General features: G+C 32.9%; 36 protein-coding genes and 1 pseudogene. 22 read left to right on the forward strand and 15 right to left on the reverse strand.

The window, feature by feature from the left end; genetic code table 11:
• Positions 1–209 (reverse strand): annotated as a pseudogene (locus EAH81_RS26300) (IS982 family transposase); the annotation flags it as partial.
• 291 nt (positions 210–500) lie between these two features.
• Here EAH81_RS26300 and EAH81_RS26305 point away from each other — a divergent pair.
• Together EAH81_RS26305 and EAH81_RS26310 are read left to right on the forward strand one after the other, a co-directional pair.
• On the forward strand, positions 501–815 hold the full coding sequence (locus tag EAH81_RS26305; protein ID WP_140511960.1) for a hypothetical protein: 315 nt from the start codon (positions 501–503) through the stop codon (positions 813–815).
• A 109-nt stretch (positions 816–924) separates the two neighbouring features.
• On the forward strand, positions 925–1,728 hold the full coding sequence (locus EAH81_RS26310) for an SDR family oxidoreductase (RefSeq protein WP_140511961.1): 804 nt from the start codon (positions 925–927) through the stop codon (positions 1,726–1,728).
• 26 nt (positions 1,729–1,754) lie between these two features.
• Here EAH81_RS26310 and EAH81_RS26315 read toward each other — a convergent pair whose 3' ends face one another.
• Positions 1,755–3,071: a sensor histidine kinase gene (locus EAH81_RS26315; RefSeq protein WP_140511962.1), complete on the reverse strand. Its 1,317-nt coding sequence runs from the start codon at positions 3,069–3,071 to the stop codon at positions 1,755–1,757.
• A gap of 256 nt (positions 3,072–3,327) precedes the next feature.
• Here EAH81_RS26315 and fsa point away from each other — a divergent pair, with 256 nt between their 5' ends.
• Both fsa and EAH81_RS26325 read left to right on the forward strand, forming a co-directional pair.
• Positions 3,328–3,984, forward strand: a complete 657-nt coding sequence (gene fsa / locus EAH81_RS26320; protein ID WP_089353922.1) for a fructose-6-phosphate aldolase — start codon at positions 3,328–3,330, stop codon at positions 3,982–3,984.
• Between the two features lie 88 nt (positions 3,985–4,072).
• A complete protein-coding gene (locus EAH81_RS26325; protein WP_140511963.1) occupies positions 4,073–4,567 on the forward strand; it encodes a hypothetical protein in 495 nt (164 codons plus the stop codon).
• 141 nt (positions 4,568–4,708) lie between these two features.
• Here EAH81_RS26325 and EAH81_RS26330 read toward each other — a convergent pair whose 3' ends face one another.
• The 3 genes from EAH81_RS26330 to EAH81_RS26340 all read right to left on the reverse strand — a co-directional run bounded on the left by EAH81_RS26330 (position 4,709) and on the right by EAH81_RS26340 (position 8,101).
• A complete protein-coding gene (locus EAH81_RS26330; protein WP_140511964.1) occupies positions 4,709–6,181 on the reverse strand; it encodes an MFS transporter in 1,473 nt (490 codons plus the stop codon).
• A 176-nt stretch (positions 6,182–6,357) separates the two neighbouring features.
• A complete protein-coding gene (locus tag EAH81_RS26335) occupies positions 6,358–7,059 on the reverse strand; it encodes a LytR/AlgR family response regulator transcription factor (protein ID WP_099712660.1) in 702 nt (233 codons plus the stop codon).
• The gene (locus EAH81_RS26340) at positions 7,049–8,101 is read right to left on the reverse strand and encodes a sensor histidine kinase (RefSeq protein ID WP_140511965.1); all 1,053 of its coding nucleotides are present in this window, start codon (positions 8,099–8,101) and stop codon (positions 7,049–7,051) included. The genes EAH81_RS26335 and EAH81_RS26340 overlap by 11 nt, the downstream gene beginning before the upstream one ends.
• Before the next feature lie 683 nt (positions 8,102–8,784).
• Here EAH81_RS26340 and EAH81_RS26345 point away from each other — a divergent pair.
• The 8 genes from EAH81_RS26345 to chiA all read left to right on the forward strand — a co-directional run bounded on the left by EAH81_RS26345 (position 8,785) and on the right by chiA (position 29,269).
• Positions 8,785–11,970: a SusC/RagA family TonB-linked outer membrane protein gene (locus EAH81_RS26345; RefSeq protein ID WP_161595862.1), complete on the forward strand. Its 3,186-nt coding sequence runs from the start codon at positions 8,785–8,787 to the stop codon at positions 11,968–11,970.
• Positions 11,971–11,981: 11 nt separating this feature from the next.
• Positions 11,982–13,502 (forward strand): SusD/RagB family nutrient-binding outer membrane lipoprotein, encoded by a 1,521-nt coding sequence (locus EAH81_RS26350; protein ID WP_140511967.1) that lies wholly within the window; start codon positions 11,982–11,984, stop codon positions 13,500–13,502.
• Between the two features lie 87 nt (positions 13,503–13,589).
• Positions 13,590–14,615, forward strand: a complete 1,026-nt coding sequence (locus tag EAH81_RS26355; RefSeq protein ID WP_140511968.1) for a glycosyl hydrolase family 18 protein — start codon at positions 13,590–13,592, stop codon at positions 14,613–14,615.
• A gap of 350 nt (positions 14,616–14,965) precedes the next feature.
• A complete protein-coding gene (locus EAH81_RS26360) occupies positions 14,966–18,013 on the forward strand; it encodes a SusC/RagA family TonB-linked outer membrane protein (RefSeq protein WP_140511969.1) in 3,048 nt (1,015 codons plus the stop codon).
• 157 nt (positions 18,014–18,170) lie between these two features.
• Entirely contained in the window at positions 18,171–19,748 is a 1,578-nt protein-coding gene (locus tag EAH81_RS26365; protein ID WP_140511970.1) for a RagB/SusD family nutrient uptake outer membrane protein, read from the forward strand.
• A 113-nt stretch (positions 19,749–19,861) separates the two neighbouring features.
• On the forward strand, positions 19,862–21,799 hold the full coding sequence (gene nagB / locus EAH81_RS26370) for a glucosamine-6-phosphate deaminase (RefSeq protein ID WP_140511971.1): 1,938 nt from the start codon (positions 19,862–19,864) through the stop codon (positions 21,797–21,799).
• A gap of 159 nt (positions 21,800–21,958) precedes the next feature.
• Positions 21,959–24,025, forward strand: a complete 2,067-nt coding sequence (locus EAH81_RS26375; RefSeq protein WP_140511972.1) for a beta-N-acetylhexosaminidase — start codon at positions 21,959–21,961, stop codon at positions 24,023–24,025.
• Positions 24,026–24,532: 507 nt separating this feature from the next.
• The gene (chiA, locus tag EAH81_RS26380) at positions 24,533–29,269 is read left to right on the forward strand and encodes a T9SS-translocated chitinase ChiA (protein WP_140511973.1); all 4,737 of its coding nucleotides are present in this window, start codon (positions 24,533–24,535) and stop codon (positions 29,267–29,269) included.
• A gap of 513 nt (positions 29,270–29,782) precedes the next feature.
• Here chiA and EAH81_RS26385 read toward each other — a convergent pair.
• Positions 29,783–30,343 carry a hypothetical protein gene (locus tag EAH81_RS26385; RefSeq protein ID WP_140511974.1) on the reverse strand — a complete coding sequence of 187 codons (561 nt, stop codon included), beginning with the start codon at positions 30,341–30,343 and terminating at the stop codon, positions 29,783–29,785.
• A gap of 222 nt (positions 30,344–30,565) precedes the next feature.
• Entirely contained in the window at positions 30,566–31,495 is a 930-nt protein-coding gene (locus EAH81_RS26390) for a WG repeat-containing protein (protein WP_140511975.1), read from the reverse strand.
• A gap of 96 nt (positions 31,496–31,591) precedes the next feature.
• Here EAH81_RS26390 and EAH81_RS26395 point away from each other — a divergent pair, with 96 nt between their 5' ends.
• Positions 31,592–32,365, forward strand: coding sequence for a TlpA family protein disulfide reductase (locus tag EAH81_RS26395; protein WP_140511976.1), 774 nt, complete (start codon positions 31,592–31,594; stop codon positions 32,363–32,365).
• Positions 32,366–32,519: 154 nt separating this feature from the next.
• Here EAH81_RS26395 and EAH81_RS26400 read toward each other — a convergent pair whose 3' ends face one another.
• Positions 32,520–33,512, reverse strand: a complete 993-nt coding sequence (locus tag EAH81_RS26400; RefSeq protein ID WP_140511977.1) for a virulence RhuM family protein — start codon at positions 33,510–33,512, stop codon at positions 32,520–32,522.
• A 359-nt stretch (positions 33,513–33,871) separates the two neighbouring features.
• On the opposite strand from EAH81_RS26400, the gene EAH81_RS26405 reads away from it, so the two are divergent.
• Positions 33,872–35,491 (forward strand): ABC-F family ATP-binding cassette domain-containing protein, encoded by a 1,620-nt coding sequence (locus EAH81_RS26405; protein ID WP_140511978.1) that lies wholly within the window; start codon positions 33,872–33,874, stop codon positions 35,489–35,491.
• A 60-nt stretch (positions 35,492–35,551) separates the two neighbouring features.
• On the opposite strand, the gene EAH81_RS27675 is transcribed toward EAH81_RS26405, so the two are convergent.
• From EAH81_RS27675 to EAH81_RS26430, 6 genes are all read right to left on the reverse strand, one after another.
• Positions 35,552–35,728 (reverse strand): hypothetical protein, encoded by a 177-nt coding sequence (locus EAH81_RS27675; RefSeq protein WP_170214162.1) that lies wholly within the window; start codon positions 35,726–35,728, stop codon positions 35,552–35,554.
• Between the two features lie 143 nt (positions 35,729–35,871).
• A complete protein-coding gene (locus EAH81_RS26410; protein WP_140511979.1) occupies positions 35,872–36,417 on the reverse strand; it encodes a hypothetical protein in 546 nt (181 codons plus the stop codon).
• Positions 36,418–36,576: 159 nt separating this feature from the next.
• Entirely contained in the window at positions 36,577–36,972 is a 396-nt protein-coding gene (locus EAH81_RS26415) for a VOC family protein (RefSeq protein ID WP_140511980.1), read from the reverse strand.
• Positions 36,969–37,259, reverse strand: coding sequence for a hypothetical protein (locus EAH81_RS26420; protein ID WP_140511981.1), 291 nt, complete (start codon positions 37,257–37,259; stop codon positions 36,969–36,971). The genes EAH81_RS26415 and EAH81_RS26420 overlap by 4 nt, the downstream gene beginning before the upstream one ends.
• Positions 37,260–37,481: 222 nt before the next feature.
• Complete coding sequence (locus EAH81_RS26425) at positions 37,482–37,916, reverse strand: hypothetical protein (RefSeq protein ID WP_140511982.1); 435 nt, start codon at positions 37,914–37,916, stop codon at positions 37,482–37,484.
• 53 nt (positions 37,917–37,969) lie between these two features.
• Positions 37,970–38,377, reverse strand: a complete 408-nt coding sequence (locus EAH81_RS26430) for a hypothetical protein (RefSeq protein WP_140511983.1) — start codon at positions 38,375–38,377, stop codon at positions 37,970–37,972.
• 198 nt (positions 38,378–38,575) lie between these two features.
• Between EAH81_RS26430 and pyrR the strand changes: the two genes are divergently transcribed.
• The 8 genes from pyrR (at position 38,576) to EAH81_RS26470 (ending at position 44,304) form a co-directional block, all read left to right on the forward strand.
• Positions 38,576–39,115 carry a bifunctional pyr operon transcriptional regulator/uracil phosphoribosyltransferase PyrR gene (gene pyrR / locus EAH81_RS26435; protein ID WP_140511984.1) on the forward strand — a complete coding sequence of 180 codons (540 nt, stop codon included), beginning with the start codon at positions 38,576–38,578 and terminating at the stop codon, positions 39,113–39,115.
• 64 nt (positions 39,116–39,179) lie between these two features.
• Entirely contained in the window at positions 39,180–39,836 is a 657-nt protein-coding gene (locus EAH81_RS26440; protein WP_241676663.1) for a DUF6891 domain-containing protein, read from the forward strand.
• 84 nt (positions 39,837–39,920) lie between these two features.
• A complete protein-coding gene (locus EAH81_RS26445; RefSeq protein WP_074658379.1) occupies positions 39,921–40,847 on the forward strand; it encodes an aspartate carbamoyltransferase catalytic subunit in 927 nt (308 codons plus the stop codon).
• Between the two features lie 124 nt (positions 40,848–40,971).
• Complete coding sequence (locus tag EAH81_RS26450; protein WP_140511985.1) at positions 40,972–41,304, forward strand: ribonuclease Z; 333 nt, start codon at positions 40,972–40,974, stop codon at positions 41,302–41,304.
• Between the two features lie 95 nt (positions 41,305–41,399).
• Positions 41,400–42,308, forward strand: coding sequence for a ribonuclease Z (locus EAH81_RS26455; RefSeq protein ID WP_140511986.1), 909 nt, complete (start codon positions 41,400–41,402; stop codon positions 42,306–42,308).
• Positions 42,309–42,351: 43 nt separating this feature from the next.
• Positions 42,352–42,870: a hypothetical protein gene (locus EAH81_RS26460; RefSeq protein ID WP_140511987.1), complete on the forward strand. Its 519-nt coding sequence runs from the start codon at positions 42,352–42,354 to the stop codon at positions 42,868–42,870.
• A 113-nt stretch (positions 42,871–42,983) separates the two neighbouring features.
• Positions 42,984–43,628, forward strand: a complete 645-nt coding sequence (pdxH, locus tag EAH81_RS26465; RefSeq protein ID WP_140511989.1) for a pyridoxamine 5'-phosphate oxidase — start codon at positions 42,984–42,986, stop codon at positions 43,626–43,628.
• Between the two features lie 172 nt (positions 43,629–43,800).
• Positions 43,801–44,304 carry a CAP domain-containing protein gene (locus tag EAH81_RS26470; RefSeq protein ID WP_170214163.1) on the forward strand — a complete coding sequence of 168 codons (504 nt, stop codon included), beginning with the start codon at positions 43,801–43,803 and terminating at the stop codon, positions 44,302–44,304.
• Positions 44,305–44,450: 146 nt separating this feature from the next.
• Here EAH81_RS26470 and EAH81_RS26475 read toward each other — a convergent pair.
• Positions 44,451–44,722, reverse strand: a 272-nt coding sequence (locus tag EAH81_RS26475; RefSeq protein WP_241676568.1) for a transposase, incomplete at its 5' end; no start/stop codon positions are given.

Here is a 44,722-nt window from a genome sequence, read left to right on the forward strand (position 1 = left end):
TTATCAAGCATCTTTGGAATAAATCCATATTCTTTCATAAACTTAATGGCTGAGCAGTGATTGCCATAAAAACTTGTCGAAGAAACAATTGCTGTCAGGATAATTTCGCTGTCACTTACATGTCTTCTTACATCTTCCGGATGATTAATTCCTTGTAAAATATCGTCTATTAAACAAAAAATTGATATAATTTTGTCTTTACAAAGCATGGGTAAGGTTTATTGGTTCGCAAAACAAATTTACTGAACCTGTGCTTTGTTTTTTTATTACCTCTAAACTAGCAACTTGAATTAATTAATACAAAAGTAGTCTTCCTTATGGAGGATTTTTTTATTTTTGGACCTTTCATAAAGTTAAAAGATAAGTATTATATAAGTTCAGATTTCAGGTTTATAATCAATATTTATTACTAATATGCACTTAAAGAAATCTTTATAGATGAAAGAAAAATTTCAAAATTATTTTTTGTCTTTTTATTAATTGGATTCGTTTATCTTATTGTGAAAGATTTAAATTATAAAAAAGAAATTAATGAACATCCGGGACAAACAATTTGTAGATATACCTTATGTAAACCAGCCGGAAGATCTAGTGATGCATATGTGAAATATTATCTGGATAATAAATTATATCGAAGAAATGTGGGAGCTTGCCCTGATAATTCCGGATTCAAATTAAATAAATATTTTGTACTAAAATATTCTACTATTGATCACAATAAAATTCTTGTAGATTTTTCAAGAGAAGTAACGGATTCAATCCTGATAAAAGAATTGGAAACAAAACTTGAATTTAAATATTGGCTTGACCATTAATAAGACGAAAAGTATCAATTAGAAAACAGGCTTTGTTTTGTATATTTGACTTCGATGAAAATGATTAATACTGGAACTTAATAACCAAAAAAAAACATAACTTTTCAAAATGAATAAAGTCGTTTTAATTACCGGAGGATCCTCAGGGATTGGAAAATCAATTGGAGAATTTTTACATAAAAAAGGTTTCGTTGTTTACGGAACGAGTAGAAATCCTGAAAAAGTACTGAATTCTATTTTTCCGCTTGTGGCTTTGGATGTTCGAAATGTTGAGTCTATAAAGTCGGCGGTGGCTAAAATTATTGCGACTTCCGGAAGACTGGATGTTGTGATTAACAATGCAGGGGTTGGAATTACCGGTCCGTTAGAAGAAATTCCGATGGAGGAAATTAAGAATAATTTTGAGACTAACTTTTTCGGTCCAATTGAAGTTATGAAAGCTGCTTTGCCACAAATGCGCGAGCAAAAATCAGGTTTGATTATTAATATTACTTCGATTGCCGGTTATATGGGATTGCCGTATCGCAGTGTTTACTCGGCATCAAAAGGAGCTTTGGAGTTAATTACGGAGGCTTTGCGTATGGAGGTTAAATCTTTTGGAATTGAAATTACGAATGTAGCGCCTGGTGATTTTGCAACTAATATTGCTTCCGGCCGTTATCATGCGCCAGTTATAGAAGGTTCAGCTTATGAAAAAGTTTATGGAGAGACGCTTGCAACTATGAACGATCATGTAGATGCAGGAAGTAATCCGAATGAAATGGCGGAATTTGTTTATAAAATTATGCAACAAAAGAAGCCGAATGTTCATTATAAAGTTGGTGCTTTTATGCAGAAATTTTCAATCGTTTTAAAGCGTGCGCTTCCGGATAAGGTTTACGAAAAGATGCTTATGAATCATTATAAATTGTAATAAACTATTTTGGAGCTTTTTTTGAATTATTCAACAGGAATGAAAATATCAAATTTAGCTCCTTTATTTAAAATTCCTTCCGCTTTGATGAAACCATTATGGTTTTCTACGATTCGTTTTACGATTGTAAGACCAATTCCTGTGCTTTTTGTTGGTTTTGTGTTTAGAGCCTGAAAAAGACCAAATATTTTTTCATTGTATAATGGATCAAATCCAATACCATTGTCTGAAACGGTTATTTGACAATATTGCGTATTTGGAGAAAGTCTTTCATGTATTAATTCTGATCCTTCTATAATTTTTGTGCGTATGGTAATGATTAATTGTTTTTCGGGATTTGAAAATTTTATTGAATTGCTTAAAAGGTTGTATAACAATTGTCTAAACTGAAATTCAATTACAGAAAGACTTCCAAGATCTGAAACATCATAAAGTACAGTTTTGTTTTCTAATTCTTCAGACAGGTCGTCTTTGACATCATTTACAATATTATTAAGGGATTTCGATTCAAACTTTCTTTCGTCAAATTTGGTTTTTGAATAGATAAGAAGATCATTTATTAGATTTTGCATTCTAAAAGCCGAGGAGCGTATTTTTTGAAAAGCTGTTATGCCTTTTTCCGAAAGGTTTTTAGTTTCATCTCGTTCTATAATGTCTGTAAAAAGCTGAATTTTCCGTAAAGGTTCCTGAAGATCGTGACTTGAAATATAATTAAAGGCTTCAAGCTCATTATTCATTTTTTCGAGTGAGATATTTTTCTCGATCAGTGTGATTTCAATATCTGATTTTAATCTTTCGGCTTCTTTTTTTTCTACTTCTGTTTTTTCAAGAAGTATATTTTTTTCTTCTAAAATGTTTTTATTTTCGTTGGCTTCTTCAATACTGGTAAGGTGAAATGAGATTAAGTCTGCGAATAAATTGAACATTTCACGAACTTTAAATGTCTTTAATTCATTAGGTTTTGGATCGATTGCGCATAATGTTCCAAAAAACCGTCCGTCTTTGCGTATAATAGGAACTGATATGTAACTTTGAAGTCCATACATTGCCGGTGTATGATGATTGCGAAAAACAGGATCTTCGCTGACATTGTCAATTATTACAGCTTTTCTCTCTTGTCTGATTTCGTCACAAATTGTTGTTTTTACTTGTAATTCATCTCCTGGTTTCAGTCCAAATGAAACATTATCTACAGCGCTGCAAGTAATCCATCTGTCTTCGGTAACTCTTGCTATTGCTGCAAAACCCATTCCTGTAGTTTGGCATATAACATTTAGTAAGGTTGGGACAATGGAAATATTTTGAATATTGTTGACGTCTTGTTGAAAGTTTTCTTCTAGCACTTTTACGGGGAATTTTAATTTCTAAAAATACAAAAATAAAATTAGCTTTTTGTTTAAAGGTTTTATTGCTTCTATTTGGAATTATTTTTTAGTTTTTTATTTTATGGAAATTATAAATTGTAATTTTGCATCGGATTTGCGTGAAGGATAGAGGCGGTATCCTTTTGTGAAGTGAAACGGAACAAAAGATATAGCCGAAAGCCTGGCCCTTGGGACACGCCCAAAAAAACAGGAACACAATTAAATAGATATAATTATGAAATTTTTTATTGACACGGCTAATTTAGCTCAAATTAAAGAAGCACAGGCTTTAGGTGTTTTGGATGGTGTAACTACTAACCCATCTTTGATGGCAAAAGAAGGTATTACTGGAAAAAACAACATTTTGAAGCATTATGTAGACATCTGTAACCTTGTTGAGGGAGATGTTAGTGCTGAGGTAAATGCGTTGGATTATGACGGAATGATTAAAGAAGGTGAGGAATTAGCTGAATTACATGACCAAATCGTGGTAAAATTACCAATGACTAAGGAAGGTGTTATGGCTGCTAAATATTTTTCTGATAAAGGGATTAAAACGAATGTAACACTTGTGTTTTCTGCAGGTCAGGCTTTATTGGCTGCAAAAGCCGGAGCTACTTATGTTTCTCCTTTTATTGGTCGTCTGGATGATGTTTCAACAGATGGATTGGCATTGATTGAAGAAATTAGATTGATTTTTGATAACTACGGTTACGAAACTCAAATTTTGGCTGCTTCTGTGCGTCATACAATGCATATTGTAAATTGTGCTAAAATTGGTGCTGATGTTATGACTGGACCTCTTTCTGCAATTTACGGATTGTTGAAACACCCATTAACTGATATTGGGCTTGCTCAGTTTGTAGCTGATTTCGAAAAAGGAAATAAATAATTTATCCTTTTAAAATAATTTAAATCGCCACTTTCGTTAGAAAGATGGCGTTTTTTTTTACTTTTATATATCTAAAATAGAAGTATATATGAAAAAAGTTATCCTGATTTTGGCGTTTTTGGTAATTAATATTTCCGTAAATGCGCAAGCGAAAGTTTTAACATCCGTAAATGAGGCTGGTGATGTAGCTACTTATGAATTGGATTGTTCGGTTCAATTTCAAACTCTTGCCAAAGGTTTGCGATATAATATTACACGCCACGAGTTTAAAGGTCCTGAGCTGAAAAATTCTTATCGGTTATTATTAGTTATGGATGGCTTTTATTCCAGTACTTTAAATAGCACAATGACTATTTCAGCAGTATTAAGCGATGGAACTGTTATTGATGCCAAAAAGACAATAGAAGATGATGGTTTTTTTGACGGTGCTTGTACGTTGAAAATTAAAGACCCAAAAGCACTTTTAGAGGCTAATATTGATAAAGTGATTGTTCATGCTGATAAAGATGTTACTTATACATTATCAGCGCAAAATAAAGCGGTTTTCAAGAAAAATTTAAACGCTATTATTACGGCAAAATAGTTTTCAAAAAGGTTCAAAGGAACATAGTTGCAAAGGTTCAAAGGTGTAAAGTCTGGTGAAAAAAGCAATAAAAAAATCCCAAACTCCAATCGATAAAATTGGAATTTGGGATTTTTTAAAATTTGAATTTTTTATAAAGAATTAATGACCTCCGCCTTCGCTTTGAACGTTATGATCAATTCCTTGTCTTTTTAAGATTTTAGGGCAATAGAAACCGTAGAATCCTAAATATGCAAAACCTAATAAAGGTACGATATAAGAGAAATGTGTCCATGTAATTCCAAAAATTCCACCTGGACTTGTAAGGTCGATATCACAGATACTTCCCTGAACCAAAGGAATAACTCCTCCACCAAGAATCATCATAATTAAGAAAGATGATGCTTTTCCTGTGTTTTTTCCTAAACCTGCAATCGCTAAATCGAAGATAGAAGGCCACATGATAGATAAGAATAAACCTCCTGAGATAAAGAAGAATTTAGCAATAGACGGATCTGGATAAACTAATCCTGCAAGCATCATTAATAAGCCTGAGATTCCGAAAAGCATTAAAGTTTTTCCGGCATTTTTACCACCAACAAAACTTATTGCGATAAACAATAAAATCCAAAGCGGGTAAATATAGAAAGAAGAAACGTCGTGTGCTGCAAATATATTAGCGCCAATAATTACTCCAAATGCAACTGCAGGAACAATAAATTTAAGTGCCGTATTTACTAAGTTTGAAGTGTTGAAAACGTTAACTCCGCCATTCCAGCGACCAATCATTAAACTTCCCCAATAAAGGGCGATAAATGGCGCAATAGCATCTTCTAATACATTTCCGAATTCAGAAGTATGTAATAAAGCTGGTAAGTTACTAATGATAGTTACCTCAGTTCCAACATAAATAAAGATTCCTAACATTCCTAAATATAATTGTGGATAGTCAAGAATATTGAATTTTTCGTGTGCAACTTTAACTACTTCTTCCTCTTCTTTTGCAGGATCTTCGATTTTAGAGAAGTACATGAAAATTGCTACTCCAATAAAGGCAAGACCTAAAATTATAAAAGGTAATTTGATATCTTCTAATGAAAGTGAGGTTTTTTTGTTGTCACCCATTCCAAATAAAGCGATTCCTAAAAGGATAGCTCCAATTGTTGTTCCGAAAGAGTTTATTCCTCCTGCCAATGTTAAACGGTGAGCTCCGGTTTGTGGGCTTCCCATTTTAATGGCTAAAGGATTTGCTACGATTTGTTGAATTGAAAAACCTAAAGCTATTGTGAATAAAGCGGTTAAGAAGAATGGAAAACTTTCCATTGTTGCTGCTGGAATGAATAAAAATGATCCAAAAGCTGATAAAAGTAATCCGGCAGAAAGTGTTTTTTTGTATCCGAATCTTTGTAAAATATCTACTTTTAAAGATATTATAAAGAAAATTATAGATCCTACAAAGTAAGAAACATAAAATGCCCAAGCCACTAATTGTGATTGTACCTGAGATAAAGTAAATACTTTTTTGAATACTGGAATAAGGATGTCATTGGCTGAACCAACAAAACCCCAAAAGAAGAAAACAATTATCAAAGAGATAAACTGTCCCCATTTGGTTTGAACATTTTCTGAACTCATAATTTAATAGGTTAATTTTTTATTATATTGTTTTTTGAAGACCGTAAATATATTTGTTAAGTATATCAAAAAAAAATAAAATGACACAAATAATGTTAAATTTAAACGAACAGCGTCATTTTTTCAACAATGTGTTAATTTTTACCAACTTAGAAAATGAAATGATCAGATGAAATTTACTCCAAAATTTTGTTTTTTACCTCTTTGCTGTAATTTCTGCCAATAGGAATCGTGTAGGATTGAATTTGAATTCGATTTCCTTCGATAGATTTTACTTTATTTAAGGCTATTACATAGGATTTGTGAATTCTTAAGAAGCGATCAGCAGGTAATTCTTCAGATAATGAAGTTAAAGATTTGTGTGTAATATAGGTTTTATCCGGAGTTACTACTTTTATGTATTCCTTCATTCCTTCGACAAATAGAATTTCTTCAATATTAATTTTCATCATTTTTTTATCGACTTTGATGAAAATATGAGAATCTCCTTTGGTGGTTTCTACTTTAATATTGTTTTTTACATTAAATTCGGTTGTGATTTTATTAATGCATTTTATAAATCGGGGTAACGGAATTGGTTTTACTAAATAATCCAAAACATCAAGATCGTAACTTTCTGCAGCAAATTCTCTAAATGCAGTTGTAATAATAACTTTTGTTTTGTTTTCGATTAAGCTAATCAATTCAAATCCAGTCATCATAGGCATGTTAATGTCCAGAAAAACGGCATCTACAGAAGTACTGTTTATAAAATCGAGCGCTTCCAGAGAATTATTAAATGTACCAATTACTTCAAAATCTGTAAAATTGGTAAAGTAATTCTGGAGGACTTTGATAGCTAGTGGCTCATCATCGATCAACACGCATTTAATCTTCATCATTAATAGGTATTTGCAAACGGATTATATAGTAATTGAATTTAATGCTATTTTCGATTTTGTATTTACTCTTGTAAATTAATTTTAATCGTTTTTTGGTATTGACTAATCCAATTCCCCCTTTTTGATTAAGATTTTGTGAAATTACAAAATTATTTAAGATTTCAAAATGTAATATTTTATTGTCAGTAACTTTACAATTGATCTTTATTTTTAAGTTACTATTGTTTAAACTCCCATGTTTGAAGGCGTTTTCGACCAATGAAATGAAAATTAGCGGAGGCACAACAATATCATCTATATTTGATTCTACGTTGATCGTAACTTCTACATTTTCAAATCTTAACTTCTCAATTTCGATATAATTTTGAATATAATCGATCTCTTTTATTAAAGGAACAAATTTGGTGCTTTTTACATCATATAAAACATATTCCATCAAATTTGATAGTTTTATAATTACATCAGGAACCTTATTTGAAGATTCTAATGATAATGCATATAAATTATTCAGGGTGTTAAAGAAAAAATGAGGCTGGATTTGATTCTCGAGATACTTTAACTTGATTTTAAACTGATTCTCTCTTAACGCTCTGTTTCTTTCTCTTTCCCGCAACCAGGTTAATGTTAGATAAACAGAAGAAGCCATTGCAAGAACATACAATTCACCAATGCAAACTGCGACAATATGATTAATCTCAAAGGGGTGGTATTCGCGATTGGCTTCTGGCCATATATTTTCGGATATAATATAATAGGTAAGTGCTGTTTTTAATAAATAGACGGCAAAAAGACTTGCGAGTAACGAAAATGCATATGTAATATATTTCTGCTTTAATACATATTTGGGCACTAAAACAAAAAGATTGAAATAAACTAAAGGTATGTGTAATGAGAACTCAATTAGGTTTGATTTGAACGAATATGGATAGTCATTAAAGTAGGCTCCCCATCTTAAAAAGTTAAGAATGAAGTAAGTACCCCAGAACCAAAAGTGATTTTGAAGTTTAATGTCAAATTTCAATTTTTGAATTTCGGCCAATTTATTCTTTTAATTATTAGTTTGATTGGTTTCTCTGAGTAAATACTGTGCAACTTTAAACAATTAGTTGGTAAATCGCAATTCTTTTGAATATTTTTTTATGAAAAAAGATAATTAATAGGTTATTCCGATAGTATAACGTTTTCGTAAAGCATATTGTTTATTGTTCTAATGGAATAAAATTTATGATTAGGATCTTAGAAGTTTTAAACATAAAATGATGCCTTATTAGTTTTTCGACTTAGTATTGTAATTTAAGATTATTTTAAGAGTTTTAAATTTAGTCAACATTTCTATTTTATAAAGGTTTTGTGAACTTAAGTGATGTTTGGTTGTACATACTACAGGGATATTTTTAAATAATAATTTTGATTATCAGTATTTTAAACTCAGGTGTTTGATAGGTGTTTTTGGTTTACGATAAAACTTCAAATTTTAGCACCTGAAAACTTGAAAGGTTTCGTGTTTATTGAGGAATTATTTATTATTTAGGAGTTTTGATGCAATAAATTCTAATATTTTTATAAAAAGTTGAAATATAATGCGTTGAAAACGTTTTCGGATAACGTATTATTGATTGTTTTGTGTCGTTGGTTTAAAATTTTGAGCCGTTTGTATAATAATTTTTTTTTAACAGTATGTTAACAATAAATTTACGACTTAACCAACAAAACCATGATAAAATGAAACAAATTATGTTAATCTTTATGATTGTATTTACGGCGCAGGTCTCGCTTGCACAAGTAAAGACGATCAAAGGTTTAGTAAGCGATCAAAACGGATTGCCGTTGCCGGGAGTAACTGTTATTATTCAAGGCACTAAAACTGCAACTCAATCTGATTATGACGGAAAATATACAATACAAGCATCGACAGGCGATGTGCTTGTTTTTTCGTATATAGGTATTAAAACTAAAGCTGTAACTGTGGCCGGTTCAGCTACAATAGATGTTGTGCTTACAGAAGATGCACAAAATTTAAATGAAGTTGTCGTTACTGCATTAGGTATTAAGAGACAAAAGAAAGAACTGGGATATGCTGTTCAGGATATTAAAGGTGATCAGCTTAATAAAGTAATTACCACCAATGTTGCTTCATCTCTTTCAGGAAAAATTGCCGGAGTTGATATTTCTATGCCTGCCACGGGTGCAGGAGGAAGTGCCAGGGTGATTATTAGAGGGATTTCTAGTATAGGTGAGAGTAATCAACCACTTTATATTGTAGATGGAGTTCCTATCGATAACTCAGGTTTGAATAATGACAATGCTGCAGCCAGTAAATGGTTTGATGGAAGAGATAATGGAGATGGAATTTCAAGTATTAATCCAAATGATATTGAGAGTCTGACAGTATTAAAAGGAGCCGCTGCATCAGCTTTGTATGGCTCGAGAGCTTTAAATGGGGTAATTTTAATTACAACTAAAAAAGGAAGTAAAGGAAAATTACAGGTAGAATTAACAAGCGGTGTTAGTTTTGATCGTGTAAATGCAAAATATAAAGATTTTCAAAGTGATTATGGTACTGGTGGACATGGACTTTTGCCGGATCCTTTAAAAGCGCCTTCAGAAATTTACGGATATACTACCAGCGCATGGGGACCTAAATTTTCTGATAATGTGGGAAAAGAGGTAAAAATATTTGATGGTTCGATGCGACCTTATGCTAAAGTTGATAATAATATTCAGGATTTTTTCAGGACTGGAGTTACAACAACAAACGGAATTGCACTTTCTGGCGGAAGTGAAAATGCATATCTGCGTTTTGGCTTTAATAACATGAAAAATGATGATATTGTTCCGAATTCCGGATTAGAAAGAAACAATGCTACATTAAATGCTACATTAAAATCAGATAAATTTACTTTAGATACTAATGTAAATTACATGATTGAAAATACACAAAACCGTCCTGGTTTAGGAGATTCACCAAACAATGTGGGCTATTCATTAAGTGGTTTGGCTCCCAATATTGATCAGGCGTGGTTGAAAAATTATGGAAATCCGGAGACAGGAGAAGTTTATAAATGGAATAACAATATTTATCAATTAAATCCTTATTTAACAGTAGATGCAAATCACAACACCTCTAAGAAAAATCGTTTTACAGGGAATGTTGCGGGAACGTATCAACTTGAAAAATGGGTTGGATTGACTTTTAGAACCGGTTTAGATACTTATGTTTTTGGTTCTAAGGATTTCATGGTTCCGGGAACTACGTGGCCAGGAAGAGATACAGGTTATCTTGGGTTGAATGATATCACGGTTTCTGAAATGAATACAGATATCATTGCTACTTTTAATGAAATTAAATTAGCGACTGATTTAACGTTCTCAGGAATTTTGGGAGCAAACAGAAGAGATTTTAGAAGGTCAGAAAATTCTAGTCAGGGAACCAATATTATTCAGCCTGGAACAGAATATATTAGTAATTTTTCCACTCAAACGATAAATGCACCAATAGAAACTAAAACAAGAACAAATTCTGTTTACGGTTCTGCAAAGTTGGATTATAAAGGTTATTTATATGCAGAGTTTACAGGAAGAAATGACTGGTTTAGCGTTATTAATAAAGATGCTTTTTATCCGGGAGCTTCCTTAGGTTTTATATTCTCGGATGCCTTTAACATTAAAAGTGATACTTTTTCTTATGGAAAATTCAGAGCGTCATGGGCAAAAGTTTCTAATGCTCCGGGAGCTTATAAAAATGCATTAAATTATACTACCTATTCTTCTTACGACGGGCAAAGTGTTGTAAATGTTAAGAATACATCGGCACCAAATGCAAATTTGACTTTTCAATCAAAAACAGGAATCGAATTTGGATTGGAAACGGCTTTCTTTAAAAACAGATTAAAAGCTGATATCACTGTGTATCGTGAAGATACTGCAGATCAAACACTTGATTTAGCATCTTCGTCAACATCAGGATATGAATTTCTTTCCGTAAATGCAGGAGAATTACGTAACGAAGGTATTGAGATTTTCTTATCCGGTACGCCAATCAAAACTCAGGATTTTGAATGGGGAATTGATTTGAACTTCTCCAAAAACAAAAACTCAATCCTTTCTTTGCACCCTGAAATTAATACTTATACTATTTCTGAGGCTCGTTGGGCCAACGCATCTATTGTAGCCCAGGTTGGCGGACAATATGGAACTATCATTGGAAAAGATTTTCAAAGAACACCTTCAGGAGAAATGATTGTAGGCGCAAATGGAATGCCTTTATACACAGAAAATAAAGTGAATTTAGGAAAAGGGCTTCCGGATTGGGCAGCCGGTTTAACCAATAGATTTTCTTATAAAGGAATTACGCTTCAGTTTTTATTAGATATGAAATTTGGTATGGATGTGTATTCTATGACAAACTCTCTTGCTGCATCAAGAGGATTGTTAGATGTTACGACAGAAGGAAGAGATGCTTATAATGCTGCAAGAACTCAAGCTGCAAAGGATCCTAATTTTGATGCTACAACCTGGGTTCCTACTGCCGGTTATGTAGCAAATGGAGTGGTAAATACTGGAACGGCAGATAATCCGGTTTATGTAAAAAACACAAAACCTGTAGATCCTCAGGATTATTGGACGAATGTTACAGACAACACACCGGCACCTTTTATTTATGACGCTTCTTATGTTAAGTTAAGAGAGGTAAGTTTAGGATATACAGTACCAAAAAGTGTTTTTGGAGGTGCAAAAATAAATTCAATTTACCTTTCTTTATTTGCACGAAATCTATTGACTTTTAGTAAAGATTTACCAAACATTGATCCAGAGTCAATGTATACTTCAGGAAACGGACAAGGTTTTGAGTATGGTTCATTACCATCAAGAAAATCGTATGGTTTTAATATTAAAATTGCATTCTAAAAAAGTAAATTATGAAAATCAAATATATAATAGCCATACTTGCAGTATTTACGGTAGTTGGCTGTACAGAGAATTTTGACGAACTGGAGAAAGATCCTGTGGCATTATCTGCAAATCCTGCCGGTCAGCTTACATTTACCCAATTATGTATGTCCGGAGACGGATACTATCAACATAGAACTAATTTAATTTATGCCGGAGGTTTTGTACAGCATTATGCGGGTTCATGGGCAGTAACGCAATATGGTAATAAATTTATTAATTCAGACGAATACGCAGTGGCTTTATGGAGAAACGTATATGCCCATGAAATGAAAAGCATTGTAGATATACTTGCTGTAACCGGCAAAGATCCTTCGGCTGTAAACATGAATGCTGTAGCTAAAATTATGAGAGTAATGATCGCACAGCGTTTGACAGATATTTATGGAGATGTGCCTTATTCAGAAGCTGGTTTGGCCTTTTCTAAAGGAATTGTAACTCCTAAATATGATAAACAAGAAGATATCTATGCTTCTTTTTTCGTAGAATTAGACGAAGCTTTCCATCAATTAAATTCAGGAAGTGATCTTATTAAAGGAGATTTATTTTATAAAGGAGATGTTTCAAAATGGAAAAAATTAGCTAACACGATGCGTTTGCGTTTGGCGATGAGAATCTCTGAAGTAAAACCTGCAGAAGCAGAAAAACAAGCAAAGGCAGCCTTACAAAATGGAGTTTTTACAAGTAATGATGATAACTGTATTATGCATCATTTAGATTTTCCTTTTAGTGATGATCCTGCCAGACTGGATTATAGAGGAAATGGATTGTCTTATGGTTTTATAGGAAATGACCAGGGAGATCATTTTAGTTCATTATTAATAGACTATCTGAGAAATAATGGAGATCCAAGATTAACGATGATAGCTACTCCTAAAACAAGTAGTAGTGTAGTGCCTTGGTCACCAATACAGCCGGGCGAAACATTATATGAAGGTGTTAAACCGGGAGTATTTAGATGGGAGCTTCCCGGAGGATCAAATTCAGCTTCAGGTATACAGCCTTATTTAAAATTAAGAACGACTCCGTTTTTGCATGTAAGTTATTCAGAAACAGAATTATTATTAGCCGAAGCTGCTTTTAGAGGATGGGTTTCCGGTTCTGCTGCAGACTATTATAAAAAAGGTGTTGAGGCAGGTATTAAGCAATTAGAGATTTATGGTGCAACTCCTGCAAGTCAGGCAAGTATCGATGCTTATGTAAATGCTAAACCCTTATTGGCGGGGACAGAAAAAGAACAAATTGGTACACAAATTTGGATTACCTATTTATTTAATAGTATTGAAGGATACTCCAACTGGAGAAGAACAGGATATCCTCATTTAGTGCCAATAACAAATCCGGATTCAGGAACTGGTGGTGTGGTGCCAACACGTTTGTACTATCCAAATGATGAATTACAGAAAAATGAAAAAAACTATTTAGAAGCTGTAGCCAGAATGGGAGGGAAAAATGACTGGTTAGGTAAAGTTTGGTGGGATGTAAACTAAAAAAATCTCAAACATAAAATCTATGCCTAATAAGGTGTTATTTTCTTTCTAATTAAAATTAAAAACAACAAGTTTAAATTAAAAATTATGATAAAAAATAAAGCCTTATTAGGCATACTTTTTTTTATAAGTTCGCTTATATCTGCTTACAGTTGTTCCGGTGAAAAGGAAACTGATCCCGTAAATGTAAAAACTAAAACAGCCAGAGTTGTTGGGTATTTATCAACGGATAATATTGATAAAATGAATTCGATTCAGTTTTGCAAATTAACACATCTTAATATAGCATTTGCAAATCCGGATAAAAATGGGAATTTAATTTTTTCGGGAGAAATTGATGCACTTATTAAATATGCCAAATCGGTTAATCCCAATATTATAATAAGTATTTCTCTTGCCGGCGGAGTAATATCTCCGGAGCAAGCGGCAAATTGGTCGTATTTAATTGATAAACCGGAAAACAGACCCGTTTTAATTCAAAACATAATAACTTTTGTCGAATTGCATCATTTAGATGGAGTAGATGTAGATCTCGAATGGGATGCCGTAACTACCGGATATAGCGGTTTTGTTATTGAATTAAAAAAGACTCTTGCCGAACATAAAAAAATCCTGACAGCTGCATTACCTAATAATACCAGATTTGAGAATATAAATTCAGAAGCTTTGAATGCTTTCGATTTTCTAAATATAATGGCTTATGATAGTACCGGACCGTGGACTCCTAATAATCCCGGTCAACACAGTTCTATGGGTTTTGCAAAAGATGGAATTGATTTTTGGCATAAGCTGCAAAATGTTCCGAGTGATAAGTTGACTCTCGGTGTACCTTTTTATGGTTATAATTTTACTTATCCGGAAACAACCAGTTCAACATTTGGCCAAATTGTAGCGGCAGGAATTCAATTTGCTGATCAGGATGAAATAGGGAAAATTTATTATAACGGAAGACCAACGATTTCTCAAAAAGTTGAATTTGCTTCTCAAAATACTGGAGGTATTATGATTTGGGAATTAGCACAAGATTCTTTTGGTGAATATTCTTTGTTGGATGTTATTCATAAAAAATATACTTCTTTGAAAACCAAAACGACTGGGTTATGTGGGAATTAGAAATTTTAGAATCTAAAGTTTTTGTCCTTCATATCTCAAGAGCTGTAATTTGCAATATTTTGTTAAAATTAAATATTTATTATTAAAAATATTGATTTTAAATCTAAATATCAGAGAATTACCTCTTTATTGGCGATTAAACATTTGTTAACTAAATTCCTTATTTTTTTAATTAATAAACACATATAAGTAAAAAACGTTCGAATATATCAACATGAAAACGTTTTCGGAAAACGGATTATTGATTGTTTTATGTCGTTTGTTTAAAATTTATTGCTGTTTGTATAATTTATTTTTTTTAACAATACCTTAAGAATAATTTTACCTCATAACTAACAAAATAAATAAACATGAAAAAAATTTTCTTAATCTTTATGATTGTTTTTACGGCGCAAGTTTCGCTTGCACAAGTAAAAAATGTCAAGGGTGTGATTACGGATGCTGAGGGGATGCCATTGCCAGGGGCGTCTGTTGCTGTACAAGGAGGTCAAAAAGGTTCTTCTACCGATTTTGACGGTTTGTACACAATTGAAGTACAAAAAGGACAAACTTTAGTTTTTAGCTATGTTGGTCTTGAAACACAAAGCATAGTTGTAGGTGATGTTGCTACAATTAATGTAAAAATGAAACAAGCATCTTCAAATGCACTTAATGAAGTTGTTGTAACTTCATTAGGTATTAAGAGATCAAAAAAGACTCTTACTTATGCTGCACAAGAAGTAAAAGGTGAAGAGGTTACGAGAGTTAAAGATGCCAACTTAATGAACAGTTTATCTGGTAAAGTTGCAGGTTTGATTGTTGGTAAAAGTTCTGCCGGAGCCGGTGGTGCTGTAAAAGTAACTATTCGTGGTAACTCATCTGCTACAAACAATCAACCATTATATGTTGTTGACGGAATTCCATTATTGAACTCTACTTCTGCTATGTCAAACCAGGTTTTTGGTGATACAGCCGGTGGTAACAGAGATGGTGGAGATGCAATCTCAATGATGAACCCTGATGACATTGAAACTATGACCGTTCTTAAAGGAGCATCTGCTTCTGCATTGTATGGTTCTCAAGGTGCAAATGGTGTTATCTTAATAACAACTAAAAAAGGTAAAGAAGGAAAAGTAACAGCAAATTATAATTCAAGTGTATTTGTAGATAATGTAGTTTCTTTACCTGATTTTCAAACTAATTATGGAGCAGATCCATCATCTGATAAATCTTGGGGTGCTGCAAAAAAATCTCCTGATCATGTTAAAGGTTTTTATAATACTGGTGTAACTATGATCAACTCTATCTCTATAAACGGAGGTACTGACAAAGCAACAACTAGTCTTACTTATGCTAATACTAACGTTGATGGTGTAATACCAACAAACGAGTTTAAGAAAAATAACATTGCGCTACGTCAAAGTATTAAATTATTTGATGATAAAGTAACTGTTGATGCATCATTATCTTATGCTGAACAAAAAATCGACAATAAGCCAACAAATGGATTATATTTCAATCCATTAACAGGAGTTTATTTGTTTCCAAGAGGTAATGATTTTGCTGATTACTATAAGAATTATGAAGTATTTGATCCTTCTAGAAACTTAATGACTCAAAGATGGCCATCACAAACATCTGATATCATTCAAAACCCAGGATGGATTTTAAACAGAAATGCCTCTATCGATAAAAATCAATCATTAATTAGTTCTGCTGCAGTTACATATAAAGCAAATAACTGGTTAAGTGTTAAAGCCAGAGGAGGTTATAATAGATTGTACAATACTTTCGATAAAAGAATGTATGCTGGTACAAACGAAACATTGGCTCCGGCTACAGGTAGATATATCTACTCAGATAGTGAAAGTTATCAATTGTATGGTGATTTAATCGCTACTATCAATACAAAATTCAACGATGATTTTTCTTTTAGTGCTAATCTTGGTACGAGTTTAACAAAGTCTACAATTAATGATGCATATGTAAGCGATTCAGGTCAAAAAAATGGATTAATTAATGCAAACTGGTTTAACACAGGTAACTTTGTATCTGCAGAAAGAAATGCACACACTATTGGTGGTAAAAAAGAAGTTCAGTCAGTTTTTGCAAGTGCTACATTTGGTTACAAAGACATGCTTTATCTTGATGTAACAGGAAGAAATGACTGGTCATCTACTTTAGTACATACAGATAACTTAAGCTTCTTTTATCCTTCTGTAGGTTTATCAGCTGTTTTAAGTCAAATGGTAACATTACCGGAAGCAATTAGTTATGCAAAAGTAAGAGCTTCTTATGCTGAGGTAGGTAATGATGTTGCTGCTTTTTTAACTACTCCGGTAAATACTATAGTTGGAGGTGTTGTTACAGCCCCAAATGTTGGACCAAAACCAGGAACTTCTTTGAAACCGGAAATGCAAAATTCTTATGAGTTTGGTACTGAATGGAGATTCTTGAATAATAGAATTGGATTTGATTTTACTTATTACAGAAACGAAACTAAAAATCAATTAATTACATCTCCGGCTCCAATTCCAAATACTACAGGATATGCTAACTACGCATTTAATGCAGGAAGTATCGAGAATAAAGGTTTTGAGATTACTTTAACAGGTAAAGCAATTGCTACTGATAATTTTTCTTGGGATCTGGGATTGAACTATGCTTCAAATAAAAACACAGTCCTTGATTTAGGTACAGGTGCAAATGGTGATGTTAATACAGTTATTTTAACTAATGGAGATCCAAATAGCTACAGATATGTATTACAAGTAGGAAAACCATTTGGTGAAATTCAAGGGAAGAATATTTTGAGAAATGCACAAGGTCAAATGCTGCTTGCTGGTGTTGGAGATCAGGCTCTAGTTCAAAAAACGGACTGGGTAAACATGGGAAGTTCAAACCCTGATTTTATGTTAGGTTTTTCAAACGCATTCAAATACAAAAAAATAACTTTAAATGTACTTATTGATGGTAGATTTGGAGGTCATGTAATGAGTTTGACTGAAGCGATGTTAGATTCTTATGGAGTATCTAAAGCAACTGGTGACGCAAGAGATGCAGGTGGAGTTAAAATAAACGGAGTAGATAGCAACGGAGATCCAGTAACTACAATGTCTGCAAAAAATTATTATAGTTCAGTTGGAGATAGAGCTGGTGCTACCGGAGAGTATATGTACAAAGCAACAAATGTTAAATTAGGCGAGCTTTCTCTAGGATATACTTTTGATTTCAGTAAGCAAACAATTTTCAAAACGGTGAATCTTGCACTTGTTGGTAAAAACTTATTTTTCTTCTACAAAGATGCTCCGTTTGATCCAAACGTAACATTAAGTTCAGGAGAAGGATTGCAAGGTGTTGATATTTTTGGTGCTCCATCAACAAGAAGTATTGGTGTTAATTTAAATTTAACTTTCTAAATAATATAATAAAAGGACAAAACCTTTTGGTTGTTGTAAGAGATCTTGTTTGTTGATTGAATGTAGAATAGTGTAGAAATAACAAACAATTGCACCCTAAACGGGTTAGCCTTATAAATCAATAAAAATGATTTTAATTAACGATAAAAATTCACAGATGAAAAATAAATTATTAATATTTGGTTCAGTTTTAGCTCTTTCATTAGGCAGCTGTACAAGTAATTTTGAGGATATAAATACTAATGAAACCGGTTTTAGTAACGGTCAATTAGAACAAGACTTTAATCAGGTAAAGGCACCTCTTAAGACAATGCAAAGAGGGATGTATATTCTGGTTGCAGACGATTGGCAAGGAGATATTCAATTTAACTTAAGTGCGGATATTTTCTCAGGATATATGGGAACACCTCATGATTTTGAAGGTAATGCAAATAATTCAACTTATGCTCTTTTAGATGGTTGGAATGGTGCTGAATGGGTTCAGAAATACCAAAGAGAGATGGTTAATGCTTATAACCTTGAGAAATTAACAAAAGAGAAATACCCTCAGTTTTATGCCTGGTCTTTGATCTTAAAAGTGTATGCAATGCACAAAACAACTGATTATTACGGACCAATCGTATATTCAGGTTTTGGAAATGCTGACGGAACAACTCCTTACGATTCTCAAAAAGCAGTTTATGATCAATTTTTTGCAGAGTTAAAAACTGCTATTGATATCTTAACTCCAAAAGCAGCAGACGCTACTGCTTCATTTTTCCCTTCAGGAGATGCTACAGATGGAACTACAGCTGGTGGAAATATCCAAAAATGGGTAAAATTTGCTAACTCATTAAGATTACGTTTAGCGATTCGTATTTCTAATATTGATCCTGTAAAAGCAAAAGCAGAAGGTGAAGCAGCATTAGCTGGTTTAGGTGTAATCTCTTCTAATGCTGATAATATGGCTTATATAGCTGAACACCCTGTTAAAACTTATACAGGTCCTTGGGCAGATATCAATGCTGGTGGAGCAATTACTTCTATCATGAATGGTTATAATGATCCAAGAAGAGATGTTTTCTTCCATAAAGCTACCGGAGGTGTTTACCAAGGTATTAGAATGGGAACTATAGTTGATGCTAATTATAGAACAGCAAAAGCAGATTTATTCTCTAAAGTTGGACCAATTGTAGAAAACAACCTTATTCCTTGGTTTAATGCATCTGAATCTTATTTCTTAAAAGCTGAGGCAGCATTAAAAGGATGGAATGTTGGTGGATCTGCTCAATCATTATATGAGGCAGGAATTGCAACTTCATTTGCACAATTAAGTGCAGGTAGTGCTTCTGCTTATATTAGCGATGATACTGCAATGCCTGCAAATTTTACTGACCCATTAAATGCTGCAAATAATATTGCTGCACAAAACTTAGTAACAGTAAAATGGTCTGATGCTGCATCTAACGAAGTTAAATTGCAAAAAATTATTACTCAAAAATGGATTGCTGGTTTCCCTGACGGACAAGAAGCTTGGGCTGAATCAAGAAGAACCGGGTATCCAAAATTATTTTTACCTGCAAACAACCTTTCAGGAGGAAAAATTCCAAATGGTACATTCGTAAGAAGATTGAATTTCTATGTAAATGAGAAAACTTCTAATCCAACTGGATATGCACAAGGAGTTAGCCTTTTAGGAGGTGTTGATACTGGAGCAACAAGACTTTGGTGGGATACTGGAGTGAACAAATTCTAAGAAACATAAAGAATTAAAAGAATTTAAGTTTGGTTAGTAAATGGTATAAGCAATGCAAATTGCTTATACCATTTCAAAAACCAAAATTGTAAATAGCAAAAAAAGAAAAAGAAATGAAAAGTGCTTTAGAAATAAAACCTGATATCAGCTATAAAAGCGCGGGGAAATTTGAAGAAACTCGATTTGAGAAAATTCACAACGAAATCTTCAAAAGTTCTGTAGAAGCTTCAGTAATTGTAGCGCAGGAAATCGCGCAATTAATTAGATCTAAACAAGAAAAAGGTAAATCTTGCGTATTAGGTTTAGCAACAGGTTCTTCTCCTATAAAAGTATATGAAGAGTTAGTGAGAATGCACAGAGAAGAAGGACTAAGTTTTAGCAATGTAGTCACTTTCAATTTGGATGAGTATTATCCAATGACCAAAGAGAACAATCAGAGCTATCATTATTTCATGCATCAGCATCTTTTTAATCACATTGATATCGACCCTGAAAATATTAATATTCCGGACGGAACTGTCCATATTGATGAATTAAATCAATATTGCATTGACTACGAAATGAATATTAAAAATGCCGGAGGACTTGATTTTCAATTATTAGGTATTGGTCGTACTGGTCACGTAGGTTTCAATGAACCGGGATCACACATCAATTCAGGAACCAGAATTATTACACTGGATCACATTACAAGAGTAGATGCTTCATCAGATTTTAATGGTATAGATAACGTTCCTAAAAGAGCGATTACCATGGGAGTTTCTACGATTATGAGATCTAAAAGAATCGTTTTAATGGCTTGGGGACAAAACAAAGCCGATATCATCAAGAGAACTATTCAGGGAGATATCAGTTCAGAAGTTCCTGCGACATTTTTACAAAATCATCCTAATGCGACTTTCGTATTAGACCAATCTGCAGCTGTAGAATTAACGCGTTTCAAAACGCCTTGGTTAGTTGGAGAATGCATTTGGAATCAGGAATTAAAAAGCAAAGCGATTGTTTGGTTGTGCCAAAAAACAAAACAATCTATTTTAAAATTAACAGACCGTGATTACAACAATAACGGAATGTCTGATCTTTTGGCACAAGAAGGTTCTGCTTATGATTTGAACATTAATATGTTCAACGTATTGCAGCATACCATCACAGGATGGCCGGGTGGAAAACCAAATACAGACGATTCACACCGTCCGGAAAGAGCCGAACCTGCAAAAAAACGAGTGATTCTTTTTAGTCCACATCCGGATGACGATGTGATTTCTATGGGAGGAACTTTTTCAAAATTGATAAAACAAGGCCACGATGTACATGTTGTATATCAAACCTCCGGAAATATTGCTGTTACAGACGACGAAGCATTGAAATTTGCTGAGGTTGCCAAAGATTTTATTGGTGAAGCTGGAAGCGGAATCAACTTTAAATCTGTAATTGAGTTTTTGAATAATAAATCAGAAAATCAAATAGATTCACTGGAAGTTCGAAAATTAAAAGGACTTATCCGCCGACGAGAATCTTATGCAGCCACAAGATACATTGGTTTAAAAGATGAGAATACACACTTTTTGGATCTTCCGTTTTATGAAACAGGACAAGTGAAGAAAAACCCGTTAGGTGCTGAAGACATTGCCATTGTAAAAGATATTATTGCACAAATAAAACCACATCAGGTATTTGCTGCGGGAGATCTTGCAGATCCACATGGAACACATGAAGTTTGTCTAAACGCGATCTTTGCTGCCTTAAAGGAATTAAAACCAGAGAAATACATGGACGACTGCTGGTTATGGTTGTACAGAGGCGCTTGGCACGAATGGGATATTCACGAAATTGATATGGCAGTTCCGCTTTCTCCATCAGAAGTATTGTTGAAACGTCATGCGATTTTATACCACCAATCTCAAAAGGATAGAGTAATGTTCCAGGGAAATGACTCAAGAGAATTCTGGGTGAGAGCCGAAGACCGTAATAAAAATACAGCCGTTCTATACGATGAATTAGGATTGGCAGAATACGAAGCAATCGAAGCTTTTAAACGTTTTGATTACTAGAGTTGTTTTATAAGATTCGGTTTGGAGCGAATCAAATTCAAAATTCAGATTGATTTCATAGCGATTTGTGAGGTTCAATAGAGAGATCATTCTGAGTTTTGTTTCTCTTATATATTATTAATGTTGTCTCAGGATAACATCTTTTCAAAAAAAATAAAAATGAAATATTTATTAGTCCTACTACTAGCAGGTATAACTTCTAGTGCTCAAATTCAAAAAGAGCAGCTAAATCTTATGCCTTGGCCTCAAAGTGTTGTTGTAAACGATGGGAATTTTGCTTTAAATAAAAACTTTAAAGTAAACATTACCGGAAACCCTAATTCCCGAATTTTTGGTGGAGTAACTCGTTTTTTACGTCGCTTGGATGGTAGAACTGGTATTTTTTTCGAACAAGGTTTTATTACAAAGTTAAATGAAGTTCCAACAGCTGAGCTTCAGATTAATTGTACTAAAAGTGGAAAAATTGGTTTGTATGAAGATGAAAGTTATCATTTAGACATCAAACAAAATCAAATTACAATAAATGCAACAAGTGATTTAGGCGCACTTCATGGTCTGGAAACGTTATTGCAAATGTTGCAGAATAATAGTAACTCATTTTATTTTCCGATTTCGCAAATATCTGATTTTCCAAGATTTACATGGAGAGGTTTGATGATTGATGTTGCAAGACATTTTCAGCCAATTGATGTTATCAAAAGAAACATTGACGGACTTGCCGCTATGAAAATGAACGTTTTTCACTGGCATTTAGTAGATGATCAAGGTTGGAGAATTGAAATGAAAAAACATGCAAAGCTTATAGAAGTAGCTTCGGATGGAATGTATTACACACAAGAGGAAATTAAAAATATCGTAAAATATGCTGATGAGCGCGGTATTTTAGTAGTTCCTGAAATAGATGTTCCTGGTCATGGATCTGCAATTTTAACGGCTTACCCGGAAATTGGAAGTAAAGTGATTACATTGACAGGAGGAACTTCTGAAAAAAATATTCAGGGAACAGCAATTGCTACCTATGGAATTGAAAGAAATGCAGGTATTTTTTCGCCAACATTAGATCCTTCAAATCCTAAAACATATCAATTATTAAGTGAAATTTTTGATGAGGTTTGTCCCTTATTTCCCGGAGCTTATTTTCATATCGGGGGAGACGAAAATGAAGGGAAAGACTGGGACGCAAACCCAAAAATTCAAGAATTTATGAAGAAAAATAAGTTAGCTAACAATCATGAACTGCAAACTTATTTTACCATGCAATTAGTTCCAATGCTTAAAAAACACGGAAAGCAATTAATGGGATGGGAAGAAATTTTGACAAAAAATATGTCAAAAGATGCTATTATTCATTCGTGGAGAGGTCCAAATGAAGGAATGGCTGCCGGACAATCTTTAGTAGATGCAGTAAAAAAAGGATATAAAACAGTTTTATCAAATGGATATTATATCGATTTAATGTATCCGGTTGCAAGTCATTATTTAAATGATCCAATGCCAAAAGGAGTTGATTTAACTGCCGAAGAAAAAGCAAGAATTTTAGGTGGAGAAGCAACAATGTGGACAGAACTTGCAACGCCAACAACAATAGATTCAAGACTTTGGCCCAGAACAGCAGCAATTGCAGAGCGACTTTGGTCAGCACAAGATATTACAGATGTAGCAAGCATGCGCAAACGTCTGGATGTAGTATCCTATAGATTAGAAGAACTAGGATTAACACACATTCGCAACAAAGCGGTTATTTTGAGAAACATCTCAAACAATCAAAATATAAAATCGCTTAATGAATTTGCCAATGTTTGTGAGCCATTAAAAGGATATACACGTAATAAAGGCGGAACAGAATATCAAATGTATTCACCGTTTACACTTTTTGCAGATGCTTGCGGGCCGGACGCTAAAGAATCTTTAGCATTTGATGATGCTGTAAGTCAGTATTTAGCGAGTAAAACACCTGAGAATAAAGAAAAAGTTACAGCATTTTTTAACAAATGGATTGCAGTAAATAAGGGACTAATTGAGTTAAGTGCAAATGCACCATTAGTACAGCCAATATTGCCTTTGTCTAAGAAATTAAATGATGCATCACAAGAATTATTACTCGTTTTAGATAATAAATCAACTTTAAAAGCAGATGATTTAAAAAATTTAATCGAGCAATGTAATACAAAAGATCACGCAGATGTTGAGTTATCAGTATATGCGAGTCTTAAAAAATTGATATAAAGAGAAAGTTTGGTTTGAATTAGTGTTTAGTAAGTTTAAGTTACCATGATTATTTAGTAATTTTTTTATCTCTACTAGAATTTTCTAGTAGAGATAATTATGGTAAAACTGAAAAAAATCGCTTTAAAAACCTGTTAAAATGAATATAAACATAAGAATTATAGAAACCAAATAATAACACTTAAAACCAAATAAAGAAGAATAGAATAAAAACATGACAAACCAAGTAAAGGATTAAAATTGATGAACCCCAAATTTATCATTTGTATTTAAAGTAATTTTTAAAAAATTAAATAAATATCAATCACTACTATTCAACAATGATTATGGATAAATCAGTAATAGTAATATTTATTTTTAGAAGTAATATGAATTAAGTTCCAATTGGTTGCAATCTTTTATTTGCAATTGGTTGAATCCCAGTTATTAGATTTTATATACAGAGTTGCGGTATGTAATTTATGGTGATTGGAATATTTCTTTTTATTAACCAATATTAATTTAATTATGAAACATTATTACAGATTGCTTTTTTTGTTACTGTTTCCCTTACTTGCGTTAGCCCAACCAGCTCACGGTAAAAAAGTAGTAGGGTATTATGCGCAATGGGCCATTTATGCCCGGGATTTCAATATTCCGAAAATAGATGGAAGTAAATTGACGCATTTGAATTATTCTTTTTATGGAACAACTTTTGATCCTGCACATCCGGAGAATACAAAGTTGTTATGTTTGGATTCCTATGCGGATTTTGAGCATACAGAAGGCGGAATTCCTTGGGATGCTCCTGTAAAAGGGAACTTTTATGACTTAATGAAACTTAAGGAAAAGTATCCGCACTTAAAAATCTTAATTTCTGTTGGAGGATGGACAAAAGGTCAGGATCTATCTCCAATTGCTGCAAGTCCTGTAGCAAGAGCTGCTTTAGCTGCAGATATGGCAAACTTTATTACCAAATATCCATTTATTGATGGATTTGACATTGACTGGGAATATCCTCTTTCTGGAGGAACAGACGGTACAGAAGTGATTAATGGAGCACCAATTCCTCCACAAAAGTACAGCCCGGACGACAACAAAAATCTAGTGTATTTATTGAAAGCAATGCGTCAGGCAATGCCAAATAAATTGATCTCTATTGCTGCCGGAAACAATGTTCGTAAAGTTGCATCGCAATATTTAGGACCATCAAACAGAGCACAATACGGAATGACAGAAGACATTTCGACTTATTGTGATTATATCACGTATTTTGGATATGATTTTGGTGGAAACTGGTATGATAAAACATGCTATAATGCACCTTTATATGCAAGCGGAAACACAAGTGATCCACTTTATGGCGCAACGCAATCAGAATCATTGGATGAATTGACCAATCAATATTTGAACGTTGTTGGTTTTCCTGCGAATAAATTAATCATGGGATTACCTTTCTACGGAAAGAAATTTGATCATGTAGCGACAAATTCAACAAATGGATTATTCGTTTCAGCACCAAGAGATCTTGTTTCAGGATGTACAAATCCGCAAAATCCAACAGGAACCTGGGATGGTGCTGCAGCATGTGAAAAATCAGGAAGTATCGAAATTTGCGATTTAGTCGGAAATCCGGTTACCAATTCACACGCTTATTTAGATCCAACTACCATGCTGGTTACACCAACTGCAGCAGCTGCAGGATGGGTAAGGTATTTTGACAATACGACAAAAGTTCCTTATTTGTACAATGCTACTTTAAAACAGTTTATCTCTTATGAAGATAAACAATCAATGGATTTAAAAGTACAATATATTAAATCGAAAAATCTTGCCGGAGGTATGGTTTGGGAATTATCTCAGGACACAAGAGGTTCAATCCCGAATTCATTATTAACTCAGGTTGACACTTCATTTGGAAGCGTACTTCCGGGAACAGTAAGTATTGCGGGTTCTGTAAAAAACGGAACTGCTTTAGTTCCTAACGTAACTGTTGAATTGCGTAATGCAAGTAATGTAGTATTGCAAACTGTAGTTTCTACGGCAGGTAATTTTACATTCAGCAACCTGACTTCGGGACAAAATTATATACTTACCGCTGCAAAAGCGTCTTATACTTTTACGCCGGTAACTTTGACAAACGTTACAACAAATCAAACAGCTGTCGTTATTAATGGAACTCAGCCTTTGTACACAGTAAGCGGAACAGTTCTTAACGGAACAACTGGAGTTTCTGGTGTAACAGTTACAGCAACTTCAGGAGCAACAGTTTTAACTGCGACTTCAAATGCAAGCGGAGTTTATAGCGTTGCAGGTTTAACAGCCGGACTTAACTTTACAGTTACAGCTGCAAAAACAGGATTCTCTTATACGCCAACTTCAACAGTTTATAACGCAATAAGTGCGAACCAAACGTTGAATTTTGCACAAGGAGCGCCAATTGTATATTATACAGTAAGCGGAACAGTTCTTAACGGAACAACTCCGGTTTCAGGAGTAACAGTTACAGCAACTTCAACAGGAGGAACTTTTACTGCAACTTCAAACGCAAGTGGGGTTTATTCAATTGCTAACTTACCGTCAGGCGGAACTTATACCGTAACGGCAGCTTTAGCAGGACAAACATATACTCCGGCTTCAACAGTTTATACCAATTTAATAGCCAACAAAACATTAAACTTAACACAAGATGTTATTGTAGTTCCTACAAACAAAATTAGCGGAACTGTTAAAAATGGTACTGTTGTAGTAGCGGGTGCAAAAGTAGAAATCGTTTTACCTTGGACAGATAGTACACACAACTGGAAAAGCGTAATTGCGACAACAGATGCACAAGGAAAATACAGTTTTGACAATTCAGTTGTAGCAGGATATACAACAGTTACAAGTTTAAAATTAAATTCTTGGGAAAATGGAGAAGTAGTTTATTTACCATCAAATCTGGCAAATTTCCCAGTTCCGGCAACTGCAACAATTTATAATTTTAATACAAGCTCTACAGCAAAAGCAGCAGCGGTTCAGGCAAACTTAATTAGCGGAACAGTTAAAAACGGAACAGTTGCAGTAGCTGGCGCAAAAGTAGAATTAGTTGTGCCTTGGACAGATAATACTCATAACTGGAAAAGTGTTATTGCAACAACAGATGCATCAGGAAATTATACTTTCGATAATGCAGTTGTAGCAGGTTATACACAAATTTTAAGTTTGAAATTAAATGCATGGGAAAATGGTGACGTTACTTATTATCCAAATAACTTAGCCAACTTTGCAGTTCCAACAACTTCAACGACTTATAATTTTAATAGACAAGCGGTGGTTGCGACTAAACCAGTGGTTACGATTACAGCACCAACAGCTTCGGCGATTGCTATAAATTTAGGATCATCAATTAATTTTGTTGCAAGTGTTGGATTAAGTGCTGCTGATGCTACTACAATTTCATCTGTTGTATTTACTTTAGATGGACAAAGCCTGAGTGCTACCAATTCTTCGGGAAATTATACATCAGTTTGGACACCAGCAGCAAATCAGTTTTCGCTTAGTCATACGCTAACCGTTACGGCTACAGCATCAAACGGAACAACAGATGCAAAAACATATAGTTTTACATTAAGTTGTTCAGGAGCAAACTGCCCAAATTCATTACCTGTGATTACTTGGAATTCACCTTCGAATACCACTGTAAATCAAAGTTCTTTCCAAGTTGTGCCAATTTCGGTTACAGCTGTTGATAGTAACGGATCAGTTTCAGGTGTTACTATTACAATAAATGGAGGTACGTTTAACATGACAGCAGGTACAAATAATACTTATACCTATAATTTTACACCATCTGCATACCAGGATTATCCAGTTGTAATCAAAGCAACCGATAATCAATCTGGTGTAACTACTTTAAACAATACCATTAAAATTGCTCCGGTAAGTACTAATAGATTCATTGCGCTTCCATCTAAAATTATTTTAGGATACGCACATTCTTGGGAAAATACTGGTGCTCCATTTTTATATTTTTCTCAAATGGTGGGAAGTAAATTTAACGTAGTTGATTATTCTTTCGTAGAAACCGTTAATCGTGATGGTTACACACCAATTTTAACTACAAATGACAATAGATATTTGACCAATGGTGTTTTCAATAAGCAATTGTTGAAAAATGATATAAAATCCTTAAGAGATAGCGGCGTTCCTGTTATTATCTCTATTGGAGGTCAAAACGGTCATGTTGTTTTAGACAATGTAACTCAAAAAAATATTTTTGTTAATGGTCTAAAAGCCATTATTGACGAGTATCAATTTGATGGAGTTGATTTGGATTTTGAAGGCGGATCAATGAATTTTAATGCAGGAGGTTTAAGAGATATTTCTTATGCTGGTATTTCTGCTTATCCAAGATTAAAAAACATAGTAGATGCCTGCAAAGAATTAAAAGCTTACTATGGTCCTGGATTTTTATTAACAGCAGCTCCGGAAACACAATACGTACAAGGAGGATATTCTACCTATACAGATACTTTTGGTTCTTTCCTTCCAATCATTCAAAACTTACGTAATGAATTGGATTTGTTAGCCGTACAATTGTATAATACAGGAGGAGAAAACGGATTAGACGGTCAATATTATGGTTCAGCCAAGAAAGCAAACATGGTAACAGCCCTAACTGATATGGTAATAAAAGGGTATAACATTGCTACAACAGGAATGCATTTTGATGGTTTACCAGCCTCAAAAGTTCTTATTGCATTACCGGCTTGTCCAAGTGCAGCAGGTAGCGGTTATTTAACGCCAACAGAAGGAATTAGTGCTATGAATTACTTAAGAACCGGAACCACTTTTACGGGAAGAACATACACTATGCAGCCAGGCGGACCATATCCTTCTTTAAGAGGTTTAATGACTTGGTCTGTAAACTGGGATGCATCTTCTTGCGGTAATTCATCTGAATTATCTAAAGCGTATGCCGCTTATTTTGCTTCGTCATCAGCAAAAACATTAGCGCTTGGTGATATTTCTTCAAAAAGCAGTGCAACGATAGTATATTTTAAAAACAATGCATTATCGGTTGCAAATGACACCGAAGAAATTGCTCAGGTTGATGTATTCAACATCCTTGGACAAACTTTAATAAGTCATAAAAACGTTCAAAATACAAAAGAAATTCTGCTTCAGGATCAAAGTTTCACAACGAAACAATTGTTCTTAGTTGTTGTAACAGACAAAGCAGGAAAAACAAAATCATTCAAAGTATTGAACTTCTTAAACTAAAGTTCATTGCAATGAATAAAAAAAACTGAAATAAAACATTGGAACGGTTAAAATTGAGTTTGGTTATTTATTTTTTAATCTGATTTTTATTTCGAATAAATGCATCAAATTCAGGTGATTTGTTATTTGGTTTTCACCTGAAGGAGAGCATTCTAAGCCTGGCAATTTTATTGCCAGGTTTTTTTTGTTTTAAATCTTAGTTAATGTAATTAAAATGTTTAGGAGCTATTTCCTGCTATCCGCTTGTATCTTTTCCTGTTAAAGGAACCAGAAAAAGGATACCGCTTCTATCAGGGCTAGGGCTTTCTGTTTCATCAGAAACTATGGTTATTTAATCAAATTTTTTAAATATACTAATTCCAATCTTGTCATCCCGAGGAACGAGGGATCTCCACAAGAAACTAACACAACGAATTTCACTTTGTCAAGCTACTCGTGGAGATCCCTCGTTCCTCGGGATGACAAAAAAAAGAAAATCCGCATAAATCTGCGTACAATTTCTCGCAAAGCATTTCAAAAATTGTAACGATCGAAACGACTCTTCAACAAATGGGTTAACTCTAAAGTATCAGAATCTAAAATTTGCGATTCACTATATTCTAAATCATAATTAATTTCCAGAATATCAAATTCAATACCTTGATCATTTGTTTGTCTGCTATATTTATAAAAGCACAATCGATCGTCGTCGAGAGGAGGATTCGTCTGATTGTTCTTTTCTATTTCCGTTAATATAATCTCCGATTTAAACTTTGGAAATTGTAAAATCTTTTTCAAACTTCCGTCTAAATTAAAAATTATAGCATTATTTGGATGTGGATATAAATTGCTATTTCGAAATATTGCCACAATATATTGCAAATTAGCCGTAGGAAATCCCTCGACGCTGCCTTCATTATCAAAAACAGATACTTCAGTTCCATTGTATTCCCAAGCAATTCCAAATCTTTTTCCTTCTAAAAATTCAGTCTTTAAATTTTTATCAATTTTGTCAAAATAAAATAAGTGAGGAGCAAATATATCAATTGGAATTTGAATACCGTTTTCATTCGTTTTTATCCAGTTTTTAATCATAGTTTAAACAATATCAGTATAAATCAGTTACAATTTGCATCATCAGTGTGCCATCAAAACAAAGCAATCACATTTACTGTGTTATCTTTGTCAAAGTTTCAAACTTTGACAAAGATTCAGAACCCGAAAGAAACAAAAGCAAGAATAAAAAAATCCGAATAAATCCGCACTTTCGCGATAGCGAATCCATCAAATCCGCGTACCATCTCGCCACAAAGCAATTCAATTTTTCTTAATCCATTCATCAACAGGAATTTTCTTTTGGACATTTTCAGAATAATTTTTATAATCCACCATAACATTATAAGTCACGTAGAATTCTTTCCCATTTGCAGAAACACTAAAAAATCTAAAATCATCAAAAGTCTCATTTGCATTGCTAAGATATTGAACACATGATTGATATGTTTTGATTTTGTAGAAAGGTACTGAAGATGATGGCTTTTCAATAATTTCAAAATACACATTTCCTCGTGGACAGTCTAAACTATTGATTTCAATAATTTTATCTTTCCTCTTTTCAAAAAAATCCAGAATCTGTTTTTCCTTCTCATTATATACAAATTGATACGGAATAAATTGATGTTTTTCGGTTTCAATATCTTTAGGATGATTTCGTTTTTCGGTTGGTTTTATTTCGATACCATTTTTGTCAATATAACCCCAAATTCCACCAACTAAAGGCGGATGTTCAGGATCTTTAGAACGATCGAAATAACAGCCATTACAATATTCGGCAAAGCCAAAATTCATGGTAGAAACCCAATCGTATTGTGCGGGAACAATTTTCACTCCGTTTCGATTCGCAAAACCAACTTTTTTGTTTTCAACAAATCTCATATAACCTTCGTTAAAATCATCAAAACCGGCATCGAACATATAAGGTTCAAAAAGGAAATTACCATTTCTGTCGTAAACTTTTGGACCATCTTTAAGAGGATAAAAGAATAGTAACTGATCTTTAATTTCTTGTTTTTGAATGCCATTATAAACAGACGGAATTAAAGTATAAGCAGCAGGAATAATAATTTTTCCGTTTTGATTTTTCACCCCCAAAAGACTATCTTTTTCAATAAAATAATACAACTTATCAGTTTGGGAAAAACCGGAGAATTGATTTAAAATTAAAAGAAGCAGAAATATTTTTTTCATTAAAAAGCCTTTAGTTATTGACAGTATTCAAATGTAGTAATTAAAGTCTTTAAAATTTTAACTACTTTTGATATCCAATTAGTGCATAATAAATTCATGAAGAAATCAATCGTTTTTCTACTCCTATTTCTAGTTTCCGCTACAATTTTCGGTCAAGCCAAATTCGGAAATCCGGAAGTTGATCCAATCCAAATCCAAAATAAATTCAGCGATTGGTGGACTTATCAAAGTAAGAATATCATGCTTTCCAGAGATTATGTTGCACTTGATACAGATTCAAAAGAAATTTCCAAAGAAATCTTCTTAAATGAATTAACAAACGGGAATTATATTCCAATCAGACTAAAATCAGAGGATTCAATTTACTATTATAAACTGTTTAAAATTCAGCCAAATTCAGATACAAGTATAAAAGCCACCATCAATCAGGAAGCTTTTGATGCAGTAAAGAATTTCGAAATGGAAGGAAAGCCTTTTCCTAAATTCTCCTTTAAAGATTTAAATGGAAATGAGGTTTCAAACGAATCCATGAAAGGAAAAATCATAGTAATAAAATGCTGGTATATTCATTGTGCCGCCTGTATCAAAGAATTCCCCGAAGTAAATCAATTAACAGAAAAATATAAAGACCGAAATAACATACTTTTCATAAGCCTTGCCGAAGATACACCGGAACAATTAAAAGTATTTCTAGCAAGAAAACCATTGTCATATTCCGTTATTCCAAACATGAAAACGTATATGAATGAAACTTTAGATTTAAATGCCTTTCCAACGCATTTTATCCTTAACAAAGAAGGTCTGATTGCCAAAGTTTTAAATAATTATAAAAGTCTGGAAGTGGCTTTGGAAAAGGAAAGTAAGTTGTAGTTCTTTTTAACCATATAAGTTATATAAGTGATTATAAGTTTAGTTTAATATTTATAAAACTTATAATTTTTTAGCCATATAAGTCATTAAGTTTGGCTTAAATGAGCTTATATGACTTATATGGTGAAGTTTAGTTACTGCATTTTAAAAGGAATTATTTTTTGTTAAATTTCATTACCTCTTTGTCAAAATCAGACAAATATTCTCTGTCTTGAATAATTCGGAATTTTTCAAACTCCATCTCAGCTTTAATTTTTGCTTCTAAATGAGAAATTTTTCCTTTATCATTTAAAATCGGATAATTTGAAAGTTGTAGAAAATTATTTAGAAAAACACTCCAATCTTCCATTTGCATAATAATTTGTCTTTTGGCGTAATTTTCAGCCAAATCTAAATAAGCAGAAACAATTCTGTTAAGTTCTTGTAAGTGTGCGTCGTTCAAATAATTTTTAGCAACGCTTACATCACTTTTCTGAATTTTTCCGTCGGGAGCATCTTCCCATTTCGAAAGTCCCATATAAATTTTAGTGGCATCAGCTTCCGTATAAATGATTTCAGCAGCAGTTTTTCCGGTTATTGCCCAATGTAATTTATTTTGTACTGTAGCAAAAAAAGCTTTTGTTTCAGTACTATCTTTTTCATAATTGGCTGACAGCGCATAGATGTCAGTTATTTTTTGATAAAAACGTCTTTCAGAAGAACGAATTTCTCTAATGCGTTCCAGTAATTCTTCGAAATAATCTTTTCCAAAAGCTTTTCCGTTTTTTAGCATTTCATCATTCAAAACAAATCCTTTGATGATAAATTCTTTAAGCGTTTTGGTTGCCCAAATTCTAAATTGAGTAGCTTGTTTAGAATTAACTCTATATCCAATCGCAATAATAGCATCAAGATTATAGAAGTCAATTTCTCTGCTCACTTCTCTTTTTCCTTCAGTTTGAACTGTCCGGATTTTCCGGTTAGTTGAATTCTTTTCTAATTCAAGTGAATTAAAAATATTTTGAAGATGCTCGTTTACTGTTCTTATATCAACATTAAATAACTGAGCCATTGCTTTTTGCGAAAGCCAAAAACTTTCATCAAGATAAGTTACTTCGACTTCTACGTTAGATTGAGAAGTTTGATATAATAAAATGGGAGCCTGCATAATTTTGAATAAAATAAAAGTGAAGGTAAGCAAATTGCAATTTTAAACCATATAAGTTATATAAGATATTATAAGTTTAATTTAAAAGTCAAGCTGTGACTATTTAATCTCGCAAAGACGCGATCCCGAAGCTTCGGGAGCAAAGTTTTTTTGTTGGTATTTGTACGTTAATCAGCATTAGCTTAAATGCACTTATATAACTTATATGGTAGAAAATTTTCACACAAAGTTACTTTTCTTTGCGCCTTTGCGTCTTTGCGAGAAAAAACTCTTTCGGACAAAAAACTTTGCTCCTTTGCACCTTTGCAACTCTGAACCTTTTTCATTACTTTTGCACCAAATTAATTAAAAAGACATTCATGTTAACAGTCAATAATTTATCAGTTCAATTTGGCAAACGTATTTTGTTTGACGAAGTAAATACCACATTCACACACGGAAATATTTATGGAGTTATTGGAGCCAATGGTGCTGGAAAATCTACTTTTCTAAAAATCATTTCGGGCGACATCGACCCAACTTCTGGACACATTCATTTAGAGCCGGGAAAACGTATGTCGGTTTTGACCCAAAATCACAATTTGTTCGATGAACATACTGTTTTGGAAACCGTTTTGATGGGAAATAAAGTGCTGTACGCTGTTAAAAAAGAAATGGATGAACTTTATTTAGACTACAACGATAAAAACGCAGACAGAATTGGAGAACTTCAGGTTCAGTTTGAGGAAATGAACGGTTGGAATGCAGATTCTGATGCCGCATCGATGTTGTCTAACTTAGGAATCAACGAAGAGCACCACTATACTTTAATGGGAGATCTAGAGGGAAAAATCAAAGTTCGTGTGCTTTTGGCGCAGGCACTTTTTGGAAACCCGGATTTGCTTATTATGGATGAGCCGACCAACGATTTGGATTTCGAAACAATCGCCTGGTTAGAAAACTTCTTAGCAAATTATGAAAATACGGTAATTGTAGTATCTCACGACCGTCACTTTTTAGATTCGGTTTGTACACATATTTCTGATATTGATTTTGGAAAAATAAATCACTACTCAGGAAACTATACTTTCTGGTACGAGTCTAGCCAATTGGCAGCAAAACAACGTGCGCAGCAAAACAAAAAAGCAGAAGAAAAGAAACAGGAATTAGAAGAATTTATTCGTCGTTTTAGTGCGAACGTTGCAAAATCGAAACAAGCAACTTCTCGTAAAAAAATGATTTCTAAATTGAATATTTCAGATATCAAACCTTCAAGCCGTCGTTATCCAGCGATCATTTTTGATCAGGATCGTGAAGCCGGGGATCAGATTTTGAATATTGAAAATTTAGAAGCTTCTGTAGAAGGAGATCTTTTGTTTAAAGGTGTTCATTTGAATATGGCAAAAGGCGATAAAATCGTTCTTTTCTCTAAAGATTCACGTGCAACAACAGCTTTTTATGAAATCTTAAACAACCAACAAAAAGCAGATGCAGGAACTTTTGATTGGGGAATTACAACCAATCAAGCATATTTACCGGCAGAAAATCATTCGTTCTTTGAAAACGATTTGACATTGGTAGATTGGTTACGTCAATATGCAAAAACAGAAGAAGAGCGTGATGAGGTATTTATTAGAGGATTCTTAGGGAAAATGATTTTCTCTGGAGAAGAAGCACTAAAAACAAGCCGTGTATTATCAGGAGGAGAAAAAGTACGTTGTATGTTATCCAGAATGATGATGGAGCGTGCAAATATCTTAATGCTTGACGAACCAACGAATCACTTGGATTTGGAGTCTATTACAGCTTTCAATAACTCATTGAAAAACTTCAAAGGGTCAGTAATTTTTACAACACATGACCACGAGTTTGCACAAACTGTTGGTAATAGAGTAGTGGAGTTAACGCCAAACGGAGCAATCGACCGTTATATGACATTTGATGAATATCTTGATGATGAAAAAGTTCAGGAATTAAGAACAAAAATGTACGCTAAATAAAATATAGTTTAGATAAAAAAAGAAATCCCGATCGCCTTGGCAATCGGGATTTTTTTATGTTTACTTATTGCCGCCGAATATTTTAGCGAAAATGAAAATAACAATCGCAACGATAAAGATCACGATAAAGATTCCGAATCCCATTCCGGCTTTAAAAATATCTCCTATAACTTCGCAACTTGTAAATGAAAATAGTATAACGAATACCATTAACAAACGTGTAATTATTTTTTGCATGATTTTGCTGTTTTAAGTTTTGTAATAAGAATCTAGTATTCTAATTATTGTAGATTAAAATTACTTCAAACACCAAAAAAATGTGTTATACAATTTTATGGGAAAGTTCTATGATTTTGAGATTTATTATTTTAAATCAGAAGTTAAGTTTTGTTTGTATTAAGTTTTAAATTTTTACTTTGACTTATCCATTGATCGAAACTTTTTGTTCTAATCCAATGTCCATTCTTTTTCTCATATAAATCTTTCCCTCCTTGCCCGCCTAGTAAGCAATTACAATCTTCTTGAAATTCAATAAGTACTTTTTTTCTATCGGCTGAAATAATAGGAAACGAAATGTGATATAAAATTCCTTGATCGCAAATTGTATCAACTGTGGTAAATTCAAATTCTTTCTGTCTTCTTTTATACCACTTTAATTGATTTGGTTTTATTTTTAGATTCTTGAAAATTTCATTTTGATCCTCAATAAAATTCAGATCCTCTTCCGTAAATTCTTTTTTATATTTCTCTGTTAACTGAATATTTTTGAACTTCCAGCAAGCCTGATAGATTGGTAAACTATCATCTACTATAATTTCATTTATGATCGTGTAAACTTCATTTTCTGTCAAATCAGGTGTTGATTTGCAAGAACTAAGAAAGATGATAGTTAGCATCGAAAAAAATAAAAATGGTTTCTTCTTCATAATACTGGTTAGTGTGAAATTATTAGGGTTATTGATTTAAATTACAATGAATTTATAAATTTTATTGGCATTGTCTATTCAAACATCTCTATTTTTTCGGTTAGGATTTTAGTAGTATCATTTTTTGATTCTTTAAATAAGCTGTAGATTTCCATTTCTTTACAATATCTCAATTAACTGAATCTTATTCCCACAAGTATCATCCAAAATTGCAACTTTTACATTCCCCATTTCAGTTGGTTGCATGGTAAATTCTACACCAAGATTAATCAATCGATTATATTCTTCCTGAAGATTATCCACATTAAATTGCGTGTACGGAATTCCGGCATCAAATAACGCTTTTTGATACGTTTTTGAAGGTTCAAAATGATTTGGTGATGGTTCTAGTAAAATTTCAACGCCGTCTGGTTCATCTTTAGAAACTACAGTTAACCATCTGTTACCTTCGCCCAAAGGAACATCGTGTTTTTTTATGAAACCTAATTTTGTAGTATAAAATTGTAATGCTTTTTCTTGATCTTGGACTGGAATTCCTATGACTTTTGCTTTCATTTTTTTTGACTCTTTTTAAAATTATTCTGTATTTCTGTAAAAATATCAGCGTTTTTTCCATGTGGAAAGCGTATGTTCGTTTGGATAGAATTCATATCATTTCTTTCAAATTTATAAAATAGTTTTTTAAATAAATTAATATCATTGTAAAACCTCTTACTATCTTTTAGATCAAAAACTACAAAAGGTGCTTTGCCATCTTGTAAAGAGATTCTATTTATATCAGTCCAATAAATAGAAAATCCATTTAGGTTATCGATATATTTTTCATTGGTTAATTCAATCATTGGTTTACTAATTAAAACATGGATAAATGCTTTACAAATTCGAAAATAGAAGTAACCGCCAATTATTAATAGAATTAGTGGAAATAATAATTGCGTAAGGACTGATAATTTTAAAAACATTAAAATCATTGGTGATAAGAAGAAAAAGATTCCTAACATAAAATGTAGAAAAACGTTGAGCTTATGGTAGAATATTTTATTCATTTGAAATTAAATTGTAAACTAAAATTTGTCACCATGTATGAACATTTTCTCATCTTGAAAAGATCTAATAAGTCTTAAAAAATCCACTTCTACTAATCTATTAAAAATGCTGTCTGTAATATTTGCGTCATAATTGCCAGAAGGAAATTTTACGTTTAATTTATATTTGTTATTAAAATTATCTCTTATCTCTAAAATTTTTTTCTTATCGGTATATCTTACTTTATCAAATGATTTTTCTAAATCAAGCTTAATTTTATTCAAGCTGTCATATCTTTGATTAAAGAATTTGTTATCCTCCAATGTTGTCAAAATATAAAAGTCTTTACTTTTTACATCCATCTTTAAATCGTTACGGTAATTTAGTAATTGTTTATAAAGAATGGTTTTCTCTTCATTATTTTCACAAGCAGAGAAGATAATACATAATAGAAATAGAATTATTTGTTTCATTAATAAGAACTATTTGATGTTAAAATTAAAATGTTTTTTATTTTTTTCGACTATTATTCAGGATCAAAAATTACAGGATCAGATTCAGAAATTACGCTAATACAATCATTTATCCCTAAAATTAAAAATTCATTATGACTATTCGTATGATATTGAGTCAGAAAACCAGATCTTAATTTTTCAAGTTCAAACCAGCCTCCACTTTCAACTTTCCAAATCCAACCAGGTACTCTTATATCTGGGTTCCAAAATTCCAAAAGATTACCTTCATCTAATACTCTAAAACCGACTACATTTTTAAAAATAATATATATTGGCTGAGATATATCTTTAAAGTCTAAAGTAATTTTCAAAGTCCATAAATCATAATTTAGATTGATTATTTCAGGAAAGGTATCATTTGTAAAATTGATGTTGAACTCCTTAATTTTTGGTTGTAGTAAATTTTGTATGTCGTTCATAGCTTTAATTACAATGAGTTTAACTTAATTAAAATGAAAAATTATCTGCTAAAATAGAGTTTTTTATAATCTCTTGAAAATACATCTCTAATCCCATATTTTCCGTCCCAAATTCAAAAAAAAATATTTCCCTTCCCAACACCCCAACAAATAAATTCTGATTTCGTATATTTGCCCAACCAAACATTATACTTAATTATGAGCCAAAAAGTATTACTTAATTCAAAAGAAGTTACTATCATACTCCATCGTTTGGCTTGTCAGTTAATCGAAAAGCACCTTGATTTCTCTGATACTATTTTAGTCGGGATTCAGCCACGAGGCGTTTTTTTAGCAGAACGTTTAAAACAAATATTAGAAAACGAATATAAAGTTCCTGAAATTTCTTTGGGATATCTGGACATCACTTTTTTTAGAGATGACTTTCGCCGTACTGATAAACCGCTGGAAGCCAATAAAACACAAATAAATTTTATAGTTGAAGACAAGAAAGTCATTTTTATAGATGACGTTTTGTTTACCGGACGAAGCATACGTTCTGCCTTGACCGCAATTCAATCTTTTGGGCGACCTTCAGAAATCGAATTGTTGGTGTTAATCGACAGACGTTTTAGCCGTAATTTACCAATTCAGCCCGATTATCGCGGTCGTCAGGTAGATGCAATTAATGGCGAAAAGGTAAAAGTAAGCTGGAAAGAAAATGACAACGAAGATGTTGTTTATCTGGTAACTAATTAAAAAGTTTAATCGGATAAATCGTTTAACTGTTTAATCGCAAAATGAGAGGATTAAAAAATAAAAATTGAAAAATAATACCATGACAGAGAATGAAGCGTTTATTTATGAATCAATTTTTAATCAGATCAGAATGGGATTTCTTTCTCTTGATGAGATTCAGGAAAACATCTTAGAAGAAATTGAAGACAACGAATTTGAAGACGAAATTTCAGAAGAGTGGGCTTTCGATAAAATAAAAGAAGAATACCAAAAGTTGCTTTCGGAAAGTAAACAATGGAAAAGCCCAACAGATACTGAAAGGCTGATAAAAGCGTTCGATGAATTAGGAGATGAAAATATAGTCGCACTTCACAACGCAGGTTATACCACAACCGAAGGGGAATATGAAGTAGTTGAGGTTGAAAGAGAATTGCAGGAAAATGAAGTCTGGTCTGATGGTTATTGTTTTTATCATCAACAAGATTTGGCGAGAGCTGTTGCAGTAAAAGACCCAGGTTTGTTTATCGCTTTTCAGAAAGTAGATAACTCTGATGATGCAATTGCAATGGAAGTTGGTAAAAAGGTTGCCGAAGTTTTAAGAAACAACGGTTTTGAAATAAAATGGAGTCCATCTGCAAGAACAAAAATAGAAATTCCGGGTTTCAGATGGCAGCATATTTTTAACGAAGACGGTAGGGATTTGCAAGACTACAGCGAGGTTATAGAAAGAATGATTCAATAGCATAACTGCTTTTTAAAGTAGTATAGAAAGACTGAATGTTTCAGGAATTCAGGAATTTGACAAATAAATATTAAAGAAATAAAAATGAAAGAATTAAGCGTAAATCACTTATTAGGAATTAAATACATCAACGAGAATGATATTAACCTAATTTTTGAAACTGCCGATCATTTTAAAGAAGTCATTAACCGACCTATTAAAAAAGTTCCTTCATTACGAGATATTACAATTGCTAACATATTTTTCGAAAACAGTACCAGAACAAAACTTTCTTTCGAGTTAGCACAAAAACGATTATCTGCAGATGTTATTAGTTTTTCGGCAGCACAATCATCTGTTAAAAAAGGAGAAACTTTAATTGATACTGTAAACAATATTCTATCTATGAAAGTAGATATGGTTGTAATGCGCCACTCCAATCCCGGAGCGGCTTATTTTTTATCTAAAAATGTCAAAGCAAGTATCGTAAATGCCGGAGACGGAGCACATGAACATCCAACTCAGGCTTTATTAGACAGTTATTCTATCAGAGAGAAATTGGGTGATGTAGCCGGAAAAAAAGTAGTTATTGTAGGTGATGTTCTGCATTCAAGAGTAGCCTTATCCAATATATATGCTTTACAAATGCAAGGCGCTGAGGTTAAAGTTTGCGGACCAAAAACATTGATTCCACGATATATCGAATCTCTTGGTGTTACGGTTGAACCCAATTTGAGAAAAGCATTAGAATGGTGTGATGTTGCCAATATGCTACGCGTTCAGAACGAACGTATGGATGTGAACTTTTTTCCATCAACACGTGAATACGCTCAACAATATGGAGTTGATAAACCATTATTAGATTCTCTTGGAAAAGAAATCGTAATCATGCACCCGGGACCAATCAACAGAGGAGTAGAGATTACTTCTGAAGTGGCAGATTCTGATCATTCTGTGATTTTAAATCAGGTCGAAAATGGTGTAGCAATCAGAATGGCTGTAATTTATCTTTTAGCTTCGAAAATACAGTAAGTTTAGTTTTTTTGTTTCAGGTTTCAAGTTTCATGTTGCGGAACGTTCAGCTTGACAAACTTGAAACCTGAAACCTGAAACCTGAAACTTGAAACAAATTTAAAAAACTTCGTACCTTAGTAAAATGAAAGTAGATCAAAAAGGACATACCGTTACGATTAAAGATACCCAGGGAGATTTTAATTCTTTTTTGGAGAAAGTGACGCAGCAGTTTAAAACCTTTGAAAAACAAAATATTATAATCGATTTGTCATCAAATGCTCAATTGGCAGAAGGTGATTTGAAACTTTTTTTGCCACTTTCGAAACAACATAAAAAAGCCAAAAAATCATTTGTAATTGTAGTTTCTGATCTTGACTTTAATGCTATTTCTGATAAATTAATTGTAGTTCCTTCACTTCTTGAAGCGCATGATATTATCGAAATGGAAGAAATTGAAAGAGACCTTGGATTTTAGATTTATGATTTTAGACTTTAGATTTTAGATTTATTACTGAATCTAAAATGTTTTAATCCAATCTAAAATCTGCAATCTAAAATCTAAAATTAAAAATGAAGCTTACTATACTTGGCTGTTATGCCGCAACTCCCAGAACGATTACCAACCCAACTGCGCAGGTTTTAGAAATTAAAAACAGAATGTTTTTGATCGATTGCGGAGAAGGAACTCAAGTGCAACTGCGCAAAAACAAGATTAAATTCTCAAAAATTAATCACATTTTTATTTCGCATTTACATGGAGATCACTTTTTTGGTCTGATTGGGACTATTTCGACTTTTGCGCTTTTAGGACGTACAACAGATTTACATATTTATGGTCCAAAAGGTATCAAGGAAATTATTACGTTACAATTGAGATTATCAAGTTCCTGGACAACGTATGAGTTGTTTTACCATGAATTGGAATCTAAAGAAAGTGAAGTCATTTTTGAAGATGCCAAAGTGATCGTAAAGACAATTCCGTTGAAACACCGCGTTTACACCAATGGATTTTTGTTTCAGGAAAAACCCGGAGATAGAAAACTAGATGTAGAAGCTGTTCAGCGATACAATATCCATACGGCATATTATCAAAAAATAAAAGGCGGAGGAAATGTTACGCTTGATGACGGAACTGTAATTGAAAACGAAAAATTGTCTTTTGATCCAATTCCTGCATTGAGTTACGCTTTTTGTTCTGATACGGTTTATAACGAAGCAATTATCCCACTTATAAAAGATGTTGATGTTTTGTATCATGAAGCTACTTTTTTGGAATCTGAAGCTGCATTGGCGTTAAAAACATTACATTCTACAGCTATAGAAGCTGCAAAAATTGCTTTAAAAGCAAATGCCAAACAATTGGTTCTAGGGCATTATTCAACAAGATACGAAGGAATTGAACGTTTTAAAGAGGAAGCAGAAACCATTTTTCCGAATGTTTTATTAGGGAATGATGGCGTTTCTTTTGAATTTGAATAATGAGTTGTACATGGTTAGGGTTATTTAATTATCAAAACAAAATATGAGAAGAATCATTTCATTAGGATTAATTGTTGTTTTCTCTTTTTTAATGATGGATTTCTCATCATTTACACCAATATATTTTTTACTTTTCTTACCGGGTTTTTTGTTTGGAATTTCAGTGATAATTCCAAGATTATTTCCGGATGTTTTTAAAAATTTTAAACGATTATTACGAACTCTGATTTATTATATACTTCTCTGGTGTTTTTCAATTATTGTAATGTCATCATTGCAAATTTTAACTAACTCGATAAATGATAAAACACCATATTTAATAGTAGGGACACTTACAGGAATGGCAATGTCTTTTTTAGTTGATTTTCAGTTTGGTTTTGAGAATAAAAAAGTGGCATACATAAGCATTACAGTACTAAGCATTTTATCTTGTTTGATTTTTGATTATTATTATCCAAATCCAGGTGATAAAGAATTATACACAGGAATACAGATTTTTATTTGGAATACTATGGTAGGACTGGGTTTGACTTTAAATAAAACAGTAAATAAAACTCTTTAATTTATTTTCGATTTGAGGTAATTATGGTTTTAATCGTAATTTCGTTAAAACAAATTTCAGTATATCTAAAATCTAAAATCAATCCCGAAGATTCGGGACTAAAATCAGCAATCATGAACGATTTAAGCAATTATAGAAAGTCTTACGAGAAAAGCGAATTATTAGAAACTAATATTCCGGAAGATCCAATTAATCTTTTTAACCGATGGTTTCATGAGGTAGAAGATTTTGGCGGAAGCGGAGAAGTAAATGCCATGACAATTTCTACAATTGGTTTGGATGGTTTCCCGAAATCGAGAGTTGTTTTATTAAAGAAATTCTCTGAGGAAGGTTTTGTTTTTTATACCAATTACGATTCCGAAAAAGGAAAAGCCATTGCAGCAAACCCTCACGTTTGTTTGTCTTTTTTTTGGCAGGAAATGGAACGTCAGGTAATCATTAAAGGAATTGCCGAAAGAACTTCTGAAAATATCTCAGACGGTTATTTTGATTCTCGTCCTGACGGAAGTAAACTTGGCGCAATAGTTTCTCACCAAAGTGAAGTTATTCCGTCAAGAGCATTTCTAGAAGAAAACCTAAAGAAACTCGAAGCCGAATTTGAAGGAAAACCAATTCCGAGACCTGAAAACTGGGGCGGATTTTTAGTAACTCCTGTAGAAGTAGAATTTTGGCAGGGAAGACCTAATAGGCTGCATGACAGAATTCGTTATACGAGTCAATCTGATTTTTCATGGAAGATTGACAGATTATCTTCTTAGTTGTAGGAATTTTATATTATATAATAAAATAATGATGTAGTTCGTCGATTAATTTTGTAGTTTACCGATAAATTAAATACGTTTGGCTTAAGAAATACGAAAAGATTTATCTAAAAATAAATTTAAAGAATTTGCCCCAACATTTACTTTAAAGTTTTAAATGCTATTGATTATGAAGAAGACTATCTGCAACATGTTGTTCATTGTAATGCTTATTACAATGAACTCATGCACTGCTGACACTGCAGAAGGAAATGAAAATAGTACTTTAACAGAGCAAGTTGTAACAAATTATACGTACAACGATTCTGAACTTGAATTAATGCAATTGATAAACGATTACCGAGTGAGTATTGGTTTAAATGCATTAGAAAAAATCAATCACATTTCTTATAAATGCCAAGAGCATAATAAATATATGATCGAGAACAATGTTGTTAATCATAATGACTTTGTTTTACGCTCTGATAATATTATGAAATTGCTTGGCGCTAAAAATGTTGGAGAGAATGTAGCTTACAACTACAAAACTTCTGATGCCGCATTAAAAGCCTGGTTAGACAGCCCGGGACATAAAGAAAATATTGAAGGTAATTATACTCATTTTGGAATATCGATAACAACAGATCCAAGAACGGGAAAAAAATACTATACAAACATATTCGCTAGAATATAGAAAAATTTTGGACTGGTTGGTTTTTATTGGTCGTTGTAATTCAAAGAATTGCAACGACTTTTTTTATGTAAAAAAAGCTGCCTGAAAGAGACAGCTTTGGCAAAAATATAACAACCTTAATTAGGATCAGGTGCAAAAGTTGGGGATTAGGCAAAAAGATTAGATAATCTGAACAAGAAGAAATCTACTTTACGCACTCCTCTAAATTGACTTCTAAACGCTTTTACTTTAGCATTGAATGATTCTGCAGAAGCATTAGTACTTCTATTGCCAAAATAGTTTAAGATTGATTGGTAATTAACCGTTATAGTATTTAAAAGGATATTAAAATTTTTAAACCCTGAATCTTCTACATTCTTGTACCAATGTGCCAGTTTGGTCATCGCAATGTGTTTATTGTTATGATTGTTGTAAATAC

Origin of the sequence: Flavobacterium pectinovorum, from assembly GCF_006438875.1 — a bacterium.
GTDB classification, from domain to species: Bacteria; Bacteroidota; Bacteroidia; order Flavobacteriales; family Flavobacteriaceae; genus Flavobacterium; species Flavobacterium pectinovorum_A.

Excerpts from the sequence above, each read along its gene's own strand:
- EAH81_RS26390 (WP_140511975.1), bottom strand. The coding sequence starts at position 31,495 with ATGAAAAAAATATTTCTGCTTCTTTTAATTTTAAATCAATTCTCCGGT.
- EAH81_RS26365 (WP_140511970.1), top strand. The coding sequence starts at position 18,171 with ATGAAAAATAAATTATTAATATTTGGTTCAGTTTTAGCTCTTTCATTA.
- EAH81_RS26330 (WP_140511964.1), bottom strand. The coding sequence starts at position 6,181 with ATGAGTTCAGAAAATGTTCAAACCAAATGGGGACAGTTTATCTCTTTG.
- EAH81_RS26395 (WP_140511976.1), top strand. The coding sequence starts at position 31,592 with ATGAAGAAATCAATCGTTTTTCTACTCCTATTTCTAGTTTCCGCTACA.
- EAH81_RS26310 (WP_140511961.1), top strand. The coding sequence starts at position 925 with ATGAATAAAGTCGTTTTAATTACCGGAGGATCCTCAGGGATTGGAAAA.
- EAH81_RS26470 (WP_170214163.1), top strand. The coding sequence starts at position 43,801 with ATGAAGAAGACTATCTGCAACATGTTGTTCATTGTAATGCTTATTACA.
- EAH81_RS26455 (WP_140511986.1), top strand. The coding sequence starts at position 41,400 with ATGAAGCTTACTATACTTGGCTGTTATGCCGCAACTCCCAGAACGATT.
- pyrR (WP_140511984.1), top strand. The coding sequence starts at position 38,576 with ATGAGCCAAAAAGTATTACTTAATTCAAAAGAAGTTACTATCATACTC.
- EAH81_RS26415 (WP_140511980.1), bottom strand. The coding sequence starts at position 36,972 with ATGAAAGCAAAAGTCATAGGAATTCCAGTCCAAGATCAAGAAAAAGCA.
- EAH81_RS26420 (WP_140511981.1), bottom strand. The coding sequence starts at position 37,259 with ATGATTGAATTAACCAATGAAAAATATATCGATAACCTAAATGGATTT.
- EAH81_RS26360 (WP_140511969.1), top strand. The coding sequence starts at position 14,966 with ATGAAAAAAATTTTCTTAATCTTTATGATTGTTTTTACGGCGCAAGTT.
- EAH81_RS26325 (WP_140511963.1), top strand. The coding sequence starts at position 4,073 with ATGAAAAAAGTTATCCTGATTTTGGCGTTTTTGGTAATTAATATTTCC.
- EAH81_RS26445 (WP_074658379.1), top strand. The coding sequence starts at position 39,921 with ATGAAAGAATTAAGCGTAAATCACTTATTAGGAATTAAATACATCAAC.
- EAH81_RS26425 (WP_140511982.1), bottom strand. The coding sequence starts at position 37,916 with ATGAAACAAATAATTCTATTTCTATTATGTATTATCTTCTCTGCTTGT.
- chiA (WP_140511973.1), top strand. The coding sequence starts at position 24,533 with ATGAAACATTATTACAGATTGCTTTTTTTGTTACTGTTTCCCTTACTT.
- EAH81_RS26400 (WP_140511977.1), bottom strand. The coding sequence starts at position 33,512 with ATGCAGGCTCCCATTTTATTATATCAAACTTCTCAATCTAACGTAGAA.
- fsa (WP_089353922.1), top strand. The coding sequence starts at position 3,328 with ATGAAATTTTTTATTGACACGGCTAATTTAGCTCAAATTAAAGAAGCA.
- EAH81_RS27675 (WP_170214162.1), bottom strand. The coding sequence starts at position 35,728 with ATGCAAAAAATAATTACACGTTTGTTAATGGTATTCGTTATACTATTT.
- EAH81_RS26375 (WP_140511972.1), top strand. The coding sequence starts at position 21,959 with ATGAAATATTTATTAGTCCTACTACTAGCAGGTATAACTTCTAGTGCT.
- EAH81_RS26335 (WP_099712660.1), bottom strand. The coding sequence starts at position 7,059 with ATGAAGATTAAATGCGTGTTGATCGATGATGAGCCACTAGCTATCAAA.
- EAH81_RS26345 (WP_161595862.1), top strand. The coding sequence starts at position 8,785 with ATGAAACAAATTATGTTAATCTTTATGATTGTATTTACGGCGCAGGTC.
- EAH81_RS26410 (WP_140511979.1), bottom strand. The coding sequence starts at position 36,417 with ATGAAGAAGAAACCATTTTTATTTTTTTCGATGCTAACTATCATCTTT.
- EAH81_RS26450 (WP_140511985.1), top strand. The coding sequence starts at position 40,972 with ATGAAAGTAGATCAAAAAGGACATACCGTTACGATTAAAGATACCCAG.
- EAH81_RS26460 (WP_140511987.1), top strand. The coding sequence starts at position 42,352 with ATGAGAAGAATCATTTCATTAGGATTAATTGTTGTTTTCTCTTTTTTA.
- EAH81_RS26350 (WP_140511967.1), top strand. The coding sequence starts at position 11,982 with ATGAAAATCAAATATATAATAGCCATACTTGCAGTATTTACGGTAGTT.
- EAH81_RS26355 (WP_140511968.1), top strand. The coding sequence starts at position 13,590 with ATGATAAAAAATAAAGCCTTATTAGGCATACTTTTTTTTATAAGTTCG.
- EAH81_RS26385 (WP_140511974.1), bottom strand. The coding sequence starts at position 30,343 with ATGATTAAAAACTGGATAAAAACGAATGAAAACGGTATTCAAATTCCA.
- pdxH (WP_140511989.1), top strand. The coding sequence starts at position 42,984 with ATGAACGATTTAAGCAATTATAGAAAGTCTTACGAGAAAAGCGAATTA.
- EAH81_RS26405 (WP_140511978.1), top strand. The coding sequence starts at position 33,872 with ATGTTAACAGTCAATAATTTATCAGTTCAATTTGGCAAACGTATTTTG.
- EAH81_RS26430 (WP_140511983.1), bottom strand. The coding sequence starts at position 38,377 with ATGAACGACATACAAAATTTACTACAACCAAAAATTAAGGAGTTCAAC.
- nagB (WP_140511971.1), top strand. The coding sequence starts at position 19,862 with ATGAAAAGTGCTTTAGAAATAAAACCTGATATCAGCTATAAAAGCGCG.